General features: G+C 59.2%; 48 protein-coding genes and 1 riboswitch (1 of these 49 running past the window's edge). Of the genes, 26 read left to right on the top strand and 22 right to left on the bottom strand.

From position 1 onward, the window contains the following. The 6 genes from JJB09_RS01845 to JJB09_RS01820 form a co-directional block, all read left to right on the top strand. Window positions 1-546: the 3' portion of a DUF4328 domain-containing protein gene (locus JJB09_RS01845; protein ID WP_201652196.1), read on the top strand. It extends 177 nt beyond the left edge of the window; the window shows 546 of its 723 coding nt (coding positions 178-723); the start codon falls outside the window, past its left edge; the stop codon is at window positions 544-546. A 369-nt stretch (window positions 547-915) separates the two neighbouring features. Further along, the gene (locus JJB09_RS01840; protein WP_201652194.1) at window positions 916-1,470 is read left to right on the top strand and encodes a LemA family protein; all 555 of its coding nucleotides are present in this window, start codon (window positions 916-918) and stop codon (window positions 1,468-1,470) included. Window positions 1,471-1,473: 3 nt separating this feature from the next. Beyond that, entirely contained in the window at window positions 1,474-3,435 is a 1,962-nt protein-coding gene (locus JJB09_RS01835; RefSeq protein ID WP_201652192.1) for a DUF2207 domain-containing protein, read from the top strand. A 625-nt stretch (window positions 3,436-4,060) separates the two neighbouring features. Further along, window positions 4,061-6,430 (top strand): calcium-binding protein, encoded by a 2,370-nt coding sequence (locus JJB09_RS01830; protein WP_201652190.1) that lies wholly within the window; start codon window positions 4,061-4,063, stop codon window positions 6,428-6,430. Window positions 6,431-6,723: 293 nt separating this feature from the next. Beyond that, the gene (gene glyS, locus JJB09_RS01825; RefSeq protein ID WP_201652188.1) at window positions 6,724-8,850 is read left to right on the top strand and encodes a glycine--tRNA ligase subunit beta; all 2,127 of its coding nucleotides are present in this window, start codon (window positions 6,724-6,726) and stop codon (window positions 8,848-8,850) included. 175 nt (window positions 8,851-9,025) lie between these two features. After that, complete coding sequence (locus JJB09_RS01820) at window positions 9,026-9,343, top strand: helix-turn-helix domain-containing protein (RefSeq protein ID WP_201652186.1); 318 nt, start codon at window positions 9,026-9,028, stop codon at window positions 9,341-9,343. A gap of 2 nt (window positions 9,344-9,345) precedes the next feature. Here JJB09_RS01820 and JJB09_RS01815 read toward each other — a convergent pair whose 3' ends face one another. After that, entirely contained in the window at window positions 9,346-9,864 is a 519-nt protein-coding gene (locus JJB09_RS01815) for a glycosyl transferase (RefSeq protein WP_201652184.1), read from the bottom strand. A 122-nt stretch (window positions 9,865-9,986) separates the two neighbouring features. Between JJB09_RS01815 and JJB09_RS01810 the strand changes: the two genes are divergently transcribed. The 3 genes from JJB09_RS01810 to bluB all read left to right on the top strand — a co-directional run bounded on the left by JJB09_RS01810 (window position 9,987) and on the right by bluB (window position 13,020). Then, window positions 9,987-11,144: a PA0069 family radical SAM protein gene (locus JJB09_RS01810; protein WP_201652182.1), complete on the top strand. Its 1,158-nt coding sequence runs from the start codon at window positions 9,987-9,989 to the stop codon at window positions 11,142-11,144. 164 nt (window positions 11,145-11,308) lie between these two features. Then, window positions 11,309-11,959 carry a ribonuclease HII gene (locus JJB09_RS01805; protein ID WP_201652180.1) on the top strand — a complete coding sequence of 217 codons (651 nt, stop codon included), beginning with the start codon at window positions 11,309-11,311 and terminating at the stop codon, window positions 11,957-11,959. 47 nt (window positions 11,960-12,006) lie between these two features. Beyond that, window positions 12,007-12,190, top strand: a riboswitch (cobalamin riboswitch). 86 nt (window positions 12,191-12,276) lie between these two features. Then, window positions 12,277-13,020 (top strand): 5,6-dimethylbenzimidazole synthase, encoded by a 744-nt coding sequence (gene bluB, locus JJB09_RS01800; RefSeq protein WP_201652178.1) that lies wholly within the window; start codon window positions 12,277-12,279, stop codon window positions 13,018-13,020. Between the two features lie 33 nt (window positions 13,021-13,053). On the opposite strand, the gene JJB09_RS01795 is transcribed toward bluB, so the two are convergent. The 10 genes from JJB09_RS01795 to JJB09_RS01750 form a co-directional block, all read right to left on the bottom strand. Further along, the gene (locus JJB09_RS01795) at window positions 13,054-13,545 is read right to left on the bottom strand and encodes a F0F1 ATP synthase subunit B (protein ID WP_201652176.1); all 492 of its coding nucleotides are present in this window, start codon (window positions 13,543-13,545) and stop codon (window positions 13,054-13,056) included. A gap of 14 nt (window positions 13,546-13,559) precedes the next feature. After that, window positions 13,560-14,165 carry a F0F1 ATP synthase subunit B gene (locus JJB09_RS01790; protein ID WP_201652174.1) on the bottom strand — a complete coding sequence of 202 codons (606 nt, stop codon included), beginning with the start codon at window positions 14,163-14,165 and terminating at the stop codon, window positions 13,560-13,562. Between the two features lie 77 nt (window positions 14,166-14,242). Continuing rightward, window positions 14,243-14,467 carry a F0F1 ATP synthase subunit C gene (locus JJB09_RS01785; RefSeq protein ID WP_137156613.1) on the bottom strand — a complete coding sequence of 75 codons (225 nt, stop codon included), beginning with the start codon at window positions 14,465-14,467 and terminating at the stop codon, window positions 14,243-14,245. Window positions 14,468-14,555: 88 nt separating this feature from the next. Then, window positions 14,556-15,317: a F0F1 ATP synthase subunit A gene (locus JJB09_RS01780; RefSeq protein ID WP_201652172.1), complete on the bottom strand. Its 762-nt coding sequence runs from the start codon at window positions 15,315-15,317 to the stop codon at window positions 14,556-14,558. A gap of 15 nt (window positions 15,318-15,332) precedes the next feature. Then, a complete protein-coding gene (locus JJB09_RS01775; protein WP_201652170.1) occupies window positions 15,333-15,713 on the bottom strand; it encodes an AtpZ/AtpI family protein in 381 nt (126 codons plus the stop codon). A 266-nt stretch (window positions 15,714-15,979) separates the two neighbouring features. Beyond that, window positions 15,980-17,152, bottom strand: a complete 1,173-nt coding sequence (locus tag JJB09_RS01770) for a cell wall hydrolase (RefSeq protein ID WP_210341639.1) — start codon at window positions 17,150-17,152, stop codon at window positions 15,980-15,982. Window positions 17,153-17,474: 322 nt separating this feature from the next. Then, a complete protein-coding gene (locus JJB09_RS01765; RefSeq protein WP_201652167.1) occupies window positions 17,475-19,385 on the bottom strand; it encodes a potassium transporter Kup in 1,911 nt (636 codons plus the stop codon). Between the two features lie 14 nt (window positions 19,386-19,399). Further along, window positions 19,400-20,380 (bottom strand): magnesium transporter CorA family protein, encoded by a 981-nt coding sequence (locus JJB09_RS01760; RefSeq protein WP_201652165.1) that lies wholly within the window; start codon window positions 20,378-20,380, stop codon window positions 19,400-19,402. A gap of 223 nt (window positions 20,381-20,603) precedes the next feature. Next, on the bottom strand, window positions 20,604-21,770 hold the full coding sequence (apbC, locus tag JJB09_RS01755) for an iron-sulfur cluster carrier protein ApbC (RefSeq protein WP_201652163.1): 1,167 nt from the start codon (window positions 21,768-21,770) through the stop codon (window positions 20,604-20,606). Window positions 21,771-22,590: 820 nt separating this feature from the next. Next, entirely contained in the window at window positions 22,591-23,328 is a 738-nt protein-coding gene (locus JJB09_RS01750; RefSeq protein ID WP_201652161.1) for a helix-turn-helix transcriptional regulator, read from the bottom strand. 484 nt (window positions 23,329-23,812) lie between these two features. Between JJB09_RS01750 and JJB09_RS01745 the strand changes: the two genes are divergently transcribed. From JJB09_RS01745 to JJB09_RS01730, 4 genes are read left to right on the top strand one after another with little or no spacing between them, the layout of a single operon-like run. Continuing rightward, window positions 23,813-24,580, top strand: a complete 768-nt coding sequence (locus JJB09_RS01745) for an SDR family NAD(P)-dependent oxidoreductase (RefSeq protein WP_201652159.1) — start codon at window positions 23,813-23,815, stop codon at window positions 24,578-24,580. Next, on the top strand, window positions 24,580-25,509 hold the full coding sequence (locus JJB09_RS01740) for a 2-dehydro-3-deoxygalactonokinase (protein WP_201652157.1): 930 nt from the start codon (window positions 24,580-24,582) through the stop codon (window positions 25,507-25,509). The genes JJB09_RS01745 and JJB09_RS01740 overlap by 1 nt, the downstream gene beginning before the upstream one ends. Window positions 25,510-25,521: 12 nt before the next feature. Next, a complete protein-coding gene (locus JJB09_RS01735) occupies window positions 25,522-26,154 on the top strand; it encodes a 2-dehydro-3-deoxy-6-phosphogalactonate aldolase (protein ID WP_201652155.1) in 633 nt (210 codons plus the stop codon). A 1-nt stretch (window position 26,155) separates the two neighbouring features. Then, window positions 26,156-27,049, top strand: coding sequence for an SMP-30/gluconolactonase/LRE family protein (locus JJB09_RS01730; protein WP_201652153.1), 894 nt, complete (start codon window positions 26,156-26,158; stop codon window positions 27,047-27,049). On the opposite strand, the gene JJB09_RS01725 is transcribed toward JJB09_RS01730, so the two are convergent. Next, the gene (locus tag JJB09_RS01725; RefSeq protein ID WP_201652151.1) at window positions 27,050-27,853 is read right to left on the bottom strand and encodes an endonuclease/exonuclease/phosphatase family protein; all 804 of its coding nucleotides are present in this window, start codon (window positions 27,851-27,853) and stop codon (window positions 27,050-27,052) included. Window positions 27,854-27,985: 132 nt separating this feature from the next. On the opposite strand from JJB09_RS01725, the gene JJB09_RS01720 reads away from it, so the two are divergent. Both JJB09_RS01720 and JJB09_RS01715 read left to right on the top strand, forming a co-directional pair. Beyond that, window positions 27,986-28,879, top strand: coding sequence for a DMT family transporter (locus JJB09_RS01720; RefSeq protein ID WP_201652149.1), 894 nt, complete (start codon window positions 27,986-27,988; stop codon window positions 28,877-28,879). Window positions 28,880-28,940: 61 nt separating this feature from the next. Then, window positions 28,941-29,396, top strand: coding sequence for a GFA family protein (locus JJB09_RS01715; RefSeq protein ID WP_201652147.1), 456 nt, complete (start codon window positions 28,941-28,943; stop codon window positions 29,394-29,396). On the opposite strand, the gene JJB09_RS01710 is transcribed toward JJB09_RS01715, so the two are convergent. After that, window positions 29,393-30,331, bottom strand: a complete 939-nt coding sequence (locus JJB09_RS01710; RefSeq protein ID WP_201652145.1) for a LysR family transcriptional regulator — start codon at window positions 30,329-30,331, stop codon at window positions 29,393-29,395. The two genes, JJB09_RS01715 and JJB09_RS01710, sit on opposite strands and share 4 nt — an antisense overlap. Window positions 30,332-30,506: 175 nt before the next feature. Here JJB09_RS01710 and JJB09_RS01705 point away from each other — a divergent pair, with 175 nt between their 5' ends. Next, on the top strand, window positions 30,507-31,793 hold the full coding sequence (locus JJB09_RS01705) for a YbfB/YjiJ family MFS transporter (RefSeq protein WP_201652143.1): 1,287 nt from the start codon (window positions 30,507-30,509) through the stop codon (window positions 31,791-31,793). Window positions 31,794-31,827: 34 nt separating this feature from the next. On the opposite strand, the gene JJB09_RS01700 is transcribed toward JJB09_RS01705, so the two are convergent. The 7 genes from JJB09_RS01700 to JJB09_RS01670 form a co-directional block, all read right to left on the bottom strand. After that, window positions 31,828-33,780 carry an acetoacetate--CoA ligase gene (locus tag JJB09_RS01700; protein WP_201652141.1) on the bottom strand — a complete coding sequence of 651 codons (1,953 nt, stop codon included), beginning with the start codon at window positions 33,778-33,780 and terminating at the stop codon, window positions 31,828-31,830. Window positions 33,781-33,796: 16 nt separating this feature from the next. After that, window positions 33,797-34,435, bottom strand: coding sequence for an AAA family ATPase (locus JJB09_RS01695; protein ID WP_201652140.1), 639 nt, complete (start codon window positions 34,433-34,435; stop codon window positions 33,797-33,799). A gap of 289 nt (window positions 34,436-34,724) precedes the next feature. Continuing rightward, window positions 34,725-35,540 (bottom strand): ABC transporter permease, encoded by an 816-nt coding sequence (locus tag JJB09_RS01690; RefSeq protein ID WP_201652138.1) that lies wholly within the window; start codon window positions 35,538-35,540, stop codon window positions 34,725-34,727. A 10-nt stretch (window positions 35,541-35,550) separates the two neighbouring features. Further along, on the bottom strand, window positions 35,551-36,453 hold the full coding sequence (locus JJB09_RS01685; protein ID WP_201652136.1) for an ABC transporter permease: 903 nt from the start codon (window positions 36,451-36,453) through the stop codon (window positions 35,551-35,553). A gap of 11 nt (window positions 36,454-36,464) precedes the next feature. Further along, window positions 36,465-37,622 carry an ABC transporter ATP-binding protein gene (locus JJB09_RS01680; RefSeq protein ID WP_201652134.1) on the bottom strand — a complete coding sequence of 386 codons (1,158 nt, stop codon included), beginning with the start codon at window positions 37,620-37,622 and terminating at the stop codon, window positions 36,465-36,467. Window positions 37,623-37,775: 153 nt separating this feature from the next. Further along, complete coding sequence (locus tag JJB09_RS01675) at window positions 37,776-38,873, bottom strand: polyamine ABC transporter substrate-binding protein (protein ID WP_201652132.1); 1,098 nt, start codon at window positions 38,871-38,873, stop codon at window positions 37,776-37,778. A 131-nt stretch (window positions 38,874-39,004) separates the two neighbouring features. Beyond that, window positions 39,005-40,426, bottom strand: coding sequence for a helix-turn-helix domain-containing protein (locus JJB09_RS01670; RefSeq protein WP_201652130.1), 1,422 nt, complete (start codon window positions 40,424-40,426; stop codon window positions 39,005-39,007). A gap of 237 nt (window positions 40,427-40,663) precedes the next feature. On the opposite strand from JJB09_RS01670, the gene aceA reads away from it, so the two are divergent. From aceA to JJB09_RS26555, 3 genes are all read left to right on the top strand, one after another. After that, on the top strand, window positions 40,664-41,953 hold the full coding sequence (aceA, locus tag JJB09_RS01665) for an isocitrate lyase (RefSeq protein WP_201652128.1): 1,290 nt from the start codon (window positions 40,664-40,666) through the stop codon (window positions 41,951-41,953). 225 nt (window positions 41,954-42,178) lie between these two features. Then, window positions 42,179-42,412 (top strand): SMc00767 family acetate metabolism repressor, encoded by a 234-nt coding sequence (locus JJB09_RS01660; RefSeq protein WP_201652126.1) that lies wholly within the window; start codon window positions 42,179-42,181, stop codon window positions 42,410-42,412. 130 nt (window positions 42,413-42,542) lie between these two features. Beyond that, window positions 42,543-43,061, top strand: a complete 519-nt coding sequence (locus tag JJB09_RS26555; protein WP_201652124.1) for a cupin domain-containing protein — start codon at window positions 42,543-42,545, stop codon at window positions 43,059-43,061. On the opposite strand, the gene JJB09_RS01650 is transcribed toward JJB09_RS26555, so the two are convergent. Continuing rightward, a complete protein-coding gene (locus tag JJB09_RS01650; RefSeq protein ID WP_201652122.1) occupies window positions 43,062-43,931 on the bottom strand; it encodes a LysR family transcriptional regulator in 870 nt (289 codons plus the stop codon). Window positions 43,932-44,120: 189 nt separating this feature from the next. On the opposite strand from JJB09_RS01650, the gene JJB09_RS01645 reads away from it, so the two are divergent. Next, the gene (locus JJB09_RS01645) at window positions 44,121-44,270 is read left to right on the top strand and encodes a hypothetical protein (RefSeq protein ID WP_201652120.1); all 150 of its coding nucleotides are present in this window, start codon (window positions 44,121-44,123) and stop codon (window positions 44,268-44,270) included. 70 nt (window positions 44,271-44,340) lie between these two features. On the opposite strand, the gene JJB09_RS01640 is transcribed toward JJB09_RS01645, so the two are convergent. Continuing rightward, window positions 44,341-45,711, bottom strand: coding sequence for a glutamine synthetase family protein (locus JJB09_RS01640; protein WP_425523671.1), 1,371 nt, complete (start codon window positions 45,709-45,711; stop codon window positions 44,341-44,343). Between JJB09_RS01640 and JJB09_RS01635 the strand changes: the two genes are divergently transcribed. From JJB09_RS01635 to zwf, 6 genes are all read left to right on the top strand, one after another. Then, window positions 45,710-45,997, top strand: a complete 288-nt coding sequence (locus JJB09_RS01635; RefSeq protein ID WP_201652738.1) for a hypothetical protein — start codon at window positions 45,710-45,712, stop codon at window positions 45,995-45,997. The genes JJB09_RS01640 and JJB09_RS01635 overlap by 2 nt on opposite strands. Window positions 45,998-46,376: 379 nt before the next feature. Further along, window positions 46,377-48,911, top strand: a complete 2,535-nt coding sequence (locus JJB09_RS01630; protein WP_201652116.1) for a methyl-accepting chemotaxis protein — start codon at window positions 46,377-46,379, stop codon at window positions 48,909-48,911. A gap of 328 nt (window positions 48,912-49,239) precedes the next feature. Continuing rightward, a complete protein-coding gene (locus tag JJB09_RS01625) occupies window positions 49,240-51,774 on the top strand; it encodes a methyl-accepting chemotaxis protein (RefSeq protein WP_201652114.1) in 2,535 nt (844 codons plus the stop codon). A gap of 283 nt (window positions 51,775-52,057) precedes the next feature. Continuing rightward, window positions 52,058-54,589: a methyl-accepting chemotaxis protein gene (locus JJB09_RS01620; RefSeq protein ID WP_201652112.1), complete on the top strand. Its 2,532-nt coding sequence runs from the start codon at window positions 52,058-52,060 to the stop codon at window positions 54,587-54,589. 153 nt (window positions 54,590-54,742) lie between these two features. Next, window positions 54,743-56,029: an NAD(P)/FAD-dependent oxidoreductase gene (locus tag JJB09_RS01615; RefSeq protein ID WP_201652110.1), complete on the top strand. Its 1,287-nt coding sequence runs from the start codon at window positions 54,743-54,745 to the stop codon at window positions 56,027-56,029. 150 nt (window positions 56,030-56,179) lie between these two features. Next, a complete protein-coding gene (zwf, locus tag JJB09_RS01610; protein ID WP_201652108.1) occupies window positions 56,180-57,649 on the top strand; it encodes a glucose-6-phosphate dehydrogenase in 1,470 nt (489 codons plus the stop codon). The last annotated feature ends 22 nt before the right edge of the window (window positions 57,650-57,671 follow it).

The following is a 57,671-nucleotide window of genomic DNA, read 5'->3' as shown; positions in this document are numbered from 1 at the left end:
GCAATGGCGGAGGCCAGCGATCGCAATCAGTTCGTCATGGGCATCGTGCAAACGTGTCTGGTAATTGCGACCACTTGCCTGTGGTTTATATGGGTTTTCAAAAGCAACAAGCTCGCACGTGCCTTTGGAGCGGCAACGATGAAGTATTCTCCGGCGTGGTCGGTCGGCTGGTATTTTGTCCCAATTCTGAATCTATTCCGCCCCTATTTCGCAATGAAGGAAATCTATCTCGCGACGTTGTCTCCACAGGACTTATGGACGAGCCAGGCTTCCAAAGACCAGCTGGAATCGCTGAATTTCGTGAAGTTGTGGTGGCTGCTCTGGATCGTGCAGAGCTGGCTTGGCAGGATTGCTTTCAAATATTCGATGAAGGCTGAAACGATCAACGAGTTGATCCTTTCCAGAAAATTGGTGATGGCCTCCGAGTTGATCTCAGTGGTGGCCATGTCCACGTGCATATTGTTTCTCAAGCGCATGTGGATAGCGCAATCAGATGCGTTTGAAGCTTCCAAGGGAGCTTTAGAACCGCAGGCCGAACCGACCTAGCTCACATTACCTCCCCCACCTTACACCGAGCTCGCAGATAGGTAATTGCGTCCGGTAGCTTGACGTCGGCAACTGGCCACCGAATAGCTGCACGAAGCAACGCGTGCCAGGCGGATGAGGCGGCCTCGCCACGGCATAATCGAAGAACAGCACCGAAAATGCGAGGATATTAATGAATGGCTTGGTGGTCATCATAGCAGGTCGCCCTGGCTGGGTGTCTCACTTGAATCCGGTATCCTATTGTTATCACAACCCACGCGTCGCACAGCAAATCCCGCGACGCCGCAAGATTCCCGCAAGAATCTCCCATGACTTTGGCCGGTTGAAACGTTACCTTGCAATCAATTGCTCGCAGTTCGGGGGAACTCCATGTCTTACATCGCTATCGCGGTCGTCGTCCTTGCAGTCTTCATCGCCATTGTCCTTTACAACGGGCTGGTGCGCGCCCGGCAGATGGCGGAGGAGGCATGGTCGGGCATCGATGTGCAGCTCAAGCGCCGCGCCGACCTGATCCCCAACCTGATCGAAACCGTGAAAGGCTACGCCACCCACGAGAAGTCGACGCTTTCGGAAATCGTCGAATTGCGCAACAAGGCCCAGGCGATACCGCAGGGGGATGTCGCCGGCCGAAGCGCTGCAGAGGGTCTGCTCGGCCAGGCGCTCGGCCGGGTGATGGCGCTCGCCGAGGCCTATCCCGACCTCAAGGCCAACCAGAATTTTGCCGAATTGCAGCAATCGCTCGACGGTATCGAAAGCGAGATCCAGATGGCGCGTCGCTACTACAACGGTGCGGCCCGTGACCTCAATATCAAGGTCGAAAGCTTCCCTTCCAACCTGCTCGCCGGCCCGTTCGGCTTCATTAAGAAGGCCTTTTTCGAGATCGACAACGCCGCGGACCGCGCGGTGCCGCAAGTCAAGTTCTAGACGATGGGCGCGCTCAGTTTACCCCCCTCTGTCGCTTCGCGACATCTCCTCGCAACTCTTCTTCTATTTCTACTTCTTTTCTCGGCCTTCCCCACCAACGCCGAGGAAGTCATCCGCAACTATCATGCCGACATCGATGTCGCCAAATCCGGCGTCCTGACCATCACCGAAACCATCAAGGTCAATGCCGAGGGCTACAAGATAAGAAGGGGCATCTTCCGCGACTTTCCGCTGACCTTCGAGGGCAGTGACGGCCAGATGCACCGGGTCGATTTCGACATCAGGCGCATCGAACGGGACGGCCAGCAGGAGGACTATCGCACAGAATCGATCGACAATGGCACCCGCATCTATATCGGCAAGGAAGACGTCTTCCTCGACAGCGGCGAGCATACATTCAAGATCACCTACGAGACAGGCCGGCAGATCCGCTATTTCGACAGGCACGACGAACTGTTCTGGAATGTCACCGGCAATTTCTGGGATTTTCCGATTTATCACGCATCGGCGACCGTGACATTGCCCGAAAGGGTTTCCCCGCTCGCGACCGTCTTCTACACCGGCCCACAAGGCGCCACCGAAAAGAACGCCCGCGTCTGGCAGGACGGCGGCAAGCTCGGCTTCGAAAGCACTGCGCCGCTCGACCGGCTGGAGGGCATGACGATCGGCATCAAGCTCGCCAAGGGTGCAATCGATGCGCCGAGCGACAGCGACGAACAATGGTGGTGGCTGCACGACCGGATGAACTCCATCATCGCCGGCCTGGGCTTCATCGCCGTGCTCGCCTATTTCGGCTTCAACTGGTTGCGCGTCGGCCGCGACCCGATGAAGGGCGTGATCGTACCGCGTTGGGATCCGCCGGCAGACCTTTCTCCCGCACTGGTCAACTATGTCGACAACAAGGGATTTTCCAATGGCGGCTGGACGGCGTTTTCCGCCTCGATGATCGACCTTGCCGTCAAGGGATTGATTACGCTTGAGGATCTCAAGAAGTCCGTAACGCTGAAGCGGACGGATGCCAAACCCCAGGCCCGGCTGCCGCTTGGCGAAGACATCATCTACAACAAGGTCAAGGGCCAGACCTATTTCATGATCGACAAGGCCAATGGCAGGACGATCCAGAAGATGGGCGAGGATTTCCGCTCGGCAATAGACCGGGAGCATAGCGGTAAGTATCACCGCTTCAATCTCGGCGTCCTCACCACCGGGATTATTCTGACGGTCGCCGCCTATCTCGCGGTGATCGTACTCGGCGACTTTAACCAGAACATGCTGGGGCTACTGATCGTACCGGCATTCGTGTTCGTCTTCGTGGCGGCTTTTTCAGCCGTCCTCGCGGCCACCGCGCTGGCGTCGCAGGTCATGGTCCTGCGCATCTTCGCCTGGATCATGCTCGGTTTCTTCTGGCTTGGCATGGCGGTGATGCTGGCCGCCTCGGCGGCGATGGCGCTGTCGGAGGCGCGATCGCCCGACGATATCTTTGCCCTTGCCGCCAGCGGCGGCATGATCGTGGTCGCCACCCTGTTCAGTGCCATCATGGGTGCTGCGACACCGCTTGGCCGCCAGTTGCGCGACGGCATCGAAGGCTTGAGGCTTTATCTCACCGTCGCGGAGAAGGACCGAATGAACTTCGCCGGCGCACCGGAAATGTCGCCGCAGCATTTCGAAAAGCTGTTGCCCTATGCGGTGGCGCTGGGTGTCGAAAAGCCGTGGTCGGAACATTTCCAGTCCTGGCTGATTGCGGCGGGCGCCACGGCCCAGGCTTATTCGCCCGCCTGGTATTCCGGCCAGCCTTTCGATAGTCAGCATTTAGGTCAAAGCGTGTCGAATTTCTCGTCGTCACTGTCCTCGACGGTGTCCTCGACACTCCCTCCCCCACCCAAGAGTTCCTCTTCCGGCTTTTCATCATCAGGCGGCGGCTCATCGGGCTCAGGCGGCGGAGGCGGCGGCGGCGGCGGGTGGTAGTTCTCGAGGCCCGCCCCGGATGTGCCGCTCGAAAAAATTTGGCGGCGCATCCACACCTGCACGCCCAGGTAAATCAATAGCTTATAAACACCACGCCCTCATATAGGGCAGGTTGCAAACGACGAATCGACTCGCGCATATTGACTCCTGCAATGTTTTAGTGTATATAGCATCCCCTTATCACGCAAGTATATGCGCGATTGAAGATTCCAGCCAGTATTGACTGATGTCGATATAGGACAATCAAGTATTTTCGTTTGTTCTAAGGCAGTTTCGTGGATTTTCCTGCTTTGATGTAGCATAAGCAGTTACTATCCGCATGTGAATCTTCTTATTTTGTTACCGGCCATTCTTATCCGTATGGACTATCATGCGGTTCGGTGACGTATTTGTCTTGCAACCAGTTGAACAGTTAGCACGCCTTCGCTGGCGGACATCGACAAAGGCACGAAAGGCCAAGGCCCGAGTCGGCGCTCAATCTCATGATGTGAAAACGACAAACAGGTCGAATCGCTCCTCCAGCGAGAGTCAACATTACCTTCGCCGCGCCTTTCACCAGCCCGACGTCCGCATGGCGGACTCGCCGGTTGCTGCTGGCGGCGAAGCTTTGGACCAGGAGGATACAATGGCTACGTTCATCGGCGGTCTCCCACCGCTCAATGGGATCAACAACACGATTATCGGCACGTCGGCCGACGACATCATCGTCGGCGATCCCTACACCATCAGCGCTCTCGACCCCAGCAACTCGGTCGGCTCACCGCCGAGCGGCGTGCTTAACAGCGGGGTCGGCGGGAATGACTGGATCGATGCCGGTGGTGGCAGCGATGTCATTTGGGGCGATGCACTGCAGATCGCCGACGAAGGGCGTGGCGGCGCTGACACCATTGCCGGGGGTGATGGCGATGACACAGTATCCGGCGACGCGGAGATGCTTTTTGGCGATGCCCGCGGCGGCAACGATGTCATCGACGGCGGCGCTGGCGATGACAGTCTTTTCGGTGACGCAGGTACAAACCTGCGCGGATATCGACCGACAATATCCGGCCGCAGCCAGGGTGGAGACGACCTCATACGCGGCGGCATCGGCAACGACCTGATCTATGCCGACGCGTACCTTCTGAGCGACCAAGCCCGCGGTGGTAACGATGTGGCCTATGGCGGCGACGGCAACGACGAGATCCAGGGCGAAGGCGCGCGGATCACCGGGTGGGCACGTGGCGGCAACGACCGGCTGTACGGCGACGAGGGAAACGATATCGTCTATGGCGATTCCTGGCTTTACGACCACGCTAAGGGCGGGGAAGACCGCCTGTACGGTGGAAACGGCAACGACACCCTCTATGGCGAGGATTATTTTATGCATGATTATGCCCGTGCCGGAAGGGATCTGCTGTATGGGGGAACGGGCGACGACCGGATCTTCGGCGATGTTGTGGTGGCCAACGACAAGGCACAGTGTAGCAACGATGTGCTAATCGGTGGATCGGGCAATGACTCTCTCTATGGCGACCTCGATCCAGCTTCGAGTGCTCTTGCCATGGTGACCCGTGGAGCGGACCGCTTCGTCTTCGACACTGGCAGCGGGCTGGACACGATTTTCGATTTCGAGATCGAACGAGACTTGATCGACCTGCGCGGCATCAAGGGTATCAACCGATTTGCCGATCTTTTGGCGGCTGCCCAGCAAGTGGGCGCCGATGTGGTGATCGATCTGGGTGCCGCCGCCGGCGGTCCGGCCGGAGTGGACGTGTTGACGCTCGCAGCAATTGATCTCGCTGATATCGAGGCGGGCAACTTCGTGCTTCCAGGCGAGAACCTCCACTGGCCGGATGCAGGAGGCAACACTCACAAAAACGACAATCACAATCAGAATGCAGATGACAAAATCGACGGGACCGCCAACGCAGATGTTCTGTTCGGCGATCCGTACACGACAGGCAATCCGTACGGGCTTGCCGAAACGGGCATTTTTTCGGGCGGTACCGGCGGCGCTGATCAAATCCGGGGCCTCGCTGGCGACGATACCATTTTCGGCGATGCCTATCTGATGACAAGAAACGCCAAGGGCGGCAATGACATGCTCGACGGCGGAGATGACAACGATTTTCTCAATGGCGATGCCTTTCAGATGTTCGATTCGGCACGCGGAGGCAACGATACGATCGACGGGGGCAACGGCGACGACTCAATCTACGGTGATGCAGCGGACACAATGGGCGCCACGACACGCGGGGGCAATGATGTCCTGCGCGGTGGGGATGGCAATGACGGATTGACCGGCGACAGCGACATCCTTGCCGAAAAGGCCGTCGGCGGCAACGATTGGCTCGAAGGCGGAGACGGCGACGACGGGCTGAACGGCGACGCAGCCGGCGAGCTGCGTGGGCGTGCGCGTGGCGGCAACGATCGGCTGGACGGTGGAGCTGGGTTCGACTTCCTCATAGGCGATGGTATTTTCCTTTCGGATCGGAGCGAGGGGGGCGACGATCGGCTCGCAGGTGGTGACGATGGGGACTTTCTGGTAGGTGATGGCGCCCTTCTCAATGACACCGCCAAGGCCGGCAACGACTGGCTCGATGGAGGCACCGGCGATGACTTTCTCTATGGTGACGCAATCACCGCCAACTACCGGGCCGTCGCCGGCAATGACACTTTGATCGGCGGAGCAGGAAACGACATGCTCTATGGCGATGTCGATCCGTTTTACAGTGATCTCAGCAACGTCAAACGCGGCGCTGACCAGTTCGTCTTCGCTCTTGGCAGCGGGCTCGACACGATCTTCGATTTCGAAACGCAGCGCGACACGATCGATCTGACTGATTTTACGGGAATTGGCAGCTTTGCCGACATCGCAGCCAATATGATTCAGTCCGGCGTCGATGTCGTGATCGACCTCGGGGCCGCCGCCGGCGGAACGGCAGGGACAGACGTGCTGACGCTGGCAAATCTGAACGCGGCCGATATCACTGGTCAGAGCTTCGATTTTGCCTGAAGCAATATGCGGGGCCGCCTCGTTATCGACGGCCCCGCCTGCAATTACCGGAGCCCACCCAACTCGCCGCCAGGACATTGCAGGCTTGGCGGCCGTGATCTTCGGCCGCGAACGCTCCATCCACCCACATCAGTTGCACAATGATGGCCTGTAAGGCGACTTCGCAGCACTTGCCGCGATATTTCCCATTGTGCAGCAACGGCAAATTTTGCTAGCAGGGGCCAACCATTTTCACCACACCCGGCACCGTGTGCCGACCCTGCCCGCTCCGGGCAGGGTGAGGAAGAGAACTGATGCCCGATCTTCTGCTTGAACTCCGCTCCGAGGAAATTCCTGCCCGCATGCAGCGCAAGGCTGCCGGCGACCTCAAGAAGCTACTGACGGATGCGCTGGTCGAAGCGGGACTGACCTACGAGGGCGCGCGTGAATACTGGACACCGCGCCGGCTGACGCTCGATATTCGTGGCCTGACCATTCGCTCGCCCGACATGCGCGAAGAGAAAAAAGGCCCGAGCACGTCGGCACCCCAACAGGCGATCGACGGCTTCATGCGCGGCGCTGGACTGACATCCATCGAACAGGCCGAAACGCGCACCGATCCGAAGAAAGGCGATTTCTACGTCGCCATCATTTCCAAGCCCGGTCGTTCGGCCGAAGAGATCATCACCGAGGTGATGCCAGACATTATCCGCAACTTCCCCTGGCCGAAATCGATGCGTTCGGGCGCTGCCTCCGCCAAATCCGGCGCGCTGCGCTGGGTGCGGCCGCTGCAATCGATCGTCTGCACCTTTGGCGCAGAACACGACGAGCCGGTGATCATCCCCTTCGAAATCGACGGCATCATCGCATCTAACGTCACGTACGGCCATCGTTTCCATGCGCCCGAAGCGATCACCGTCAAACGCTTTTCTGACTATGTCTCGAGCCTCGAAAAGGCCAAGGTCATTCTCGATGCCGAACGCCGCAAGGAAATCATCCTCACCGACGCCCGCAACCTCGCCTTCGCCTCAGGCCTCGAACTCGTCGAGGACGAAGGCCTGCTCGAGGAAGTTTCCGGCCTGGTCGAATTTCCCAACGTGCTGATGGGCACGTTCGAAGAGGACTATCTCAAGATCCCGGCTGAAATCATCCGCCTGACGATCAAGACCAACCAGAAATGCTTCGTGGTCGCCAAGCCCGGCGCGTCCGAGGAAGGGCTTTCGCTCTCCAACCACTTCATCCTGATCTCGAACATCGAGGCGAAGGACGGCGGCAAGGAGATCATCCACGGCAACGGCAAGGTCGTGCGCGCCCGCCTGTCGGACGCAGCACACTTCTACAAGCGCGACCAGGGCGACCTGCCTGACCTTGCCGACCTCGCCGCATCGGCTGCGAAATTCGGTCTCGACCTGAAGAAGCCGCTCGATCAGCGGATGGCCAAGCTCGATTTTCTCAACGTCACGTTCCACGCCAAGCTCGGGACGCAGGGCGACCGGGTCGAGCGTATTCGTACGCTGGCCGCCGAACTCGTCAAGTCGACTGGCGGCGACCCGATCAAGGTCGATCGTGCCGCCGTGCTGGCCAAGGCGGATCTGCGCACCGAAGCAGTTGGTGAATTCCCCGAGCTGCAGGGCCTGATGGGCCGCCGCTATGCGCTTCTGCAGGGTGAAGATGCATCGGTTGCCGCAGCCATCGAGGACCACTGGAAGCCGAATGGCCCATCGGACCGCGTGCCAACCGATCCCGTCTCCGTGACCGTCGCGCTTGCCGACAAGCTCGACACGCTGATCGGTTTTTGGGCCATCGACGAAAAGCCGACCGGCTCCAAGGATCCCTATGCGCTGCGTCGCGCGGCACTCGGCGTGATCCGGATCCTGCTGGAGAACAGCATTCGCCTGCCGCTTTTGACGGTGGCCAAGGATCGCGACCTCCTGTCCTTCTTCCATGACCGGCTGAAGGTCTATCTCCGGGACAACGGCCAGCGCCATGACATCGTCGATGCGGTGCTGACAGAGAATGCCGACGACCTGCTGACCATCGTCCGCCGCGCCCGCGCGCTGACGGCCTTCATCACCTCGGAAGACGGCGAGAATCTTCTGGCCGGCACCAAGCGTGCCACCCAGCTGCTGGCCGCCGAGGAGAAGAAAGGCACCGTGGTTGGCGACCGCATCGATCTTTCCATCCTGAAGCTTCCAGCCGAAACAGCGCTGCATTCGGCCATCGTCTCGGCCTCCGAGGGCGCGGCATCGGCTGTTGTGCGCGAGGATTTCGAAGGCGCAATGGAAGCACTTTCAAAACTGCGCGGCCCCGTCGACACATTCTTCACGGACGTCCTCGTCAACGACGAGAATGCAGACATTCGCGCCAACCGCCTTGCGCTACTGGCGGCCATCCGCAGCGCCACCGGAACTGTTGCGGATTTCTCCAGGATTTCGGGATAAGCCTCCGCACAATCATGCGGCGTCACGGGACAACCTGTGGCGCCAGGGACACAAACTCTCCCGTATCCTCGATATTTCACAAAAATAAGAAATATTTTGTCGATGCTGCCGTTTTTGCGACGCAGTCGTACCTATATGTCCTGACGATAAAATTATGTTTTTGCAGGAAACCCCGATGACTCTGACAAAAGAAATAAAGAAAACAATCAGAGCTCGTATTCAGAGCGATGAAGCATTTCGTCTGGCGCTGCTTTCCAAAGCCGTGGAGGTGCTGCTGTCGGGCGATCTGGAAACGGCAAAGGGCGTGCTATGGGATTATATCGAAGCCACGATTGGCTTTGAAGATTTGTCCCTCCAGTCCGGCTTGTCTGAAAGAAGCCTGAAGCACATGTTCAGCGACGCAGGCAACCCTAGCGCCAATCACATCTTCAAGGTCATCAATATCCTGCAGAAGTCGGACGGCATTCACCTGGCGGTCAGCGCTGCAGCTTGAGGCTAACGCCCCTCGCGGATCACCCAGGCCGGGATCAGCTCGGATCGTAGCTTGCGGCATGAAGCAGACTTGGCGAGTGCATCCAGGTCCATGCCCGGTCGCGCAAGTGCCGCCGCCTGCCGCTTCGAAATGAGATAGCCATTTTCCAACGCCCCGGTCCGCGCCATCAGTCGCTTGAAGAACGGACGGCGGAAGCGCCGCGACGGCGAGAACCGCGCGGGCATACCGGCAATCGCCGCATATTCAGACACTTCCTCGATCCAGCCGGATTGTGGACGTGCCCCGGCCTCCAGCAGCATGACCCAGTCGCCGCGCGCTGACAGCAACGTCTCTTCCAGACTCCACTGCGTTAAAAACCGGCAGCCGGCTGCATCGGCCACGGCGGCCGATGCATCCTGTGAACCATGGTCCAGCACGATTACGTCGCTCACCAGGCCATCCACCGCTCCGGCGACCAGCACTGCCAGCGTATGGGCAAGTTCCTGCTCGTTGTCCCGGCATTCTAGCAAAACAGTCAGCATTCCTTACCTTTAGCGGAAGGTTTTCTAAAAGACCAGCTTCCATTTTGTTCTTGCATTGTTCTCTTTTTCACGATAGGAAAATAATCATGACGGGGCAAGGAGTCGCCTCGCAGGAGATGCCCATGATCAATATGTCGCTTTCGCGGCAGGCTGCTTTTGCGCCTGCCAATACGGCAGATATTGCCGATGGCCTGCTCAAGGAGAGCGGTCTGAGGATCGAGATCGATCGTCGCCGGGGGCGTGCTGCCGGGATCAACCCGTCGGGACGGTTCGAGCCCAAGGAGCGCGAAGCTGTCGACGACGGCTGGCAGACACTGGAAAGTCTCGAACCGTTCCGGACAGAAGTGCAGGTGGAAAAACCGCGCGCGATCATTACCCGCAACGACAGCCCGGACATCCCGTTCGACCGTTCGATCAATCCCTATCGCGGCTGTGAGCATGGCTGCATCTATTGCTTTGCCCGGCCGACGCACGCCTATGTCGGCCTGTCGGCGGGCCTCGACTTCGAGGCCAAACTATTTGCCAAGCCGGATGCGGCAAGGTTACTCGAGCGGGAGCTATCCAAGCCCGGCTACAAGCCGAAGACGATTGCCATCGGCACCAATACCGACCCCTACCAGCCGATCGAGAAGGAATGGCGGATCATGCGCCAGATCCTAGAAGTGCTGGCGGCCGCCAATCATCCCGTATCCATCGTCACCAAGTCAGCGCTGGTGATGCGCGACATCGACATTCTCGGTAAGATGGCCGAACGCGGCCTTACCAAGGTGGCGCTTTCGGTGACCACGCTCGACCGCAGACTGGCCCGGCTGATGGAACCGCGCGCATCGACGCCTACACGCCGCCTGGAGGCAATCCGTGCCCTTACCGCTGCCGGCGTGCCTACTGCCGTGATGGCAGCGCCAATGATCCCGGCACTCAACGACCACGAGCTGGAACGAATTCTGGATTCTGGCGCCGCAGCCGGCGCCACGGAGGCCAACTACATCATGCTCAGGCTGCCGCTCGAGGTGAGCCCGCTGTTCCGCGACTGGTTGCTCAGGAACTATCCGGAGCGCTACAGGCATGTGATGAGCCTGATCCGTTCGATGCGCAACGGCAAGGACTATGACGCCGAATTCGGCAAGCGGATGAAGGGCGACGGACCCTATGCCTGGCAACTCAGCCGCCGCTTCGAACTTGCGGCCAAGAAACTCGATCTCAAGCGTCGCGGCATCCAGCTGAATACGGAGCTTTTCGTACCGCCCAGCGGCCACGGCGTGCAACTCAGCCTGCTCTGACCCCATCTCTTCAGCGCCGGGTTGGCTCCCTGCCCCGCACCCGCTGCTGAATGAGCCTCGCGCTGCCCGGCCTTCCCCGCCCTGGCCCGGCGCGCGCCTGTCCCGGAACGCCGCCCTCTTTCCGGGACTTGCAGGGAATCGGGAGAATGTGTCACTAACCCCGTATGAAACGGCACGCTCTCACCGATTCCCTTCCCCTTTTCGAGGAAGCCCCACGACCGACCTTCCTGATCGAGGAAGGATTGATGCGGGACGGTTACGAGATGGTGTGCGGACTGGACGAAGCAGGGCGCGGACCGCTTGCCGGCCCCGTCGTGGCAAGTGCCGTGATCCTCGATCCGCACAACATCCCTGATGGCCTTCACGATTCCAAGCAATTGACCGCAGCCCGCCGCGAGCACCTTTTCGAGTTGATACTGGCGTCGGCAGAGGTTGCGGTCGCTTCCGTGAGCCCCGCAGAGATCGACCGCACGAACATCCTCAGAGCGAGCCTCGAAGCCATGCGCAGGGCGGCTTTGTCGTTGCATCGGCGACCGCACTTCGCGCTCATCGACGGGCGTGATGTTGCACCCGGCCTTCCCTGTCCCGCCAAGGCATTGATCAAGGGCGACGCACGCTCCCTGTCGATCTCGGCCGCCTCGATCGTCGCCAAGGTAACCCGCGACCGGATCATGTCGGCCGCCGGCAAGACGTTTCCCGGCTACGGCTTCGAGCTTCATGCCGGCTATGGAACGCAAGTCCATCGCGATGCGATCAACGCGCTCGGCCCTTGCGCCATTCACCGGATGACGTTTCGCCCCCTACGCAAGGACTGATCGCGTCAACCTCTGACGCTGCCGGCTTGCCCCCGGTCACCACGCCCTGATAGAAGACGCTGTCCGGTGTCCCCCATAAGCGGGGAAGAATCGGGAAGCAGGTGCAAGACCTGCGCGTGCCCAACGCTGTCAGGGGGACGGAACGACGCACAATGCCACTGGGCAACCGGGAAGGCAGCGCCGTTCCGAGCGATCCCGAGCCAGAAGACCGGCCGGACACCATAGCCGAGAAAGCGCGGACGGCTTTCAAGGCGCTGGAGCCTTTCGCGGCAGGGAAATCCTCGCCGTCTTGAGGCCTGAATTGTCGGGGATTGACAATGACAGGCAATACCAACCGCCATATGGCGGCGGCCGGTCCGTTTTCGGAATCCGAAATCGCCGCGGTCTACCGCACCATCTATTCGCGCCGCGATGTGCGAAACGAGTTCCTGCCGGATCCAGTATCGGAGCAGACGCTGCTGCGCCTACTGAATGCCGCGCATGCAGCACCTTCCGTCGGCTACATGCAGCCTTGGAACTTTATGATCATCCGGGACGAGGCCAACCGGCGCGCCGTCCATCAGATCTTTGACGACGCCAACAACGAAGCGGCCGAGCGGCTGCACGGCGAGCAGAAGCGCAACTATATGGCGCTGAAGCTGCAAGGCATTCTCAAGGCACCGGTCAACATCTGCGTGACCTGCGATCGCAAGCGCGGCGGCGGGTTCGTCCTGGGTCGCACGCACAATCCCGACATGGACCTCTACAGCACCGTTTGCGCCGTGCAAAATTTCTGGCTCGCGGCACGCGCGGAAGGCATCGGCGTCGGCTGGGTCAGCATCTTCGATCACCAGCGGCTGAAGGAGCACCTCGGCATTCCCGAAAGCGTGGAGATCATCGCCTATCTCTGCGTCGGCCATGTGTCCGAGCTCTTCACATCGCCCGAACTCGCCGTTAAAGGCTGGCGTGACAAGATCCCGCTCGAACGACTGATATACAGCGAGCGTTGGCCCGAAGCGTCGCATGTCCTCGATTTCTATCGCGAAATTGAATGCCGCAAAACAAAAAACCCCGCCTCCTAGGAGGCGGGGTTTGGAACTTCAAGCGAGCGACGCTCAGTTAAGACGGGTCTTGACCTGCTCAACGGCGTTGCTGAACAGGCCGTCAGCGACCTTGGCGTCCGGGTTGCCGCCGATCAGCTTTTCAGCAGCGGCGATCGCCAGATCAACCGCGGCAGAGCGAACGGCGTTGACCGCATCGGCTTCAGCCTGCTTGATCTTCTGCTCGGAAAGCGCGGTCCGACGAGCAACATACTCTTCGGTCTTCTGCTTGGCGTCGGCTGCGAGGCTGTCGGCTTCGCGCTTGGCGGCCGCAACGATCTCTGCAGCTTCGGCCTCAGCTTCCGAGCGCTTCTTCTTGTATTCAGCCAGAAGCGATTGAGCTTCTTCGCGAATCTGCTTTGCAGCGTCCAGTTCACCGGCGATCTTGACCGCTCTGGCATCCAGGGTCTTCGTGATCATCCCAGGAACCTTGAGATAAATCACGATGCCGAGGAAAATCGCCAGCGCCACCTGGGACCAAATCTGGGCCCACATTGTTGCATCCATGACGAACCCTCCGATCAGACCTTGGAAGCCTTGACCGCGGAAGCGGCTGCAGCTTTGGTTACGGTGACGCCGGTCAATTGCTCGACGATTTCCGAGGCGGTGTCCTCGGCGACGGTTTCGACCTCGGCAAGAGCCTTGGTCTTGATGGCCGCGATACTCTGCTCGGCATCGGCAATCTTCTTGGCGAGGCCGGCTTCCAGCTGCGCACGTTCAGCGTCGGCCTTCGCCTTGACTGCGTCGCGCGCTTCGGCAGCAATGCCCTGACCCTTGATGCGGGCTTCAGACAGTTCCTGCTCGTACTTGGCTATGGATGCGTCGGCTTCGTCCTTCATCCGCTTGGCTTCGGCTAGATCGCTGGCGATCCGGCCTTCGCGCTTGGCGATGATGCCGCCGATTTGCGGCGTGATCAGCTTGGAAACCAGAAAATAGAAGGCACCAAACGTAATCGCCAGCCACAGGAGCTGCGACGGGAAATGTGCCGGGTCGAATGGCGGAAAGGTGTCGTGCTCGACCTGGGGGTTTGCACCCACCTCGGTATGCACCTGGCCTTCAACGGCCTGCGCCGCTGCTTGCCCTTCCACCGCCGTGGCTGACAGAACATAGGCTGTCGTCACAAACATTCCTACCTCCAAGGCAAGGATACGGTATTAAAACGGGTCATGAACAAGCGCCATGACCCGGAAGCTTTAATAACCGATCAGCCGAAGAGAGCGAGAAGTGCAACGAGCAGCGAGAAGATGCCCAGAGCTTCCGTAACGGCGAAGCCGAAAATCAGGCGGCCGAACTGGCCGTCGGCAGCCGATGGGTTGCGCAGTGCGCCGGCCAGGTAATTTCCGAAGATGTTGCCGAGACCGAGGGCCGCACCGCCCATGCCCAGGCACGCAATACCAGCGCCGATGTACTTTGCTGCTTCAGCTTCCATTTTAAAACTCCTTCAAGTCTTTCGTTTCTTGGTTGGGTGTTAATCAGCAGCGCCCGCCAGAGTCAACAGGCGCCGGATTATTGGGTAATCAGTGGCCCGGATGAACCGCATCGTTGAGATACATGCAGGTCAGAACGGCGAACACATAGGCCTGCAGGAAGGCGACTAGGAACTCAAGTCCGGTCAAACCGACCGTCATCAGCAGCGGCAGAATTGCGCCAACCATGCCGATGGGTCCGACCACGCCGAGCGAGAACACGAAGCCGGCGAAGACCTTGAGCGTGATGTGGCCGGCCAGCAGGTTGGCAAAAAGACGAACCGAGAGGCTGACGGGACGCGACAGGAACGAGACGATTTCGATCGAAGTCACCAGCGGTACGATAAGCGCCGGAACGCCCGACGGAACGAAGATGCCGAAGAAGTGGAAACCGTGCTTGTAGACGCCGTAAAGTATCACGACGAGCATGACCAGAATCGCCAGAGCGAAGGTGACGATGATCTGGCTGCCGACCGTGAAGAAGCCCGGGATCATGCCGAACATGTTGGAGACCAGCACGAACATGAACAGCGAGAAGACGAACGGGAAAAACCTCATGCCTTCCTTGCCGGTCGAATCCTTCAGCATCTTGGCGATGAATTCGTAGGAAAGCTCAGCGACCGACTGCATCCGGCCCGGAACGATTGCCTTGGGCGCCGAAGCCCAGAGCAGGAAGCCGGTCGCCACGATGACGGTCAGCACCATGAACAGCGCCGAATTGGTAAAATGAAAACCGCTCCCACCAACATTCTCAATCAATGTGTTGATGTGGAACTGGTGGATTGGATCTACCTTGCCGCTGTCGCCTGCCACGTCTGGTCTCTCTCGTTACATTCCATTGCGCTTGTCGGACGACGAGCGCGCGTTGTCTTGCTTGCGTCCCGCGCCAATTCTATCCACCGGATGGGGTGACTTTACCACACCCACAACCCTTAGGACATTCAGCACGCCCGCACAAAATCCGAGGAGGAGAAATACAATCATCCCCCACGGCTTGGAGGACAGAATATAATCCAGAAGATAGCCGATCATCGCGCCGACGATCACCGCAGCGATGAATTCCGATGAGATTTTCAGCCCCTGCGAATAGCCCTTGCGGGTTTCGTCGCTGACGCCAGCCCCATCTTTCTCCGTCGCGCGCGCCTCGGTCAGCCTGTCTTCCAGGCGACCCATGCGGTCTTCCAGACTATCCTTGCGGTCGGTTCCCATCCTTGCCTCCTTCAACCAGGTCCTGCCCGGTTTTTCCGGCCTTGGAGACCGGTCACGGCCGTGTGGAAACTTGTAAGACCCCCGCCTTCAAGCCGGCTGCAACATAGTTTCACACTTCGTGATAGTCAAGGCGCGATACAGTAGTTAACAGATGCTATTTAATTGATATTTTTCAATATGTTAAGTGACCGAAGCAGCATTCACTGCTTTAAAATGCGAGCATCGTCGCAACCGATGCAGGAATCGCCCCGGGATTCCGGTTGGCGTCAGACCCAGCCGCCGCGATAGGTTCGGTAGAAAATGTGAAGGCCGATCTTGCTGACCTTTTTCATCGTCCGTGCCCAATTCGGCTTTACGTAGACAGCGTGATAGTGAGTGGAATCGCCCACATCCGCAAGGTAGATCTTGCCCGCGGTCACAGCCATGGCGACTTGCTTGGCCGTATTGAACTTGCTGCGCGACCAGACGATATCAGGTATGCGATCGCACGCAAACGAGAACTGGCACCGATTGCGCCAGTCTTCGTTCTGGTAAACTACCCCGCAGATGGAATTGGGAAAGGTCGGGTTGCGGACACGATTCAAGACCACCTGCGCCACGGCCGCCTGCCCCTTGAGCGGCTCGTTTGCCGATTCGAAGTAGATTGCCTCGGCGAGGCATTTCTGTTCCTTGGCCGAGAAGACGGTTGCGGGCAACACATTGGCCGCCCAGGCGTGATCGGTCCCCTTGATCTGCGGAATGAAACGCTTCCGCGCGGTGTCGACCAGGATGGAATCGAAAGGCGATTGCAGCGCATAGTCGGGCTTGGGGTCGGCATAGGCGCTCGCGAGGCTGTCACCCGTCTCGTTGGTAATCAGACCGGTAAGCATCGCCGGAACACCAAAATCGTCCCGCTTGGGCTGGTTGGCGTGGAAGGCCAGCGCGATGCCGATCTCCTTGCCCTTGATATCAGGCTTGACGAAGGCCGTCAGCTGGCCTTCGGACAGTTGCGGGTCCAGCAGATGCGCCTGTCTATCGAGAATACTGCCGGCGCTGAAATCCTTCGGCGGCTGGATTCGGTCGACTGCGACGATGCGGCCCTTTTTCAGGGAGCGAGTAACACGGCTCTCATCGGGGGTCGCGGGAACAGGCTTTTCGGCATCGCTGAAAGCGACACGCTTGCCACTATCCGTCACGATACCGCGACCGGATGCATTGAAACCGGCATTGCGGGAGCCTGCGAAGACGAGTTCCTCGCTATGAATTGATCCCGCAGCAGCGCTGACCATGTAATTTCGCCAGCTTTGCGAGCTCGCTGCGCCGTCGCTCATCAGACTTGTGACATCGGCCTCCGCCGGGATGCCTGGAAAAATGATGATGCCAGCCAGGGCGAAAATTGCGGGCGTCGCCCACTTCGATACGCGCAGACCCACGGGCCGCGACGCCAATTTACGCTTCAACACGGGAACGCTACTCCACGAATGACCGATACAGGAACAGTTTCCCGAAAATGAACCATTAACCTTGATGAGTGGTTAACAGGTGCGTTTGTGGCGTTTGAATGTCTTTATTAGCTTTTGCCGATTAACCATAATGCGGCAATACGCCTCGCTCGTAAGGTGCGTGCCCCTACGGATTCCTTATTTCCGGCACCTGGCCCGCCTGCTCGCTCCGAAGATGGACGCCACGTCCGGAGCCTGATCCCGGTCGCGTTCGCAATGTTCGTCGTCATGGGGATTGCGGGTGTGCTGGCTGCCCCGTTGCGATTGGGCAGCCGAAACGTCAAACGGTCACATGCGCGCCGAGCTCGACGACACGATTGGCCGGTAGCCTGAAATAGTCGGAGGGATCTGTGGCGGCAGTCGCGAGCGCGATGAACAGTCGATCCTGCCACACCGGCATGCCCGAATTGGCGTCTGGAATCAGCTTGCGGCGGCCGAGATAGAAGGATGTCGACATGATGTCGAACTTCAAGCCCGCCTTTCGCAGATGCGCAAGCGCTTGCGAAACGTTCTGCGTTTCCTGGAAGCCGAAGTTCAGCTCAAGCAGTTGGAAATGCTCGGAGATCCGCTCTATACGCCCACGCTCTTCGACCGGAACGCGCGGTCGGTTCTGGGTCTTGATCGTCAGCACGATGTTCTGCGAGTGGATCACATGGTTGTGCTTGAGATTGTGCAGGAGTGCGGCTGGTGTCGATGTCGGATCCGACGTCAGGAAGATAGCCGTTCCCGGCACTTCGATCGGTCCGTGGTCGCTCTTCTTTTCAAGCGACTTTACGAAGCTGGCGAGCGGAATATGCGTGCGCCGGGTCTTCTCGAACAGAATGCGGGTGCCGCGCCTCCATGTCCACATGATCACGATGAAGCAACTGGCGATCAGCACCGGGACATAGCCGCCATGATGCAGCTTGGTAAGGTTCGAGCCAAGGAAAATCGACTCGACAAAAAACAGCGGCGCAACCACCATCAAGGTCCGAACCACGCTCCACTTCCAGAATACACGCACGAAATTGTAGAACAGGATGGTGGTCACCACCATATCACCGGTCACCGCGATACCGTAGGCCACGGCGAGCGCTTCGGAACTGCGGAACATCAGCACCAGCGCCATGACGCCGAACAGCAGGATCGTGTTGACGGCCGGCAGATAGATCTGCCCGGTGTTGGTCTCTGACGTGTGGTAGATTTCCATGCGCGGCAGGAAGCCGAGATGGATGGCCTGGCGTGCCAGAGAGAACGCGCCTGTGATGACCGACTGGCTGGCAATGATGCCGGCGATGGTGGCCATGATAACCACCGGCAGCCGGATCGTTTCCGGAAACATCAGAAAGAACGGATCGGAAAGCCCTGCGGGATTGCCGAGCACGAAAGCGCCCTGCCCCAGATAATTGAGGATCAGTGCCGGAAAGATCAGCCCGAACCATGCCAACCGGATCGGCGAACGACCGAAGTGGCCCAGATCGGCATACAGCGCTTCAGCGCCGGTGACGGCCAGGAACACCGAACCCAACACGATAAAACCGACAAAACCGCTGTGGATCAGGAACCACACGCCATAATAGGGATTGAATGCACGCAACACGCTGATGTCGTCGAAAATATGGTAGACCCCGATAGAACCCAGGATCAAAAACCATATCATCATGATGGGTCCGAAGAACGCCGAGACAGCGCCCGTACCCCGCGACTGGACCGCAAACAGAATCACCAGAATCACGACCGAGATCGGCACGACATATTGCTGCAGCCCCGGCGCCACGAGCTTCAAGCCTTCGACGGACGACAGGACCGTCAGGGCCGGCGTAATCATCGCATCGCCGAGAAACAGCGAAGCGCCCACGACTCCGATGATGAACAAAATCCCTGCCCGGCGTTCCGACACAGCCTTCGTCACCAGCGACAGCAGCGCCAGGGTGCCCCCTTCGCCGTCGTTATCGGCCCTCAGCAGGAAGATCACATATTTCAGGGTAACGATAATCGTCAAAGCCCAGAAAAACAGTGAAATGAGGCCGATGATCTCGAGTTCCTGGACACCATCATGAGAAACAGGCCGCAATGCCTCGCGGAAAGCGTAGAGCGGGCTGGTGCCGATATCGCCATAAACCACGCCGACCGAGCCTATCGACAGCGCGACAAGCTTCTTTTTGGACATCGGTCCCTGATGACCGCTGGCGTGCAATGCCTTATCTGACATGTTCAATTTTCTGGCTATAGCCAGCCTTTCCAACGAAAGAAGAAGAACGGAACAAGGGCCGAAACGATCATCAGTACCAGCGATGAAGGATAGCCCAGGAGCCATTCAAGTTCGGGCATGAATTTGAAGTTCATGCCATAGATCGAAGCGACCAGCGTGGGCGGCAAAAACACCACGGACGCGATCGAGAAAATCTTGATGATCGAGTTCTGCTCGACATTGATGAGACCGAGCGAGGCATCGAGCAGGAATGTGATATTGCCAGAAATGAAGGCAGCATGCTCCGAAAGCGATTGCACGTCCCGCGAGATCGAGCGGCAGAGTTCCTTGGCTTCCTGATCAGCCTGAACGGCGGGCACGGTATACAGGAACGTCATCGCGCGCGACAGCGACGCAAGACTATCGCGCGCCTTGGATACCAGACGGTGATGCTGAGCTATATCGATCAGCAGCCTTTCCAGAAAACGTGGTGGCCGCCGCTTCTTGCCAGCAGTTTCCTCACCAAAAATCTGCATCAACAACATGTCGCCACGCACTTCCGCATGCTCGAGAACCTCGGCAGTCCGGTCGGTGATGGTTTCCATCAGCTTGGTCAGGGCCGTGTGTGCGCTTTTCAATCCGTCCGGTATCCGAGCAATCGAACTCGAAAATAACTTGAACGATCTTGGATCGTCGTAGCGAACCGTGACCAGGTATTGGGGGGTCAAGACAAAGGCGACGTCGCTGAGCGCAGGATTGGGCGTATCGGCATGGCACAACAGCGTACTGGTGAGGTAGGTCGCCTGCCCATCCGTGTAGAGACGGCTCGACGGTTCGATGTCGCGCAGGTCCTGCCGCGTCGGGACTTCAATTGCCGTCAGCCGCTCGGCATAATTATCTTCCTCGCGCGTCGGGCAATTGAGGTCGAGCCAGATGACATCTTCGGGCAGCGCCTGGAGTTGATTGTCAACTGTCAGCACGATCGCCTCACCGTTTGAACGGTAAGCGGTTATCATCAGGCCAGTGCTCCGGAAGAATTCGTCATGCGCCCCAAGCCAAGTCTATCCCCGTTCAATCCAAAGGAATTTGCGCGCAATACTGTTGCCCGCCACCACATTCAGCGCGGGCGTGGGCGGTGATATTGCTCAAAACGCTTGAATAATCAAGAAAAGAATATTGCAACGCGAAATGGCCCGGAGCTTGACATTCAAGATTCCGGGTCAGCAGCGTGGAGAGGCTTTACTCGAAGATAATTTCGGGCGCCGTGCGGACAGCCTTTCCGTCCGCAAACAGCTGATCGGCGATCTTTGTGGCAATTTCACGGTAGACTTTCGCATGTGGGCCGTCCGCCGCCGACACCATGACAGGGGTACCCGAATCCGAATTCTCGCGGATCGTCATTGCCAGGGGAATCTCGCCGAGGAAAGGCACGCCTATTTTTTCGGCCTCGGCGCGAGCGCCGCCATGGCCGAAAATATCGTGCGATGTCCCGCAGCTGGGACAAATGAAATGGCTCATGTTCTCGACGAGGCCAAGAAGTGGAATTTCCACCTTCTTGAACATCGTCACAGCTTTGCGGGCATCGATCAGCGCCAGATCCTGCGGCGTCGATACGATGACCGCGCCGGACAGGGGAACCTGCTGGGCCATAGTCAACTGCGCATCGCCCGTACCCGGCGGCATGTCCACGACCAGCACATCGAGATCGCCCCAGGCGACTTCGCGCAACATCTGCAGCAGTGCCGACTGGATCATCGGCCCACGCCAGATCATCGCCACGTCTTCATCGACGAGGAATCCCATCGACATGGCTTTCAGTCCGTAATTCTCCATCGGCTTGATGATCTTGCCGTCGATCTGCTGCGGACGGCCAGAAACGCCGAGAAGCCGCGGAACCGACGGCCCGTAGATATCGGCATCGAGAATCGCCGTTTTCAACCCGAGCGACTGCAGAGCGAGGGCAATATTGACCGATGTCGTGGATTTGCCGACACCACCCTTGCCGGACGCGACCGCAATAATGTGCTTAACGCCGGGAATACCTGGCTTGGGCGCAGGTGCGCCGGCCGGGCGCGGCGGATGAGGGTGGGCATGACCATGGCCTTGAACGGGGCCTGCCTGCGGACGGCTAACGGGCGCCTGGCCGCTGGCGGCCTTCTTGTCGGCGGTCAACGCTGCAAACGCACCCTTCATGCCGGGCATATCCTTGACTGCACGTTCGGCAGCCTGCCTGAGCGGCTCGAGTTCCTTGGCACGTTCAGCTGGAACCGTGATCGAGAAGTAGGCCTTGCCATCCGAAATGAATACATCGGAAACCAGGCCAAGATCGACGATATTGCCTTCCATATCCGGTCCGCGAACCGTCTTCAGTTTCTCCAGAACGTCCTTGCTTGTCACTTCAGCCATTCTCATCCCTCACGCGCTGCTTGCGCCTTAGATAATAGATCAAGCGCGGGTCGCCAACGGTCGGATGAAACAAATATTTCGGCCAATTGCGACAACGGGTCCGCGGGCTGGCCAATGGCGGTCGATATCTGCTCTACCAAGCGCGTGATGATCGTCCGGGGAGTTGGGGCAGACCCAATATGAAAGAACCGCCCCACGCCCTGCCGTCTCTCGGCTCAGGGCGTGGGAGCGGTCTTGCCTTCAATCTGCACCCTTTGTCGGGTGCTATAATTGCAGTCCCCTCCGGACCTGCTGATAACAAAGCAGGAAACGTGCCAACTACCCAAAGGCGAGGAATTGGCGCTGCGGGCGCCGAAACGGCCGCCCATGCGGCTCCGATGCGCCCAATGAAGTTGCAGGATTGCCGTCCATTCACTGTGCAGAGCACACAATTTGTGCATTGTCGGCTTACTGCTCGGTACCAAAAAAGGATAACCCGCCCGGCAGGGCTGCGGGCGGGTTTTACCGGCTAGCGTCTCCGGCATCCCGAAGGGACGATCCGAAGTGGGGTCCGCCATACCAGCCTTTGAAACAGATGAAGTGGAAAACCTCTGTCAGTCTATATATAACGGGCGCAAAAATAAAGTCCCCCCATATGAGGGTGGCGCGGCCAAAACACACGTATTACCAATGGCATGCATATCGATCCGCGAAACAGTTTATGAAATCCCGCTAAAAATGCGGCCCGGCAGCACTTTTTCGAGTCGCGAGCTCCCAAGCTATGGAAGCTGTACGTCTGCCCGGGACACGTCTTCTGCGCACATTGCGGCAGGCAAAAGTATCAACTGATAATGCCCATGCGCATTGCCTTGGCGACCGCCTGGGTACGATTGACGGCATCAAGTTTCTTGGCCGCACGATTGAGGTAGTGATTGACCGTATGCTCGGAGAGGCTGAGAATATTGGATATTTCCAGGCTGGTCTTGCCTGCGGCCGTCCAGTTCAGACAGTCTATCTCCCGCTGGGTCAGATCGTCACCGGCCCTCTGGCCGGGGCTGCTGATCTTGTACAACCGATCGAACGCGAAGGTAGAGATCATGTGCAGTTCAAGCATCTCGGCGGCAGTGAACGGTTCGCGGCTCCCCGAAAACCCGACGCTGCCGCGCTCGCCGCCAGGGTCGCAGACGGGGAAATAGGCGCCTCGCGACATGCCGAACTTCTCGGAAAGTTCGATTATCTTGGTTTTTTTCTCAGGACTGCGCTTTTCGTTGAGCTTGGCGATTTCGTAGGAGAACGGCAGTGTCGATGAGCGAATTTGCGCGATCGTGGGGCTATCGTGAAACAATCCCTCGGCGTCGTAGCGCGAAAGCAGTTCAGACGGCCAACTATTGATGACTGATACGGATTGAAGCGCGCTGGCAGTCCGGTTCGGCACCTTCAGCACGATAAAGGCGCGCGACCTGTATAATTCCGTCGTTTTCTTCAGGAATCTCAGCACATCGAACTGTGTGGTTGCCGCCGAAATTTCCTTCAACAGGCAGTCGTGGCTGGGCTTATACACTTCAGTTCGCTCGAGCATCTGCAATTATTCGTTGATTCCATGTGCAACGCAATCAACAAACATACAATGCAGCCAATGGCGTCCATGGCCTGCAATGATTTGTCGCGGTGCCCGGCACGCAAGACTTTCATATTCGCGATGCAACACACCTTCGTCGGAACGACAAAGGCGACGCATTTTATCGACACCATAAAGTCCGAAGCTGTCCCGAAAGTGCCCAGATTGAACGGTGATCGCATAAAAATTGATGGCAGACATCAATGTGATTCGCCATAGCGGCGCCAACAACAAAACACACAATGTAATTATTTCATTACATCGTCACATTAATACATCTTGAGTTGAATGAGTTTTCCGGTATGTGCCGCAAACGGGTAATAAGTATGATTTTTACACCAAGGGGTTTTCTGGCCAACTTTTCCGTCATATACCGTCGATGTCGCGATGTGGAGCAACAGCGACGGAACTGCTTTCGCGCGGCTCGGTGGGGGATTTCTACGGAATGGGCTCAGGACAGGCATGTTTTCCCGATCTCAACGATACGGGTGTATTGATTACGGGCGGAGCTTCCGGCATTGGCGCCGCGTTGGTCAAGGGTTTTGCCGCACAAGGCTGCCGGGTCGCCATACTGGATATAGATGCCAAGGCGGGCGCAGCGACCGTTGCCGGCTGTGCGGAGGCGAAGCACACGCCTGTGCTGGAAGTCGTTGACCTCAGGGATGCCGCAGCCACACGGACTGCCGTGGAACGTGCTGCCGAAAGGCTCGGTGGGATCAAAACCGTTGTCAACAACGCGGCCTGGGACGATCGGCGCGATATCGAGGCCGTCACACCAGACTATTGGGATATGAGTCTCGGCATCAATCTCCGGCCGGCATTTTTCGTCACGCAAGCCGCCCTGCCCTGGTTGAAGCTTTCCGGCAGCGGTGCAGTCATCAATTTTTCGTCCGTCGCCTTCATGATGAACCTGCCAGACATGCCGGCTTATCTCACGGCCAAGGCGGGCATCATCGGCCTGACCAAAGGACTGGCCGGCAAACTCGGTCCGGACAATATTCGTGTCAATGCGATCCTGCCCGGAATGGTCCTGACCGAACGACAGAAGCAACTGTGGGTGTCCGACGAGGCGGCAGAAGCGCACAAGGCGCGTCAATGTCTAAAATTCTCGCTGACCGCCGAGGATATGGTCGGCCCCTGCCTGTTCCTCGCGTCCAGCATATCCGGCGCCGTGAGCGCCCAGTCCCTTATTGTCGATGGAGGCTATTTCTGATGGTCAAACCGCAATTCGCCGCTGTTGATTGGGGAACATCGAGTTTCCGGCTATGGCTGATGGGCGAGGATGATGTGATTCTCGGGGAAAGCCGCTCCGGCGAGGGGATGACCACGGCACGGGAAACTGGATTTTCGGAAATCCTCGAAAAGCATCTCGCGAACGTGAATGCGCCTGCCGATATTCCAGTCATGATCTGCGGCATGGCGGGCGCCAAGCAGGGCTGGCAGGAAGCCGGCTACATCGACGTGCCATCACGCCTTTCGGCGATCCCAGACCACTCGATCGCAATCGAAGGGCAATCCCGGGAGATCCGCATCCTGCCGGGGCTGGCGCAGCGCGACCCGCATACGGCGGACGTCATGCGCGGCGAGGAAACGCAACTTCTTGGCTGCGCCCAGAGCATGAAGAGCAGCGATTGTCTGGTCGCCATGCCGGGCACGCATTCAAAATGGGTGCGCATCGTTCGGGGCGAAGTTCTGGGCTTTGCAACATTCATGACCGGCGAGTTGTTTCAGGCCATTTCAGGCCATACGATCCTCAGCCACGCCATCAAGGATTCACCCGGTTTCGATGGCGCCGACCCCGCCTTTACCCAAGCCGTGCTTTCGGCTTTCCGCGAGCCGCATTCCGTTTCGAACCGACTGTTTTCCGTTCGGGCGCGCGGCCTGCTGTTCTCGCTCTCCAACATCGAGGCGGAAGCCACGCTGTCAGGCACGATGATCGGGCTGGAACTTGCAGGTGCGATGCATTCAGCGCCCAAGGACACTCCGGTCATACTCGTCGTATCCGGAAAGCTGCGCGGTCTCTACGAAGCAGCCCTGCACAGCCTCGGGCGAAAGTTCTCGACTATCGACGCCGATGATGCGGTCCGGCAGGGCCTCTCCCAGTCGGCACGCACCATCTGGCAATTTCAGGACCCCGCATAGGAAGATTCAAGCATGAACCGCATACCGTTTCCCGACATGAAGTATCCTCTGGTGGCGATCCTGCGCGGTCTGACGCCAGCAGAAACGCCGGCGGCGATCGAAGCCTTGCTTGGCGCCGGCTTTCGCGCAATCGAGATCCCGCTCAACTCGCCCGATCCGTTCAAATCCATCGAAATCGCTGTCAAAATGGCACCAGCCGATGCCTTGATCGGCGCCGGCACAATATTGACGAAAGCCGATGTGGACAGGCTCGATGACGTCGGCGGGCGTCTGTTCGTCAGTCCGAATGTCGACGTGCCAGTCCTTTCGCATGCGGTCTCGAAGAAAATGGTCACGCTGCCTGGCATCTTCACCCCAACCGAGGCTCTTGCCGCTGCCGCCACGGGAGCGACCGGGCTCAAGTTTTTCCCGGCTGGCGCGCTCGGCCCCTCCGGGATCACGGCCATCCGCACCGTATTGCCGCCAGACCTGCTGATCGCCGCGGTCGGCGGCGTCTCGGACCAGAATTTCGGCGACTACGCCAAGGTCGGCATCAAGGCATTCGGACTCGGCTCAAGCCTGTACCAGACCGGGATGGACGCGCGCGACATCGCAGCACGTGCCAAAGCCACGATCGATGCCTACGATAGAGTCTTTGGAGCCTGATATGAGTGCTGCGATCCCCTTCAACGGCAAGGTCCTCGACCCTTCCAACATCCTGCTTGGCGAAGGCCCGACCTACGACCCCGCCACCGACACCGCCTACTGGTTCGATATTCTCGGGGCCGAACTGCACGAGCTCAGCCTCAGCACGGACAAAAAGACAGTCCATTCACTGCCCGCCATGTCGAGTGTGTTCGCCCGGATCGATGGCGACCAGCAACTCGTTGTCTCGGAGCACGGCCTCTACATCCGCGATTTCCGGTCCGGAGCGCTGGCGCTGGCGACCCCGATCGAGCAGGACCGACCCGACATGCGCTCTAACGACGGCCGGGTGCATCCTTGCGGCGCGCTCTGGTTCGGCACGATGAAGAAGGGGCAAGAGGGCCGCAAGGGCGCCGGAACGATCTATCACGTGGCGCAAGGCAAGGTTACCGAGCTGTTTCCCAAAATCTCCATCCCCAACGGCATCTGCTTTTCGCCGGATGGTTCGGTCGGCTACTTCGTCGATACGATGGAAAACCGCTATTTCAGGGTAATGCTCGATCCGGCCACTGGCCTGCCGCTTGGCGAGCCGCAGATCTTCGTCGACGAAGCCGGACAGCAAGGCGGCATCGACGGCTCGGTCTGCGATGCCGAAGGCTCCATCTGGAACGCACATTGGGGCGTGGGCGAAGTCCACCGTTATTCCCCCAACGGCGAAAGAACGGCGATCTACAAGCTGCCGGCCAACATGACCACCTGCCCCGCTTTCATCGGCAAGCAGGCAGATCGGCTGCTGGTTACGTCTGCGAGCGAAGGCCTCGACGAAGCCGGTCTCAAGGCCGATCCAGAGGCAGGCTACACCTATGAACTTGGCATTACTGTCAGGGGCGTATTCGATTCGGCCTACCGTCTCTGATCAGGCGATGTCCAGCACCAGCGCGCGGTGATCGGAAACCTCCGGCGCCGCGACCGGCTCAAAACAGGTGACGTGGACATCCGGCGTCACCAGCATATAGTCGGCATACCGCCCCGGCTTTTTATAGAGCGACGTGCGGGTGTCGGTGAACCCGCGCCCGACCACCAGATCGGCAAGGCCAAGTTCGGCGAGCTTGTCGAAGGTGGCACTATCAGGCAACACGTTGAAGTCGCCGCAAACCACCAGCCGCTCGTTTCCCGACCAGATCCTGCCGATAAGCCCCACCAGCGCATCCGCCTGCGCCAGGCGCGCGGGCGTATCGTGCTTGCCGGCGGGGTCACGCAGCCCATGCAACTGGACGATGGTGATCGGCGCGCCACCTTTGTAATCGAAGATACGGACAGCCTGGGCATTGCGGGCACGCGGATGTGGCCCCCATCCATCATGCAGAAACGCGCCATGAATGAAGTCTGTTGTCAGTCCGATGACGGCCTTCGACCGGCGCACGAAAGTCGCAAGACCGAACTCTGACGGCACAGACTGCGCGCCATCGAAAAGTTCTCCGCGCGCTACAGGCGCAAAGAAAGCATCGTGTTCGGGCAACGCGGCGCAGATCTCCGCATAGAGATTGGCCCGCTGCGGCAGTTCGATGTTGTGATCGCGATACATCAACCAGTCGGCCCGCGATGCCGGGGTGCGAACGACCTCCTGAAGGCAGATGACATCCGCATCGACATCGATCAGGTAGGCCATCAGCGGTGCAAAGACCCTGCCGCCCCAAGCATTCAACGAAACGATCCGCATGATCCGCCGCTCTCCCTCACCGCTTGCTTCAAGAGCAACTATCCGATTCTCACCCGGTGAAAAATGCGGGCTGTCACGGCCATGGATATTCTGTCATAGCAACCGCTAACATTCATACTGCGCAGATTCCCAATGTTCCTGTCCGAAATTTTCGCACTCTCCGCTGCAGCTTGCATCGCGCTCAGCGGCATGTTGATCAATGAACTGAATGGTCGCGTCGATGTAATCAGGCTGGCGCGCTGGCAGATGATCGCGGCGTTTGCAATGACGGCTACCGCCTCGCTTGTCGTCGGTGGCTGGCGCACGATCGGGCTCGAGCAACTCGGCTTTCTTGCGCTGTCCAGCCTGTTCGGCATCATCATTGCCAGCACCACTTACTTTTCCGCGATCTATGCGGCAGGGCCGCGCACCACGGCGCTGTTGTTTTCGCTCACCTCGCCGTTTGCCCTTCTGCTCGGATACTTGGCGCTGGGCGAAACGATCAGTGCGCGACAGGGGCTGGGCGTGGCGCTGGTGATATCAGGCATACTGCTGGCCGTCGGACTGCCGGGCAAGGGACCGCATCGCAAGACGGAAGCCATCGCCCATCATGGCATCCCCTGGAAAGGCGTCGCACTCGGCGTCATCACCGCACTGGGGCAGGCGCTCGGCAGCCTTTTCGCCCGGCCGGCGATGGCGTCGGGCGCAGAACCCTTCAGCGCCATGGCCGTCCGCGCCGGCGTTGCGGCGATTTTCTTCATCGCGCTGATGGCCGTGCCGCTACCAGCCTTGCGCGTAGCGTCCAGATTTTCGGGAAGAAGTCTCGCGCTCGCCATCGGATCGGCATTTTTCGGAACCGGGCTGGGCATGTCCTTGCTTATGGCAGCGCTTGCCGAGGGCAATGTCGGCATCGTCTCGACGCTGTCGTCGATGACCCCGGTGGTGATCCTGCCGATGGTCTGGGCACGCACCGGCAAGGCCCCGCCCCTGCTCGCCTGGATCGGCGCAGCTCTGGCTGTGGCTGGCACGGCGTTCATCAGTATCTGAGCCGAGTTGACACGTCGCTAGGCGCAATTCTAGATGATCCTGCTGATGAAGGAGCCAGGTGATGTCCGACAACATACTGCCGATGAACGGAAGCTGCCGCTGTGGTCGCGTCAAGATCAGAATAGGCGCCAAACCGATTATCACGATGGCATGCCATTGCACCGGTTGCCAGAAAATGAGTTCCAGCGCCTTTTCGCTCAGCGCCGCTATCCCTACCGAAGGCTTCGAGGTCACCGAAGGCGAGCCCGTCATTGGCGGCCTGCATGGCGCCGCACGCCACTATTTCTGCCCCTATTGCATGAGCTGGATGTTCACCCGGCCCGACGGCATGGATTTTTTCGTCAATGTTCGCCCCTCGATGCTGGCCGATCCCGACAAGTTCCCGCCCTTCGTCGAGACCTATATGAGCGAGAAGCTCGCCTGGGCTGCGACTTCTGCCGCGTATAGCTACGACAAATTTCCGCCGATGGAGGATTTCCCTCGATTGATGCAGGAATACGCGGCTCTTCCAGCCTAAGTTTCCGGCTGGGGCACCGAGACTGCAAAAGCTTGCCTGATGATGCCCTTGATCCAGTGGATCGCGGCATCCTCCGCGACATCCCGGCGATGCAGCATCGAGACCATATAGGTACCGAGCGCCAGCGGCACGGGCGAAATGTCGAGGGCCGTATTGGCCGCAAGTGCGCGCGCGGCATGCGACGGCACGCTGGCGATCACCCGCATCTCCATGAGATAGGAAGGCAGCGAGGAAAAATGCGTCAGCGCCGTATGGATCGTGCGACTGCGCCCGATCGCCTTCAGTCCGGAATCGACGATACCTTCGCGCCCGAGAAACGAAATCAGGATATGCGGCAGTCCGAGAAAGTCCTCGAGCGATAACGGCAACGGCAACCCGCACAGCTTGTTGTTGAGCAACGACGCATAGCCGGAATGACCAAGATCTTCGGTGACCAGCCAACTGCGTGCCGGAACACCTGAAGCGATGGCGAGGTCGATCTCGCGCGCCTCCAGCATCTGTTCGACGATGTGACGATTGGCCTGGCGGAAAACCACCGAGACATTCGGCGCCAGTGCGAGCAACCGCGCGGCAATGGCCGGGCCAAGCGCCACCTCGAAATCATCGGACATTCCGAGCGAAAAATGCCGGGTGCTGGTTGCGGGATCGAACCTGTCTTCGACGACCAGAGCCTGCCGCAACAGTTCGACGCCGTGCTGGATCTGCCCGGCCATCGAAATCGCCCGCGCCGTCGGCTCCATGCCTCCACGCGTCCGGATAAACAGCGGATCATTCGTCGCAACGCGAAGCCGGGCAAGCGCCGCGCTGACCGCAGACTGGCTCAGCGATAGCCTGAGCGCGGCGCGCGAAACGCTGCGCTCCTGCCAGATGGCCAGGAACGTAATCGCCAGATTGAAATCCAGCCTGCCGATTTCAGCGATCTTGATGTTGCTCATCAGAAGAAGATCAGTGTTGTTTACAATTGTCACGTTGCCGAACCTGTTCATTCGGTCAGGGCGGGCATCTTCGGCATCTTTCATCACCTACGGTGATACTACTCATCCAAAAATGCAATTTGATTGATAATGCGATTCAACGCAAGCTGTGTCCACCAATCGGGATACTGTTTGCATGTCGGCACTACACACGTCCAAATCACTCTCGGATTCACCCATCGCGGTGGCGATCGCAGGCGCTGTTTCGCTGTCCGTCGCCATGGGCATCGGCCGTTTCGCGTTCACCCCACTTCTTCCGATGATGCTGCACGACGGGCTGCTCGACATCAACGGCGGCAGCCTGCTGGCAACCGCCAATTATGTCGGCTATCTGGCCGGCGCGCTGCTCTGCATGGTGCTGCCGGCAATCGTGCGCCTCTTCACCCACAGGCCGATCATCAATTCGGTGATGGTGCGTGGCGCATTGATCGCCACCACGGCTCTGACGCTCGGCATGGCATTCGACCTGCCCTACGCTTGGCCGGCCCTGCGCTTTCTGTCCGGTGTGATCTCGGCGGGTGGCTTTGTCTATACAGCCGGCTGGTGCCTGGGACGGCTCGAAGAACTTGGCGCATCCCGGCTGGGGGGTGTTATCTTCACCGGTCCCGGCGTGGGCATCGCGCTTTCCGGCCTTTCTTCCTACGGCATTTCCCTTGCCGGCGGCTCCTCGACAATGGGCTGGATCGGTTTTGGCGTGCTTGCCGCTGTCCTGACCATACTTGTCTGGCGGATATTCCATGGCGGACCGAAAGTCGCCCTGAAAACCGTGTCTGATCCGGCAAGCGTGCGCGCCGCAAAGCCCCGATTTGGATCCGAGCACATGCTCCTCACGCTGGCCTATGGGTTGGCAGGCTTCGGCTACATCATCACTGCGACCTTCCTGCCGGTCATTGCCCGCGAAGCGCTGCCGGGATCGATGTGGATCGAGCTGTTCTGGCCGATTTTCGGTCTGGCCGTGATGGCGGGCGCGCTGCTGACCCAGCGGGTTGCCCTGCATATCGATCGCCGACTGATGCTGATTGTCTGCTATCTGGTACAAGCCACCGGCGTGGTTGCCAGTCTCTTCCTGCCCAACATCGGCGGCTTCATCCTCGGCAGCCTGCTGGTCGGCCTGCCGTTTACCGCGATTACGCTGTTTGCCATGCAGGAGGTGCGGCGCCTGATGCCTGCGCATGCCACAAGCTTCATGGCGCTGATGACGGCGGCCTACGGCATCGGCCAGATCGCCGGGCCGCCGCTGGTCGCCACCATTCTCGCCCACAGCAGCAGCCACGCGACCGGCTTTGCCACATCGCTGGCGATTGCATCCGGTTCACTGGTTTTCGGCGCCCTGCTGTACGGCCTGCAGATTTTCCGCCATCCAAGCACCCGCTCCACCGCCTTTGCAAATGGCGGTAGCCAGCACAACAAACAAGGCGCGTGATAAGACCACGGGACGCGCGAACGCGTCCTGTCGTTCACATTTTTAACGCGTCCAGCCCCGCAAACAGTTCCAGCGCTTCCGGATTGGCCAGCGCTTCCTTGTTCTTGACCGGACGGCCGTGGACAACCTCACGCACCGCCAACTCGACGATCTTGCCGGATTTGGTGCGCGGGATATCGGCCACCTGAATGATCCTGGCCGGAACATGCCGGGGTGAGGCACCGACGCGGATCTTGGTCTTGATCTTTCTGTCGAGCTCGGCATCGAGCGTCAAACCAGGCGCCAGCCGCACGAACAGGACGACGCGGACATCGTCGTCGAAATCCTGCCCGATGCAGATCGCCTCGACGACTTCATCGAGTTGCTCGACCTGATTGTAGATTTCCGCCGTGCCGATGCGGACGCCGCCCGGATTGAGGGTCGCGTCGGACCGGCCATGAATGATCAAGCCGCCATGCTCTGTCCACTCGGCGAAATCTCCGTGGCACCAGATATTGTCGAAGCGCTCGAAATAGGCCGCCTTGTATTTGGCCCCGTCCTTGTCATTCCAGAAGCCGATCGGCATAGCCGGAAACGCTTTTGTGCAGACGAGTTCGCCCTTTTGGCCGCGCACCGGCTTGCCGTCGTCATCCCAGACATCAACCGCCAACCCCAGCCCCGGGCCCTGGATCTCGCCTTTCCAGACCGGCAGGACCGGGTTGCCGAGCACGAAACACGAAACGATATCCGTGCCGCCCGAGATCGAAGCAAGCTGGACATCACCCTTGATGCCTTCATACACGAAGGAGAAGCCCTCCGGCGACAGCGGCGAACCGGTCGAGGTGATCAGTCGCAGGCTCGAAAGATCATGGGTCCTGGCAGGCTCAATGCCTCCCTTGCGGACCGCATCGATGTATTTGGCCGAGGTGCCGAAAATGGCGAACTTTTCCGCCGCGGCATAATCCCAGAGCACATTTCCATCGGGGGCGAAGGGCGAACCGTCGAACAGGCAGAGCGTGGCGCCGGACGCCAGGCCCGACACCAGCCAGTTCCACATCATCCAGCCGCAGGTGGTGAAGTAGAACAACCGGTCGCCGGCCTTCAGGTCGCTATGGAACCGCTGTTCCTTGAGGTGCTGCAACAGCGTGCCGCCCTGGGAATGGACGATGCATTTCGGCACGCCCGTGGTGCCGGACGAAAACAGGATATAGAGCGGGTGGGAGAACGGCAGCGGCTCGAATTCGACCGTCTTGGCCTGATAGGGCGCGATGAAGGCTTCGAGCGTCCGGCCGTCTTTCAACGATGTCGCCAGCGCTTCGGGGTCGCCGGCATAGTGAACGACCAGCACGGGGGCCTTCAATACCGGCTCGACGGCGGCCACCTTGGACGAGACGTCCTGCAGCTTGCCATTGTACCAGTAGGCATCACAGGTGATGAACAGTTTTGGCTCGATCTGGCCGAAGCGGTCGATCACCCCCTGTTCACCAAAATCGGGAGAACAGGACGACCAGATGGCTCCAAGCGAATTCGTCGCCAGCATGCAGGCGATGGTTTCGGGCATGTTCGGCATCATGGCCGAGATCCGGTCACCCCTGCCGATGCCCATGGTACGATAGGCCTGCTGTATCTTCGACACCATCTGGTGGAGATGATCCCAACTCCAGCGATAGCTGACCTTATCCTCACCACGGAAAATCAGTGCGTCAGCGGCACCGGTAGAAGACAGCAGGTTTTCGGCAAAGTTCAGCGTGCCATCCGGGAAGAACTGCGCCTCCAGCATCACCTCGCCGTTGACCAGTGCACGTGTGCCCTTGTTACCCTTGACGCCACAATAATCCCACACGGCTGACCAGAAGTCGGCTCGTGCATCGATGGACCAGGCATGAAACGCATCATGATCAGGCAAATCGACCGCGAATTTTTCCGCGCACCAAAGCCGGAAACCGGTCATCGCGCTTGCCGCGATCAGGCCTTCGGACGGAGTCCAAAGCGGCGAATTCTCTCCCATGCGCATTCTCCCATGCTCAGTCCGGAATTTTGTAGTCAATGTTTCGCTGCACCGCAACACCAACTCGGGCGGTACTTTCTTTTGCCAGATGATCGAGCACAAAGTCGGCGCGGGCTGCGGCATCGACTTTCGGAACCGCGACCAGCTCATAGCCCAACCGCTCATATGTGCTGACAAGATCGTGGTAGGTATCCACGGCTTCATCAGCAGAGTGACGACGCTCGGCATCACCAGTGAAGATTTCCGGCCAGGGCGGCAGGACGAAAACTGTCTTGCAATAGCGCAGCCTTTCGGCCGCCCTTGAAAAGTGTTCGGGCACCGGCAATCCCAAATGCTCGAAGGAAGCAAGCGCATCAACGATCCCTCGGTCGAAAAACACCTGGCCCCCAAGCTTCAGGGCAAGCGCCAGATTATGCATCGACCGCGACAGGCAAAGCTCGGCAAAGCCCTCGGGATTGGGCCATGGCAAGGCCGGCCCATCAATCAGATCTTGCTCCTTGACGATCTGGCGGCCAGGTTCCTCGAACACGTGATATCCGCGCCTATCCAATTCCGAAAGCAGGGTGGACTTGCCGCCCCCGGAACAGCCGGTCAGCATGATCAGATCTTTGCATTTTTCGTGCACGCGTTGGAATCCATAGTCCAGTTCGGACATTGCCTATCTCCATGTCAAAAACAGCCCCACGCTGTTCAGGGCGCGATGACACAATTGGATCTTGCTGGAATACGGGGAAAGTAGAGGCGGCGGGTCAGCAGCTCAAGCCGGTGCACGGCCAGCCAACAAAGTGTCCCGGCATTTTGGCCCACACTTGGATCAGCCGGAAGGGATCAGCGCCCGCAGCGCCGAATGCTGGAGCAGATGCAGGATTATCGCGGCCAGATCGTGGCAAAGATGTCCCAGATACCGTATCGGGGACATCTGCAGCGCAGGCTCACGTCGGTCATCACCCCTGAACCAACGCCGCCCGCTCGTCACGCTGGCGCTGGACTTCAGCGCGTTTGGTCGAAATCGAGGCGATAATCACGCCGATCGCAACGAACCCGATCAGCAAGGTACAAGCCGCGTTGATTTCCGGTGTCACACCCAGCCGTACCTGGCTGTAGATCTTGATCGGAAGGGTCGTCGCCCCCGGGCCGGTGTTGAAGTTGGCGATCACGAGATCGTCGAGCGACAGGGTGAAGGCCAGCATCCAGCCGGCGATTACGGCCGGGAGGATCAGTGGCAGCGTTATCCTGAAGAAGGTTTTCACCGGCGGGCAACCGAGATCGAGCGCCGCCTCTTCCAGGCTGCGGTCGAAAGTGATCAGCCGGGACTGCACGACGATCGCCACGTAACACATGGTGAAAGTCGTGTGCGCAATGGTCACCGTCCAGAACCCGCGGTCGATACCGACAGCAACGAACAACAGCAGCATCGACAGACCGGTGATGACCTCGGGCATGACCAGCGGCGCATAGATCATGCCGGAAAACAGCATCCGACCGGGAAAGCGCACAAAGCGTGTCATGGCCAGCGCCGCAAGCGTGCCGAGGATGGTGGCGACCGTTGCACTCAGAATGCCGACGCGGATTGTCACCCAGGCGGCATCCATCAGCGCCTCATTGTGCCACATCTGGATGTACCAACGCGTGGAAAAACCGCCCCAGACGGTCACCAGCTTGGAATCGTTGAAGGAGTAAATGATCAGGATGAGGATCGGAATATACAGAAAGGCAAAGCCGAGACTGAGGGCGATCGGATCGAAGCGCGATGATTTCATGGTCTTTCCCTCACGCCTTCTGCTGCTGGTTCTGGAAGATCGCGATCGGCACGACAAGCACGAGCAACAGAACCACCGCCACCGCTGAAGCCAGCGGCCAGTCCCGGTTGCCGAAGAACTCGGTCCAGAGCGTCTTGCCGATCATCAGCGTATCGGCTCCGCCCAGCAGATCCGGGATGACGAATTCGCCGGTGATCGGAATGAAGCAGATCATCGACCCGGCGATCACACCCGGAAGCGACAGCGGGAAGGTAATCTTCCAGAAGGCCTTCCAAGGCGGGCACCCGAGGTCGCTTGCGGCCTCCAGAAGCGTGCCGTCCATTTTTTCAAGCGCCGCATACAACGGCAGGATCATGAACGGCAGGTAGGAATAGACCATGCCGATGAAGACGGCGGTATCGGTCCGAAAGATGTTGACCTGATCGTCCGGGCTATAAAAGCCGATCGTCTGCAGCAACAATGTCAGCAGCCCCTCGGGCTTGAGTATGCCAATCCAGGCATAGACGCGGATCAGGAATGACGTCCAGAACGGCAAAATCACCAGCATCAGCAGCGTCGGGCGCAGCTTTTCGGGGGCTCGCGCCATGGCAAGCGCCACGGGATAACCGATCAGCAGAAGGAGGACTGTAGAAATCAGTGCGATGCGCAGCGAATTCAGATAGGCGTCGAAATAGAGCGGATCTTCCGTGAGAAACGTATAGTTTTCGAAGTCGAGCTTCGAGAAAAAGTCCCCGAGCGCCGAAAAGCCATGGAAGACAGGTGTATAGGGCGGCATCGCAATGGCCGTGTCCGACACCGAAATCTTCAAGATGATGAAGAACGGCGCCAGGAAGAAAACAGCCAGCCAGAGATAAGGAACGATGACCACCAGCCACCGGGCGGGATTCTTCTTGGCGAGTGCAATGTCAGCCATCGATCCCTCCTCTATCGCGTCAGCACGAGACCGGCTTCCGCCGGCCAGGTGAGCCACACCTTGTCCCCGAAGGTAATCGGCCGGTCGACAAGGCGCGAGACATTGGCCTGAGCGGCCCGGAGAATGCGGCCGTCCGGCAGCTTGACCAGAAACAGCGAGAAATCGCCGAGATAGCCGATATCCAGCACTTCGCCGCTGGCGCAGTTGATGCTCTGGTCAGCTGGCGCCTCAAGCGAGAGCCGGACCTTTTCCGGACGAATGGCAAAGGCCACGGCATTGCCCGAGACCGCGGCGCATTCCTGCTCGACCGCGACCTTCAGACCATCGCAATCGAGCGTGACGAGACCCGATCGGCCCGTACCGCCGGCATTGGCGATGACCTGGCCTTCGAAGATGTTGATGTCGCCGATAAAGTCGGCGACATAACGCGAATTGGGTGCCTCGTAGATCTCTGCCGGCGTCGCGACCTGAACGATGATGCCCTTGTCCATAACGGCGATGCGATCGGATACGGTCATCGCTTCTTCCTGGTCATGGGTGACGATCAGGAAGGTCAGGCCGAGCTTGTCCTGAATATCCATCAACTCGAACTGGGTTTCCTCGCGCAGCTTCCGGTCAAGTGCGCCAAGAGGTTCGTCGAGCAGCAGCACCTTCGGGCGCTTGGCGAGCGAGCGTGCCAATGCCACACGCTGACGCTGGCCGCCGGACAATTGACTCGGCTTGCGTTTGGCAAATTCACCCAGCTTCACTAGCTTGAGCATTTCCTCGACGCGGGCGTCGATCTCTCCCTTCGGAATCTTGTCCTGCTCCAGGCCGAAGGCAATGTTCTTGGCGACCGTCATATGTGGAAACAGCGCATAGCTCTGGAACATCATGTTGGTCGGCCGCTTGTAGGGCGGCACACCGGAAATGTCCTTGCCCTGCAGCAGGATGCGGCCCTCGGTCGGCTCCTCGAAGCCAGCCAGCATGCGCATCAGCGTGGTCTTGCCGCAGCCTGACGGGCCGAGCAGGGAAAAGAACTCCCGTTCATAGATGTCGAGGGTGAGATTCTTGACCGCGACGAAATCACCGAACCGCTTGGTGATGTTTTCGAACCGGATGAACGGAACCGCCGCCGGGTCCGTCCAGGGAGTAAATTTCCGCCTCACGGCCCCGAGAGTTTTTGCCATTCCCCTATGCCACCTTTTTATAATGATTGGATGACTTGTTGTCGATTTGGGCGTTCTTCAAACGCCTGCCGGAGCCTGTATCGTTTTCGCAAGGACCGGCCAGGGTAAAAAGAAAGGGCGGTAATACCGCCCCTTCGACTTCGGCTACCGGCATCAGCTGCCGGTTTTAATCTGCGTCCACAAGCGGTTGAGCACGCGCTGCTCTTTCGGGCCATAGGGCGAGATGGTGAAGAGTTTCTTCATTGTCGTCGCATCCGGGAAGACAGCCGGGTTCTTGTACACGGATTCGTCGATGAATTTCTGCGAGGCGAGATTGCCGTTGGCATACTGAACATAGTTCGATGCCTTGGCGATCACTTCCGGCTTCATCAGGTAGTTGATGAAGGCATGCGCTTCATCAATATGCTTGGCATCCGCCGGGATCGCCAGGTTGTCGAACCACATGTAGGTGCCTTCCTTGGGGATGACATAGTTGATCTCCACACCATTCTTGGCTTCCTCGGCCCGGTTCTTGGCCTGCAGGACGTCGCCCGACCAGCCGATGGTGATGCATGTGTCGCCATTGGCCAGTTCATCGATATAGGCCGACGAATTGAACGTGCGCACATAGGGGCGGATCTTCATGTAAGCGTCGCCGCCCGCCTCGAGATCGGCGGTCTTCTTGCTGTCACCGTCTATGCCCAGATAGTTCATGGCGATGGCGAAGGTTTCATCCGACGCGTCGAGGATGTTGATGCCGCAATCCTTGAGCTTGGCGGCATTCTCCGGCTTGAAGATGATATCAAAGCTGTCGACAGGCACATCGCCGAGCGCTGCCTTGACCTTCTGGACGTTGTAGCCGATGCCGGTGGTGCCCCACATGTAGTTGACGGCGTATTCGTTGCCCGGGTCGTATTTCGCAAGGCGCTCCGACACTTCCGGCCACATATTCGTTATGTTGGGCAATTTCGACTTGTCGAGCTTCATGAACACGCCGGCCTGAATCTGGCGGGCCAGAAACGGCGCGGTCGGCACGACGACGTCGTAGCCCGATCCGCCGGCAAGAAGCTTTGTTTCCAGAATTTCATTGGAGTCGAAAACGTCGTAGACGACCTTGATGCCGGTTTCCTTGGTAAAGTCTTCAAGTATGGAACTATCGATATAGTCGGACCAGTTGTAGACGTTGACAACCTTGTCCTCCGCATTTGCCGGCGCGCTGTAAACCAGAGCAGCCGTCATCATGACAGCCAAGCCAAATAGCTGTTTTTTCATACATCTCTCTCCCGTTTGTCCCGGCTCTCGGTTATTCTTCTGACGTCCGGAGATCCACACTCTGTAAAGAGATTAGAAAGGATTTCGGCGAGCCACAACTAAAAAATACAGATTCTTTTCAGAATACATTCCTATTGAAAGTCAAAGACGCTGAGCCCCGCCACCATTTCGTCGAGCCCTAGCGGGCGCGTCACCGGAGGCTCCGCGCGCGCCAGGCAGCCAGGCCGCTCACAGAGTCGACACGCCGTTCCGATCGCAAGCCGACGACCGGTCTCCCGCATCACGCCATCGCCATAAACCACCTGCTCGGCATGTGCGGCGTCGCAACCCAGCAACAATGCAGTCCGCCGCACGCGCTCCTCGAAGCCGGCAATCGGCCCCTCCAGCGTACGCGAAACGAGCAGGTACTGCGTACCATCAGGCATCTCCGCACATTCCGCCAGGATCTGGCCCGGCGCGGAAAACGCCGCATGTATGCCAAGCTTGGGACAGGCGCCACCGAAACGGGCCTGGGGATAGCCCAGCGCCCCTGCCCGACGGATGCGGTTTCCCGCAATGTCGATTTCCAGGAAGAAAAACGGAATGGTCGCCGCTCCCGGTCGCTGCAAGGTACAAAGTCGGTTGGCCGCCTGCTCGAAGGACACCCGGAACCGCGCGCACAGCACGCCGACATCGTAGCGCGCCCTCTGCGCGGCTGCCAGAAATGCGCCATAGGGCATCATCAATGCCAGAGCCGCATAACGCGCAAGCTCGAACCGACAGATGCGTCGCGCTTCGGCGGACGAAAGATCGAGACCGTCCAGCGTGGTTGCGATCTCATCGCGCAAGGCGATCTGGCAGGCTTCCTGCGCGATCTCCCGCAACTGATCATGCGGATAAAGCCGCTCGGACAGGAAGAGCCGCATCGAATGCCTGTCATAGCGCCGCCTGAGGTTCGGCATCGCATGGATCGGCAGGGTTCGGACGACGACACCGTGTTCGGTTTTAAGCCAACTGCGGATGGCTGTCGCGAGATCCTCTCCGGCGTCGAGCCGGGCGTGAAACTGCTCGGCAGCTTCATCGATCGCCGCAAAATAGTTGGTCCGGGCCGCCAGCTTTTCGCGTACCTCGTCCATCGGCAGCTTGGCGGTCGACATTGCCGTCTCGTGACCGGCCTGGGCCATAAAACCCGCCAGATCGCTCAGCCGCGCCGCCTGCTCCTTGTAGGCACGGTAAAGCTTGACCATTCCCTGCACGACGTTCGGAGCAGCCTCCGATACATCGACCAACTCCTCCCCGGCCGGAATCTCCCCAGCCAACAGCGGATCGGAAAACACTTCCCGCAATTCACCGGCAGCACTGCCAGACTCGCCCTGCAAAGCCTCCACATCGACCTTGTACACCGCCGCGAGCTTGAGGATCAGCTGCACCGTAATCGGCCGCTGATTCCGCTCGATCAGGTTGAGATAGGAGGGCGAAATCCCCAGCCCTTCGGCCATGGCCGTCTGGGTGATGCCGAGACCATTGCGAATGCGCCGGACCCGCGGGCCCGCAAAGATCTTCGCTTCCACCATCAGTCAAGCCCTTTACACGAGGTCTCAGGAAAAGCCGCGATGTGGCTTTTACAATATTTACACTTTTACAAGCTGGCCTCGTCAAAATCAAGACATCATAACCCCTTTAGAACCTGATATCTCTGCATTTCTATGGCTTTTCTCGCAGCGCAATGTAAATTCAGTCACATCAAAGGCAAACGGATTGGCCACTCAAAGACGGTCAATCATGTGACACAAGACTGAAGGAGACTTCCTGTGACTGATTTTTACAACCTTATCCCGAACGCCCCCAAGGGACGCTACGAGGGCATCGAACGCCCCTACACGGCAGAGGATGTGAAGCGGCTGCGCGGCTCCGTCGAGATCAAGTATTCGCTGGCCGAAATGGGCGCGAACCGTCTCTGGAAGCTGATCCACGAGGAAGACTTCGTCAACGCACTCGGCGCCCTTTCCGGCAATCAGGCCATGCAGATGGTTCGCGCCGGCCTCAAGGCGATCTACCTCTCCGGCTGGCAGGTTGCCGCCGACGCCAACACCGCATCTTCCATGTATCCGGACCAGTCGCTTTATCCTGCCAATGCTGCTCCCGAGCTCGCCAAGCGCATCAACAAGACGCTGCAGCGCGCCGACCAGATCGAAACACAGGAAGGCAAGGGCCTTTCGGTCGACACATGGTTCGCGCCGATCGTTGCCGACGCCGAAGCCGGTTTCGGCGGCCCGCTCAACTCGTTTGAGATCATGAAGGCCTTCATCGAGGCGGGCGCTGCAGGCGTTCACTATGAAGACCAGCTCGCATCCGAAAAGAAGTGCGGCCATCTCGGCGGCAAGGTGCTGATCCCGACGGCAGCACACATCCGTAATCTGACGGCCGCTCGCCTCGCCGCCGACGTCATGGGCACGCCGACGTTGATCATCGCCCGGACGGACGCGGAAGCCGCCAAGCTCCTGACCTCCGATATCGACGAGCGCGACCAGCCTTTCGTCGACTACGACGCCGGCCGTACGGTCGAAGGCTTCTACCAGGTCAAGAACGGCATCGAGCCCTGCATTGCGCGTGCCATCGCCTATGCGCCTTATTGCGACATGATCTGGATGGAAACCTCCAAGCCCGACCTCGGCCAGGCCAGGAAGTTTGCTGAAGCCGTGCACAAGGCCCATCCCGGCAAGAAGCTGGCCTACAATTGCTCACCGTCGTTCAACTGGAAGAAGAACCTCGATGATGCGACGATCGCCAAGTACCAGAAGGAACTCGGCGCAATGGGCTACAAGTTCCAGTTCATCACGCTGGCCGGCTTCCACCAGCTGAACTACGGCATGTTCGAACTGGCCCGCGGCTACAAGGACCGCCAGATGTCCGCCTATTCCGAGCTGCAGGAGGCCGAGTTCGCCGCCGAAGTCAACGGCTACACCGCCACCAAGCACCAGCGCGAAGTCGGCACCGGCTATTTCGACGCCGTCTCGGTTGCCATCTCCGGCGGCCAGTCCTCGACCACGGCGATGAAGGAATCGACCGAGCACGACCAGTTCCGCTCGGCGGCTGAATAGGGCTGACGGCCCCTCACCCTAGCCCTCTCCCCATAAGGACGGGGAGAGGGAATCCATCCCCATCTGCCGCGCCGACAAAGCGTCGGACAAGGCAAGATGGGGTCGAAACAAGTGCCACATCGCCCTTCTCCCCGTTTAACGGGGGGAAGGTGGCGGCAGCCGGATGAGGGGCACTGCGTGACAAGCGATTTGAATCTTCAAGAACCCCACGAGAGGAGAAATGCGATGACTGTCCAGACCCGAGTCAAGGAACGTGCGGAAGAACAATCCTCCGCGATGACCGCCGATCAGCAGGCCGCGATCCGCATGGTCGCCAACGACCTGCATCGCCTCAACCATTCCGTCATGAAGGCCGTCGATGCCGGCGTGTCGGTCGAACTAATCCGCTCCGCCCGCCACCACAACGAGGGCAACTGGGGTGACCTGATGATCCCGGTGGTCGTCACGCAGGGCAGCTAACACACTCCCCACATCGCATTCGCAGGCGATGTACTGCCCGGACCGTAGAACATGGTCCGGGCCTTTTGGCTTTTCCGGCCTAGTTGCATGACCAATTGACGCATCTAGCCTTACAATCTAGGCTGGAAACGTGAATGCAGGATCCATTCTTGACCTTGGGCGAATGATGGACATGCACAACATTCCCGGAAAGATCGCCAACGGCGCCGATCGCTACAAAGACGCCGTACATTTCCTGAATGGCCGCTTCGACTGCAAGGTGTCGGCAGCCGACACATCAGGCGCGATGTGCATCTTCGACACATTCCGAGACAAGATCGGCGGCCCTCCGCTGCACTATCATGAGCTTCAGGACGAGTGGTTCATGGTGCTTCAGGGAGATTTTCTGTTTCAGGTGGGCGAAGAGCGCTACCGGCTGGCACCCGGAGATTCGATATTTGGGCCGCGCATGGTGCCGCATGCCTTCCGGAACCTCACCATCCCTGCGCGATTGCTGATCGTCTATTCCCCGGCACTGAAGATGGAGGCGTTTTTCCGTGCGGGCCTGGGTCCGGATTCCGCGGCTTCGGCGGAATTCGAAGCGCTGCACAAAGAACACAACATCATCAATGTCGGCCCGCCGCTGAGTGCAGAGCACGAAGATATGTAATTACCCGGTGCGGCTCGGCCTCCTGCCGGCAAACACATCCGAATGGCTTTTCAACAACTTGGCCATGCGGTCCGAAAGCGTGCGGATCTCGCGGCGCGATCGGTCGTCGTTGTGGGTAACCAGCCATTGCCTGTGGCGAAGTTCGACGATTTCGCCGCCGACACGCTCCAGCATCGGATCGAGATCGCCGATGAAGCATGGCAGCACGCCGATGCCCGCGCCGGCGCGTACGAGGTCGAACATCGAGCGCGGCCGGTCGACTGTCGCGATGATCTGGCCTGCGTGGTTCTGGTGCGTCCATCTGAGATAGTTCGATATCGCCTCGGTCTCGCCGACCGCGATCCATCGATCGACATCTGACGCATTTTTCAGACGATAGGCAGCGTATGCCACTTCACTGATTGCGCGCGATGCGAGATTTGGTTCCTCCGGCTCGAAAGCGCGGATGCCGATGTCGTTTTCCCTATGGGTCAATTGAGCGCGTCGCTCACCGACTGTGAACTCGATGCGAAAAGGATCGCGCGCCGCACACAGCGCGCGGAAATTCTCCATCAGCAGCCAGCCGATCCAGGTGCCGACCGCAATGCGCACCGTCACCAGTCCGCCGCTCTCCTGCCGCCAGCTCTCGACTCGGCGCACTGCCGATTCCATCTCGCGCAACTCGGAAAACAGCGCTTCACCATCCGTTGTCAGCGTGTAGCCATTCTGGCTGCGATGGAAGAGCGAAAGCCCGGTCGCCTCCTCGAGTTGGAGAATGCGGCGCCCAATCGTCGCGGGGCTGAGGCCGGTCATCAGGGCTGCGCCCGTCAGCCCGCGCTGACGGGCAACGATGAGAAAAATCTGATACGCATCCCAGTTGATGTTTTTCATGTCTGAAAAATGTAGTGCGAATTCGTGCGTATATAAAGCGATTTTTGCAGAGTACAAAAACTGGGTCTGCAAGAGCCAAACGCGATGATCGCCATCGGATCTGAATGGCAATCGCCGCCGCCTCCCCGCTTGGGACGTAGGCAAATCACCAATCAGGCCACCAGAATGCCCTCACGAGGAGGACCCACCATGCATGAGACATTGACCGCATACTTTTTCGCCCGCTACCTCGAACGCCGGCAGCAGGAGGACGAGCGCAGGCGCACCGTCATACCCGAGAACCGATTTTCAGTGGGCATGCAGCTCTTCCGCAAGATACAGGCGTCGAAAGCCGATTAAGACGCAGCAGCCACCAAAAGAAAAGCCGCCGATCGTCTCGGCGGCCTTGAGTATTTACGGAGCAATCCGATCAGACGTTCAACAGCAGATATTCCCGCTCCCACGGGCTGATCACCTGCATGAAGGTTTCGAACTCGCCGCGCTTGACGCCGGCATACATGCCGACGAATTCATCACCGAAGACTTCGCGCAGTGCCGGCTCATTCTCCAACAGCGCCACACCTTCCAGCAGGCCACGCGGCAATTCCACCGAACCTTCGTTGGCCGTGCCATCCGACGGCGGCGTCGGCGCCATGCCCTTCACCATGCCGAGCCATCCGGCTGCAAGCGAAGCAGCAAGTGCCAGATACGGATTGGCGTCAGAGCTCGGCAACCGGTTTTCGACACGGCGTGCTGCTGCGTCGGACACCGGCACGCGGAAAGCCGTGGTGCGGTTGTCATTGCCCCAGGCATTGTTGACCGGGCAGGACATGCCCGGCGTCAGCCGCCGGTAGGAGTTCACGTAGGGCGCCATCATTACCAGCGTTTTCGGCACGTAGAATTGCTGCCCACCAATGAAGTGGAAGAACTCCTTGGAGGGAGAGCCGTCCGGATTGGAGAAAATGTTCTTGCCGGTCTTGGCATCGACCACCGACTGGTGGATGTGCATGGCCGATCCTGCCTGGCCCTGTATCGGCTTGGCCATGAAGGTGGCAAAGATGCCGTGGCCAAGGGCGGCCTCGCGGATCGTCCGCTTGAACAAAAACACCTGGTCGGCGAGCTCGATCGGGTCACCGTGGCGCAGGTTGATTTCCAGCTGCGCCGGTCCCTCCTCATGAATCAGCGTGTCGATCTCGAGACCCTGCTCGGCGGAGAAATGATAGATATCGTCGATCAGCTCGTCGAACTCGTTGATGCCGGCGATCGAATAGCCCTGCCCGCCCTGGATCGAGCGACCCGAGCGGCCCTGCGGCGGCTTCAGCGGATAGTCCGGATCATCGTTCTTGGCAACGAGATAGAACTCGATTTCCGGAGCGACGACGGGCTTCCAGCCTCGATCCTTGTAGAGCGATAGAACATGCTTGAGCACGTTGCGCGGCGTATAGCGCACCGCTTTGCCGTCCGTATCGACGATATCGCAGATCACCTGCGCGGTGGGATCGCTTTCCCAGGGAACGACGGAGAGCGTCGACAGATCCGGCACCAGCTTGATGTCGCTGTCGCGCGAATCGTAGCGGAATTCTTCCGTTTCTTCCGGATATTCACCTGAAATCGTATGGCGGAAAATCGCCGACGGCAACGCGAGTGACGTGTTTGACGTGAATTTGGAGGTCGGCATCATCTTGCCGCGCGGCACCCCGGCCAGATCGGGCGTGATGCATTCGATATCCTCGATGCCGCGTGCACGTAACCACTCTGCGGCTTCCTTCCAATTGTCGACACCACGGGCGCGGGACAGCATGGGGGATGGTTTGGGCGGCGTTGCCGTTGTTGCCTTGACTGTCCTTGAATGCGCTTTCCTTGCGGCCATGATGCACCGTTTTGCTGTTGATCTTGTGGTCGATCATACCGAGTTGCGGATAAATGGCGAGGGGGGTGACGACGAAAATCGTAACGCGCAGCTCGCTTTAAGCTTTGTTAAAGAATTGCGCGGATGGTTTTACTATCGAAATCTGAGGGAGCCGTCCGATGCGTTCAGCACCTGCCCGCAAGCCAACCGCAGTTGCCATTGCGATTACCCGAGATGAGACAACCCACCGCAAGGCGCTGCTATCTTTCTTTGCCACATTCGGCATTGCGATTGTTGCGAGCTGTGCGCTTCTCTTACATTGAAGGCCCATAATTTAAAGATTTTGGCTGCCAATTGTATTTCGGGCGCGGCAATTTGAATTTGCCGATACTTATTTTCAATTTCTTTAAATCAACGCTTCGGGAGGTGGTGGAGTTCATTCAAATCTCTACAAACCCGGCAACAGTAATTTAATATTAACAGCAAAGCATAAATAGTCTTCCGAGCAATCCATCAAACGAAGCACCGCCCGGTGAGCGACACGCCCGGCATGCAAGAGTTGGAGCGACGCAGCAGTTCCATGCGGCGCCGAGATCAGATGCGAGGAGGCATCAGACATGAATATCGACAGGATCCTGTCCCGTTTCAGAATCCAGACCAAGGTTCTGATCTTCATCCTTCCGTTTGTCATCAGCATCACTGCAGTGGGCATCACCGGGCTCTACGCGTCCGGTCTGCTGCAGAGCCGCATGGAAGTGTCCAACAGCGTGCTGCAATCGCTTTCCGGGTTCAAAGGCGTCTCGACTGCGATGGAACAGTTCCTCGAGCAGACCACGCCTGAAAACCGCGATACGGTGGCAAGCAAGCTGTCCGAGCAGCGCGCTATGCTGGAAAGCATGCTCGCGGGTACGCCGGATGGCACGGACGGTCGCGAGGATCTCCAGAACGCCGCCGCCTCCGTGGATAATCTCAACACGAGGATGGCCGGGCTCTGGTCGCTGTACGAATCGGAATTGGCGCTGCGAACAAACCTGCAGAGCAGCCTGAACGTCGTGATCGGTTCCCAGCTGAAAATCACCGAAGGCATGGCCAGCCTGAAGCGGACGATCAACAACGATCAGAATGCCGCAAAGGCAAAGCTGCGCGAAGCAGACCGGATCGGCCTGGCTGCCGCCTTCCTTACCGGCGCAGCGAACGACTTCTTAAAGTTGAAAACGACCGATGAAAAATTTGCGTTCGTCAAGGACAAGCTCAACGACCTCAAGAAACAGCAAAAGATCCTTTCAGCAGCCCTGCCCGAGAAGAACAAGGCAGTGGCGAAGTCTCTTTCCTTGGCCATCAAGGAATTGTCGGAACTTGCCGGCAGCGGCCAGCCATCCGATGACACCGTCGTCAAAATGGCGTCCAAAGTCAGCTCTTTCCGGCAACTGAATGTCTATCTGGGACTTGCAGCTTCGCAGAAGATGAAGGAAGCGACCCAGAAATTCGCCGAACTTGACGACCCCCTCGTGCGCGCTGAAAGCACCCTCAACGAAAGCCAGAAGCTGGTCAACTCGGCCTATTCCATCCAGATTCTGCTGGCCCGCTTCATGCTTGCACCGACAGATGACAACCACAAGCGCCTCTCCACCGACTTCCAGACGGTCTATGCGGAAATGATGACACTGGGCGGCTCCGCGCAGGATATGCCTGTCCTTGCGCAGCTCGAAGAAACGCTGATTCCGGCCATCGATGCCCTGGATAGCGATACACAGAAGCTGGTGCAGATCTCCGAGCAGCGCCACAAGGACTTTGCGGCGGCGGCCTCAGAGATCGACACGATCTGGAAGCAGCTGACAACATTTGCCGAGCTGCAGAAGCACAGCGCGAGCGTCGAGCGCGACAATGCCAACACCATCTCGATCGGCGCCACCGTGGCCGGCATCGTCATCGCCATCTTCGCCGGCATCGGCCTGGTCATGACCTTCAAGGGACCGATCGGCCAGATCACCTCGGCCATGCGCAAACTTGCAGAAGGCGTGCTCGACACGCGCATCAACGGCGAGGCCCGCATCGACGAGATCGGCGAAATGGCCCGTGCGCTCGGCGTCTTCAAGCAGAATGCGCTGTCCAAGATCGAGATCGAGGCGCAGAGCGAGGCCCAGCGCGCCGAGGCCGAAGCCGAACGCCGCAAGAACGACGCAGAGAAGATCGACATCGACCGGCAGATCGATTTTGCCGTCAACGCGCTGGCCGCCGGCCTTGGACGGATGTCGCAGGGCGACATCTCCCAGACCATCGAGACGCCGTTCTTCGGCCGCCTCGAACAGCTCAGGAACGACTTCAACGGCTCGCTCGTGCGTCTGCAGGACACGATGAGCCAGATCCGCAACAATGTCTTCATGATCCAGCGCAATGCCGGAGAAATGAGTTCATCGGCGGACGAACTGTCCAAGCGCACCGAGCAGCAGGCCGCCTCGCTGGAGGAGACCGCCGCCGCCGTCGAGCAGATCACCGTCACCGTCAAGTCGTCGGCCGAAGGGGCCGAGGAAGCCAACCGCATCGTCGCCGAGACCAAGCGCGCTGCCGACCAGTCCTCGGCCGTCGTCGCCAATGCCATCGACGCGATGGGCCGCATCGAGGATGCATCGGGCAAGATCGTCCAGATCATCGACGTCATCGACGAGATCGCCTTCCAGACCAACCTCCTGGCGCTGAATGCCGGTATCGAGGCGGCGCGCGCCGGTGAGGCCGGCAAGGGCTTTGCCGTCGTCGCCCAGGAAGTGCGCGAGCTTGCCCAGCGCTCGGCCCAGGCCGCCCAGGAGATCAAGGGGCTGATCGACACCTCGAGCACCGAAGTGGCCTCCGGCTCGCGGCTGGTGCAGCAGACCGGCGCGGTGCTGGCCGAGATTTCCGCCAAGATCGTCACGGTTTCCGAGCGGGTCGAGATGATCGCCATGGCCAGCCGCGACCAGTCCAACGCGCTGGGCGAGGTCAATTCCTCGGTCAACCAGATGGATCACATGACCCAGAAGAACGCTGCAATGGTGGAGGAAACCAACGCCGCCACCCGCCAGCTCGCCGGCGAGGCCGACACCTTGATGACCTTGGTCGAGCAGTTCAGGCTCTCGGCACACGAGACGACCGGACAATCCGCCCGCTACGCGGCCTGACATCGCCAAAGCCAGATCAACCAACGCCGCGAGTCGACAAACCTCGCGGCGTTTTTGCGTGTTGCCGACACCTCATGTCGCGTAATGACCGTGCTGAAGTACAGTCTTTCCAATTACTTGCTAAAATTTGAGCTTTTTAGCTCGAATTTTAGCATTGCACTGCAAAATTAGCGTCTCTTTAATTCTCAAATGCAAATCTCCCCGCAACAATACTCGACCACGGGCGGGGGCCGCGGGCTATTGTTGACAGGCGCTGCTGCAAACCGTGCTTTATCAATGACATGCATCCCCTGACTGTAGTCGATCAATAAGGGGAAGGTTGCAGCGCATGAATATCGACAGATTGTTGTCGCGGTTCAGGATCCAGACCAAAGTTCTGATCTTTATCCTGCCATTTGTCATCAGCATCACCGCGGTAGGCGTCACGGGTCTCTACGCGTCCGGAATGCTTCAGGGCCGCATGGAAATCTCCAACAGCGTGCTGCAATCGCTTTCCGGCTTCAAGGACGTCTCGAGCGCGATGGCGCAGTTCCTCGATGACACGACGTTGGAGCGCCGCGACGATGTTGCCGGCCGGCTGAAAAGCCAAAACGCTCTGCTGGAAGACATGCTGGCCCAGCTCGACCCCGACGCGGAAGGACGCGCGGACCTCGAAAGTGCCGCCAGCTCGATCGGCGGGGTGCTCACACGCTTCGGCTTGTTGTGGACGCTGCATGAGAAAGAAGAAGCACTCAACAAGGACATCAGCGACAAGCTTCGGATCGTCACCTACAATCAGCAACGGCTTGTCGCGACCGCGACCAGCCTGCAGGAATCGGTACGGCGCGATGACGATACGGCGAAGTCCATGCTTGACGAGGCCGATCGCATTACTTCGGCAGCAACGCTGATCACCGATGTTGCCAAGAAATTCTCGCAGAAGCAGACCCCCGAGGAAAAGTTCGATTTCGTCCGCTTCAGCCTTTCGGAACTGAAGAAGCAGCGCGACGTGCTCACCAAGATCCTGCCCGCCAAGAGCGCCGGCTCGATCAAGACGCTCGACGTCGCCATCAAGGAATTGCAGGCCATTATCGATACGAAGGACAAGTCCGACACAAATGCATCGCTGATGACCAACAAGCTGCAGCCATTGCGCCAGTTCTCTGTCTATCTCGGCCTCGCCGTGCAACAGAAAATGAAAGATGCGACCAAAAAGTTCTCCGAGCTTCGGGCACCGCTGCAGAAATCGCAAACAGTGCTCGCCGGCAGCCGCAAAGTCGTCGATACCACCTATGCCGTCCAGATCGATCTTGCCCGGTTCTTGATCGCACCCGTCGAGAAAAATCGTGAAAGCCTCGCCAAGAAGATCGCGCAAGTCCACAAGGACATGGCGGTCCTTGCGGAATCCGCACATGGCCTGGCCTTTTTTACCGAACTCGAAAAGACGTTCATTCCCGCCATCGATGCCATCGATCTCAACACCAAGGAACTGGTGCAGATCTCCGAGCAGCGCCACAAGGACTTTGCGGCGGCGGCCTCAGAGATCGACACGATCTGGAAGCAGCTGACCTCCTTTGCCGAGCTGCAGAAGCACAGCGCGAGCGTCGAGCGCGACAATGCCAACACCATCTCGATCGGCGCCACCGTGGCCGGCATCGTCATCGCCATCTTCGCCGGCATCGGCCTGGTCATGACCTTCAAGGGACCGATCGGCCAGATCACCTCGGCCATGCGCAAACTTGCAGAAGGCGTGCTCGACACGCGCATCAACGGCGAGGCCCGCATCGACGAGATCGGCGAAATGGCCCGTGCGCTCGGCGTCTTCAAGCAGAATGCGCTGTCCAAGATCGAGATCGAGGCGCAGAGCGAGGCCCAGCGCGCCGAGGCCGAAGCCGAACGCCGCAAGAACGACGCAGAGAAGATCGACATCGACCGGCAGATCGATTTTGCCGTCAACGCGCTGGCCGCCGGCCTTGGACGGATGTCGCAGGGCGACATCTCCCAGACCATCGAGACGCCGTTCTTCGGCCGCCTCGAACAGCTGCGCACCGACTTCAACGGCTCGCTGCTCAGACTGCAGGACACGATGAGCCAGATCCGCAACAATGTCTTCATGATCCAGCGCAATGCCGGAGAAATGAGTTCATCGGCGGACGAACTGTCCAAGCGCACCGAGCAGCAGGCCGCCTCGCTGGAGGAGACCGCCGCCGCCGTCGAGCAGATCACCGTCACCGTCAAGTCGTCGGCCGAAGGGGCCGAGGAAGCCAACCGCATCGTCGCCGAGACCAAGCGCGCTGCCGACCAGTCCTCGGCCGTCGTCGCCAATGCCATCGACGCGATGGGCCGCATCGAGGATGCATCGGGCAAGATCGTCCAGATCATCGACGTCATCGACGAGATCGCCTTCCAGACCAACCTCCTGGCGCTGAATGCCGGTATCGAGGCGGCGCGCGCCGGTGAGGCCGGCAAGGGCTTTGCCGTCGTCGCCCAGGAAGTGCGCGAGCTTGCCCAGCGCTCGGCCCAGGCCGCCCAGGAGATCAAGGGGCTGATCGACACGTCGAGCACCGAAGTGGCCTCCGGCTCGCGGCTGGTGCAGCAGACCGGCGCGGTGCTGGCCGAGATTTCCGCCAAGATCGTCACGGTTTCCGAGCGGGTCGAGATGATCGCCATGGCCAGCCGCGACCAGTCCAATGCGCTGGGCGAGGTCAATTCCTCGGTCAACCAGATGGATCACATGACCCAGAAGAACGCTGCGATGGTGGAGGAAACCAACGCCGCCACCCGTCAGCTCGCCGGCGAGGCCGACACCCTGATGACGCTGGTCGAGCAGTTCAAGCTCTCGGCACACGAGACGACTGGACAATTCGCTCGCCACGCGGCCTGACACAGCCAAAGCCAGATCAACCAACGCCGCGGGCCGACAAACCCCGCGGCGTTTTTGTAATCGTAAAAGGCACGGGCTGGCTTGCTCTAATTTGCATAAAACCCGGGTGTTTTTATCCACTCATTAAGAGCAAAATGAGAACCTTGATGGGAAAATGCAGATATCCATGCGTTCCCATCTGCTGTTTACGCCTTTGAGCGACGGTTCCAACTTTCCGTCGATCATCCGTGCGCGAGCCTGAGGGGGAAAGCAGATTGCTACCGCTCTTGGGAGGAGCTCGCCAGTGATCGACAAATTCATGTCTCGCTTCAAGATCCAGACGAAAGTCATCGTCCTGGTGGCACCCTTCGTCATCAGCATTTCTGCCGTGGGGCTTACCGGGCTATATGCGTCCGGAATGCTTCAGGGCCGCATGGAAATCTCCAACAGCGTGCTGCAATCGCTGTCGGGTTTCAAACAGGTCTTCGCCAGCATGAGCAAGTTCCTAATCAAGCCGACGCAGGAAAATCACGACAGGGCAGCGAAGGACGCCAGCGACCAGCTGGCTCTGCTCAAGCAGACGACAGATGGGTTGCGCCCGGAGACGGATGTGGGGCTACTCGATACCGCGGTCGAGCAGTCCCAGACCATCACCAGCAATATCGAGAAGATCTGGGGCCTGCAGAAACAGCAGGAGACCATCCTGTCCGACGTCTCGAACGCATCGGCAGAACTGCTCGAGGTACAGGGGCAGACCGGCAAGCGCTCTTTCGAACTGATCGCCGCCGCCAAGAAGAAAGAGAAGGCGGAAAAGAAGGGCCTTACCAACGGCATGAATCTGGATGGCGTGTCCGTCGTTCTGGAAGCGATGGTGGTCGACTACGGCAAGGTGCTGACGCCGGAAGACAAGATCAAGGTTTTCGCCAAGTACCTGCCCGACCTCGAAAAGGGTGTCAGTAAAGTTCTGACCGCGCTGCCCAAGCAGAAGCTTCCCTATGGCAAGAAATTCGAAAAACAGGTCAAGGCTCTCGCCGAGCAGGTAAAGGCCAACGACATTTCGACGGCAGCCATGGACAAGGCCAACACCACCATGAATGGTTTCCGTTCGACGGCGACCATGTTCAAGCAGATTGGCGGCGACCTGATGCGCCAGTCCATTCTCAACCTTGCCGCCGCAGATGCCGAGATTTCGAAAGCTGACAACGTCGCCAACAAGCTACGTGCCATCGTCGCCAACAACAACGAGATTCGCGTCGTCTTCGCCGAACTCGTCGCCAGTCCCGACGCGGCCGGCGTCAAGAAGGTCCAGCAGTCGCTCTACATGTATGGCGCGGAAGTCGCCGGTCTTTCCAAGGCCGCCAAGAGCGACCCGTTCTTTGCCGGCTTACCCGGTCAGGTTCAGCCGATCCTCGACGGGCTCGGCAAGAATGCAGCCGCGCTTTCGACAAACTCCGAACAAAAGGGTGCGGAGTTTGCAGCCGCTGCCAAGCAGATCGATGGAACCTGGAACCTGCTGACCGAATTTGCCGAGAGCCAGAAGGCCAATGCCGGCGTCGAGCGCGAACAGGCAAACACGATTTCGATTGGCGCCGTGCTGGCCGGCATCATGATTGCCCTGGCTGCAGGTGCGGCGCTCGTCATGACGCTGAAGGGCCCGATCAGCCAGGTGACATCGGCCATGCGCAGGATTGCCGATGGCCGCCTCGAAACGACGATCTCCGGCGACAAGCGACCCGACGAAATCGGCGACATGGCACGCGCTCTTTCCGTCTTCAAGGACAATGCGCTCGCCAAGGTAACGATGGAACGGCAGGCCCAGGAATCGCGTCTGACCGCCGATGCCGAGCGCGAACGCAACGAGCAGGACAAGCAGGAAAGCGCCCGCCAGATCCAGTTTGCGGTCGACGCGCTGGCACAGGGTCTGCGCAATCTCGCGCAAGGCGAATTGCGCTTTACCATCGACACCCCGTTCGCCGGCCACCTCGACACGTTGCGCGACGATTTCAACAGTTCGGTGGCGGGCTTGCGCAACACGCTGTTCGAAATCCGCGACGCCTCCGGACTGATCCAGGACAACGGCCGGCAGATGGCCGACGCCGCCGAAGACCTTTCGAAGCGCACCGAACAGCAGGCGGCATCCCTGGAAGAGACCGCTGCCGCAGTTGAGGAAATCACCGCCACGGTCAAGACTTCCTCGGGACGCGCCGCCGAAACCAAGGAGATCGTGACCAACGCCAAGAAGAATGCCGACAATTCCTCCGCAATCGTCCAGAACGCAATCTCGGCAATGGGCCGCATCAAGGAAGCATCCGACAAGATCAGCCAGATCATCGATGTGATCGACGCGATCGCTTTCCAGACAAACCTGCTGGCTCTCAATGCCGGGGTCGAGGCGGCCCGCGCAGGCGAGGCCGGCAAGGGTTTCGCAGTCGTTGCCCAGGAAGTGCGCGAACTCGCCCAGCGCTCGGCCCAGGCCGCCAAGGAGATCGGCGGACTGATCGGCAAATCGGCAGACGAGGTTGCGACGGGCTCCCGCTATGTTAGCGAAACCGGCAACGCGCTGATGGAAATCTCCCGACAGATCATCGAAATCTCAGGGCATGTCGAGTTGATCGCCACTTCGAGCCGCGAACAGTCGACATCGCTTACAGAGGTCAATGCCTCGGTCAACCAGATGGACCAGATGACCCAGCGCAACGCCGCCATGGTCGAGGAAACCACCGCAGCAACCCGCCAGCTCTCCGGAGAAGTCGACATGCTGATGGAACTCGTCGGGCGCTTCAATCTGGGCGAACAGCAGGCAGCTTATGAGGCCGGCCGCAGCCGGGCCGCGTGAACGGTCGTCCCCGACGAGCCAATCGTAGCGCGGCCGGCCCAATTGGCCGCTTTACTCTCATATTAGCGCTTCATGAGCCCGCTTGCTCGCCCCAAGCGAGATGCGCTATCAGGTTGAGGCCCGAATGACGGGTTGAAGCTTGAAGGTGTTGGCATGGCATGGCAGAGCCCGATATCGCCCGGAATTTCCTGGTATGAATCCTCGGTCGGCGAGCGACCGGAATACCCTCCCCTCGACGGCTCGGTGAAGACCAGCGTCGCCATCATTGGCGGCGGGTTCACGGGCCTGCAGGCAGCTTGTCATCTCGCGCGCGCCGGCGTCGATGTCGTACTGATCGATGCCAACCGCTTCGGCGACGGCGGCTCGGGCCGCAACGGCGGCCAGCTCGGCACCGGCCAACGGTCCTGGCCTGAAGAATACGAAGATCATCTGGGCTACGAGACCTCTAAGGCGATGTTCGAAATGGGCGAGCGGGCCAAAGCAAACCTGATCGGATTTGCCGCCGCTGAAAACATCGACATCGACTATGTGAAGGGCCATATGGTGGTGGCCCACAAGCCGCGTTACGAAAAGGCTTTCCGCGAAAGTCCCGTCATAGCCGCCGAGCGCTACAATTATCCGCATCAGCATTTCATGGAGCGCGAGGAAACCGCCGCGCGGGTTGGCTCGTCGCGGTTTCACTTCGGCATCTACGACAAGGAAACCGGCCATATCCATCCGATGAAGCTGCTGGTCGGGCTTGCGCGGGTCGCCGCCCGATCCGGGGCGAAAATCCATGAGATGACAGCCGCCAAATCCATTCGTTCAGAGGGTGGAAAGGTCACGATCGAGACGCCGCGCGGAACCATTATCGCCGACAAGGCACTGATCGCAACCAATGCCTATTCCGGCAATCTCGAAAAGAAGACGGCGGCGCATGTCATGCCGATCGGCTCCTTCATCGGCGCCACTCCGCCGCTGGATAACTTCCCGGACGTGCTGCCGGGCGGCGAATCAGTTGCCGATTCCCGGTTTGTCGTCCGCTACTTCCGTAAGACCAAGGACAACAGGCTGCTGTTCGGCGGCCGCGAGGCCTATACGTCGGCAAGCCCGAGCGACATCACGACCCATATTCGCCGTCAGGTGAGCGAAATCTATCCCGCGCTCAAGGACATTCCCTTCACCCATGGCTGGGGCGGCTATGTCGGCATAACGCTGACGCGTGAACCCTTCGTGCGTGAAGTCATGCCGAATGTGACCACGATCGGCGGATATTCTGGCCATGGCGTCATGCTGGCCAACTACTGCGGCAAGCTCTACGCAGACATGCTGACCGGCAAGCCAACCGACCTCGAACTCTTCCGGTCGTTGAAGGTCCCCCCCTTCCCCGGCGGCGCCCGTTTCCGTGCCCCTCTGCTGTTTCTCGCGCTGACCTGGTTTTCGCTCGCCGACAGACTATAGGAACAACGGCGGGCGCGCTTGCTGTTGCGCGCCCGCCGTTCGCACTTGCAACATATCAGAAAAAGTCCATATTCCGGGTTGGAGCCACTGGCTTTTTTAAATCGATTGAATTATGACATGCCTGCGCCGACGAATATGAGAGACACTTCCATGAGCAGCCAGATCATCCCGGTCGATCCCTTTGACTACGTCGTCTTTGGCGGCACCGGCGACCTCGCGGAACGCAAGCTTTTGCCCGCGCTCTATCATCGCCAGGAAGCAGGACAGTTCACCGAACCAACCCGCATCATCGGCGCCTCGCGCGCTGCGCTGACGCATGAACAATACCGGACATTTGCCACCGAAGCGCTCAAGAGATTCCTCAAGCCCGGCGAATACAATGAAGAGGCGATCGCCCGCTTTACAGCGCGGCTGTTCTACGTTTCGGTCGATGCCGGATCCGACAAGGGCTGGGATACGTTGCATGACCTTCTCAACGAGGGCAAAGACCGCGTCCGTGCCTTCTATCTCGCCGTCGGTCCGGCAATCTTCGGCAGCATCAGTGAAAAGATCAGGGATCACAAGCTGATCACCAAGAACACCCGCATCGTGGTGGAAAAGCCGATCGGCCGCGATCTCGCTTCTGCGCTGGAACTCAACGACACAATCGGCAAGGTCTTCCACGAAGAGCAGATCTTCCGTATCGACCATTATCTCGGCAAGGAGACGGTGCAGAACCTGATGGCGCTGCGCTTTGCCAACGCACTCTACGAGCCGTTGTGGAATTCCGCACATATTGACCATGTGCAGATCACGGTAGCGGAATCCGTCGGCCTTGAAGGCCGCGCGGGCTATTACGACAAAGCCGGCGCGTTGCGCGACATGGTGCAGAACCATATCCTTCAGCTACTTTGCCTTGTGGCGATGGAAGCACCGGCTTCGATGGGGGCGGAAGCTGTTCGTGACGAAAAGCTCAAGGTGCTGCGTTCGCTCAAGCGCATCGATGCGACGAATGCAGACAAGATGACCGTGCGCGGTCAATATCGCGCCGGCGCCTCGGACAAGGGTGCCGTCAAGGGCTATCTCGAGGAGCTGGAAGGCGGCGTCTCCAATACCGAGACCTATGTCGCCATCAAGGCCGAGATCAGCAACTGGCGCTGGGCGGGCGTTCCCTTCTACATCCGCACCGGCAAGCGTCTTGCAAGCCGCGTTTCCGAGATCGTCATCACATTCAAGCCCATCCCGCATTCGATTTTCGATGCATCGGCTGGCCGTATCTCGCAGAACCAGTTGATCATTCGCCTGCAGCCCGATGAAGGCGTCAAGCAATCGCTGATGATCAAGGACCCCGGCCCGGGCGGCATGCGACTGCGCGAAGTTTCGCTCGACATGAGTTTTGCCGAGGCCTTCGATGCGCGCAACGCCGACGCCTATGAGCGCCTGCTGCTCGATGTCATCCGCTCGAACCAGACGCTGTTCATGCGGCGCGACGAGGTGGAAGCCGCATGGCGCTGGGTCGATCCGATCCTCAAGGCATGGGAAGAAACTGCGCAGCCGGTCCAGGGCTATACTTCGGGCACCTGGGGACCGAGCCAGTCGATCGCCCTGATCGAACGAGACGGGCGCACCTGGCACGAGTAGCCGCTTGCCGCCCAAGGGGACA

Origin of the sequence: Phytoamicus setariae (assembly GCF_016722925.1) — a bacterium.
Taxonomy (GTDB): Bacteria; Pseudomonadota; Alphaproteobacteria; order Rhizobiales; family Rhizobiaceae; genus Rhizobium_E; species Rhizobium_E setariae.
Note: the sequence above shows the minus strand (reverse complement) of the source record. Positions and strands in the feature narration are given on the sequence as shown.

Bases quoted from the DNA above. Each gene is read 5' to 3' on its own strand.
- JJB09_RS01660 (WP_201652126.1), top strand. From the start codon at position 42,179: ATGACTGTCCAGACCCGAGTCAAGGAACGTGCGGAAGAACAATCCTCC.
- JJB09_RS01735 (WP_201652155.1), top strand. From the start codon at position 25,522: ATGAACCGCATACCGTTTCCCGACATGAAGTATCCTCTGGTGGCGATC.
- JJB09_RS01775 (WP_201652170.1), bottom strand. From the start codon at position 15,713: ATGGGAACCGACCGCAAGGATAGTCTGGAAGACCGCATGGGTCGCCTG.
- JJB09_RS01640 (WP_425523671.1), bottom strand. From the start codon at position 45,711: ATGCTGTCCCGCGCCCGTGGTGTCGACAATTGGAAGGAAGCCGCAGAG.
- JJB09_RS01670 (WP_201652130.1), bottom strand. From the start codon at position 40,426: ATGGTGGAAGCGAAGATCTTTGCGGGCCCGCGGGTCCGGCGCATTCGC.
- JJB09_RS01695 (WP_201652140.1), bottom strand. From the start codon at position 34,435: ATGTCCGAACTGGACTATGGATTCCAACGCGTGCACGAAAAATGCAAA.
- JJB09_RS01810 (WP_201652182.1), top strand. From the start codon at position 9,987: ATGATCAATATGTCGCTTTCGCGGCAGGCTGCTTTTGCGCCTGCCAAT.
- JJB09_RS01740 (WP_201652157.1), top strand. From the start codon at position 24,580: ATGGTCAAACCGCAATTCGCCGCTGTTGATTGGGGAACATCGAGTTTC.
- JJB09_RS01795 (WP_201652176.1), bottom strand. From the start codon at position 13,545: ATGGATGCAACAATGTGGGCCCAGATTTGGTCCCAGGTGGCGCTGGCG.
- JJB09_RS01700 (WP_201652141.1), bottom strand. From the start codon at position 33,780: ATGGGAGAGAATTCGCCGCTTTGGACTCCGTCCGAAGGCCTGATCGCG.
- JJB09_RS01630 (WP_201652116.1), top strand. From the start codon at position 46,377: ATGAATATCGACAGGATCCTGTCCCGTTTCAGAATCCAGACCAAGGTT.
- JJB09_RS01785 (WP_137156613.1), bottom strand. From the start codon at position 14,467: ATGGAAGCTGAAGCAGCAAAGTACATCGGCGCTGGTATTGCGTGCCTG.
- JJB09_RS01790 (WP_201652174.1), bottom strand. From the start codon at position 14,165: ATGTTTGTGACGACAGCCTATGTTCTGTCAGCCACGGCGGTGGAAGGG.
- JJB09_RS01680 (WP_201652134.1), bottom strand. From the start codon at position 37,622: ATGGCAAAAACTCTCGGGGCCGTGAGGCGGAAATTTACTCCCTGGACG.
- JJB09_RS01760 (WP_201652165.1), bottom strand. From the start codon at position 20,380: ATGATAACCGCTTACCGTTCAAACGGTGAGGCGATCGTGCTGACAGTT.
- bluB (WP_201652178.1), top strand. From the start codon at position 12,277: ATGACAGGCAATACCAACCGCCATATGGCGGCGGCCGGTCCGTTTTCG.
- JJB09_RS01635 (WP_201652738.1), top strand. From the start codon at position 45,710: ATGGGGGATGGTTTGGGCGGCGTTGCCGTTGTTGCCTTGACTGTCCTT.
- JJB09_RS01705 (WP_201652143.1), top strand. From the start codon at position 30,507: ATGTCGGCACTACACACGTCCAAATCACTCTCGGATTCACCCATCGCG.
- JJB09_RS01645 (WP_201652120.1), top strand. From the start codon at position 44,121: ATGCATGAGACATTGACCGCATACTTTTTCGCCCGCTACCTCGAACGC.
- JJB09_RS01685 (WP_201652136.1), bottom strand. From the start codon at position 36,453: ATGGCTGACATTGCACTCGCCAAGAAGAATCCCGCCCGGTGGCTGGTG.
- JJB09_RS01710 (WP_201652145.1), bottom strand. From the start codon at position 30,331: ATGAGCAACATCAAGATCGCTGAAATCGGCAGGCTGGATTTCAATCTG.
- glyS (WP_201652188.1), top strand. From the start codon at position 6,724: ATGCCCGATCTTCTGCTTGAACTCCGCTCCGAGGAAATTCCTGCCCGC.
- JJB09_RS01625 (WP_201652114.1), top strand. From the start codon at position 49,240: ATGAATATCGACAGATTGTTGTCGCGGTTCAGGATCCAGACCAAAGTT.
- JJB09_RS01715 (WP_201652147.1), top strand. From the start codon at position 28,941: ATGTCCGACAACATACTGCCGATGAACGGAAGCTGCCGCTGTGGTCGC.
- JJB09_RS01615 (WP_201652110.1), top strand. From the start codon at position 54,743: ATGGCATGGCAGAGCCCGATATCGCCCGGAATTTCCTGGTATGAATCC.
- JJB09_RS01690 (WP_201652138.1), bottom strand. From the start codon at position 35,540: ATGAAATCATCGCGCTTCGATCCGATCGCCCTCAGTCTCGGCTTTGCC.
- JJB09_RS01765 (WP_201652167.1), bottom strand. From the start codon at position 19,385: ATGTCAGATAAGGCATTGCACGCCAGCGGTCATCAGGGACCGATGTCC.
- JJB09_RS01835 (WP_201652192.1), top strand. From the start codon at position 1,474: ATGGGCGCGCTCAGTTTACCCCCCTCTGTCGCTTCGCGACATCTCCTC.
- JJB09_RS01815 (WP_201652184.1), bottom strand. From the start codon at position 9,864: ATGCTGACTGTTTTGCTAGAATGCCGGGACAACGAGCAGGAACTTGCC.
- JJB09_RS01745 (WP_201652159.1), top strand. From the start codon at position 23,813: ATGGGCTCAGGACAGGCATGTTTTCCCGATCTCAACGATACGGGTGTA.
- JJB09_RS01675 (WP_201652132.1), bottom strand. From the start codon at position 38,873: ATGAAAAAACAGCTATTTGGCTTGGCTGTCATGATGACGGCTGCTCTG.
- JJB09_RS01720 (WP_201652149.1), top strand. From the start codon at position 27,986: ATGTTCCTGTCCGAAATTTTCGCACTCTCCGCTGCAGCTTGCATCGCG.
- zwf (WP_201652108.1), top strand. From the start codon at position 56,180: ATGAGCAGCCAGATCATCCCGGTCGATCCCTTTGACTACGTCGTCTTT.
- JJB09_RS01650 (WP_201652122.1), bottom strand. From the start codon at position 43,931: ATGAAAAACATCAACTGGGATGCGTATCAGATTTTTCTCATCGTTGCC.
- JJB09_RS01730 (WP_201652153.1), top strand. From the start codon at position 26,156: ATGAGTGCTGCGATCCCCTTCAACGGCAAGGTCCTCGACCCTTCCAAC.
- JJB09_RS01840 (WP_201652194.1), top strand. From the start codon at position 916: ATGTCTTACATCGCTATCGCGGTCGTCGTCCTTGCAGTCTTCATCGCC.
- apbC (WP_201652163.1), bottom strand. From the start codon at position 21,770: ATGGCTGAAGTGACAAGCAAGGACGTTCTGGAGAAACTGAAGACGGTT.
- JJB09_RS01820 (WP_201652186.1), top strand. From the start codon at position 9,026: ATGACTCTGACAAAAGAAATAAAGAAAACAATCAGAGCTCGTATTCAG.
- JJB09_RS01830 (WP_201652190.1), top strand. From the start codon at position 4,061: ATGGCTACGTTCATCGGCGGTCTCCCACCGCTCAATGGGATCAACAAC.
- JJB09_RS01805 (WP_201652180.1), top strand. From the start codon at position 11,309: ATGAAACGGCACGCTCTCACCGATTCCCTTCCCCTTTTCGAGGAAGCC.
- JJB09_RS01725 (WP_201652151.1), bottom strand. From the start codon at position 27,853: ATGCGGATCGTTTCGTTGAATGCTTGGGGCGGCAGGGTCTTTGCACCG.
- JJB09_RS01750 (WP_201652161.1), bottom strand. From the start codon at position 23,328: ATGCTCGAGCGAACTGAAGTGTATAAGCCCAGCCACGACTGCCTGTTG.